Genomic DNA, 54,193 nt, shown 5'->3' on the forward strand with positions numbered 1-54,193 from the left:
GCTGGGGCCCCGCCCCGGACCCCGGGGTCGGGCCCACTGGCCTGCTCTCCCTCAGCCAGCCGTCGGCGCGGTGCTCCCTCGCGCCGTCCGGCCCTCCGGCTTCTTGGACTCCCGCGCGTCCGGCACCGGCCCCCGGCCCGCCGCGTGGTCGGCGAAAGCCTCGGCGGCCTTGACGGGCTCCCGGGAGCGCAGCAGCTCCACGAGGCGTCCGTGCTCCTCGGCCATCGCGTGCCAGTCGCCGTCGAACAGGGGGTCCGAGATGGCCCGCAGGGTGCGCAGGCTCGGCTCGATGACCTCCCACATCCGGGCCAGGAACGGATTGCCCGCGAACTGCCCGACCAGGGTGTGGAATTCGATGTCGGCGTCGCGGAACTCGCTCACGTCGCTCGCGGCGACCGCCCGATGCATCCTCTCGACCTGGGTGTCGAGCTGGGCCAGCTCGTCCTCGGTGATGCGCTCGGCGGCCAGCCGGGCGGCCAGGCTCTCCAGGGGCTCACGCACCTGGCGGGCGTACTCGGCGTCCTGCGAGGAGATCTCCACGACGAAGTGGCCCCGGCGGGGCACATGCGTGAAGACGCCCTCGCGGGCGAGCCGCTTGACCGCCTCGCGCACCGGGGCCTGGCTCACCCCGAGCCGCCGGGCGATCTCCGACTCGACCACCCGGTCGTTGGGCGCGAGGTCGCCCTCGACGACGGCCTGGCGCAGCAGCTCGTACACCTGGTCCGAAATCAGTGTCTTACGGAACCGGTCCTTGTTGGTGGCCAGCGTGGAGACGAATCCACCCGACGCATTCGATGCCATGAGTTCCCAATCCTGCACTGGGGCGCGTGAGTTGCGACATGGTACGCACCCGTCTTCTCCCGATGGAATCACGCGGTGGCGGCGAGCCGCTTGGCCAGCCACTCCAGCTTCACGACCTCGTGGGCGGGGCCGCCGCCCTCGTGGTCGTTGAACGGATAGACGCTGATGCGCTTGTCGCTCTGGTCCACCCCGCCGAGCGCGCCGTAGTGGTTGTAGGCGGCGTACACGGTGGAGGGCGGGCAGATGTGGTCCATCAGTCCGACGGAGAAGAGCGTCGGCGCGTTCGCCCGGCGGGCGAGGGTGGCGCCGTCGAAGTAGGACATGGTGCGGGTGACGGTGGCCGCGTGCTCGCGGTGCATCTTCACGAACTTGGTGACCTCGGCGTACGGGGGCATGTCCGTGATCGTGGTGGCGCGGGGGAAGTGGCACAGGAAGGGGACGTCCGGCATGACGGCGACGAGGTCGGGGACGAGGCCGGCGGCGGCGAGCGTGATGCCGCCGCCCTGGCTGGTGCCGGTGACCACGACGCGGGCCGCGTCGACCGAGGGATGGCTGCGCGCGGCGGCGACGGCCCGGACGGCGTCGGTGTAGAGCCGGCGGTAGTAGTAGCGCTCGGGGTCGAGGACTCCTCGGGTGAGGAAGCCGGGGGCGGCGATGTCGCCGGAGGCCGGGTCGGGGTCGGGGGTCTCGGCCCCCTGGCCCCGGGTGTCCATGATGAAGTGGGCGTACCCCGCGTCGGCCCAGAGCCGCTTCTCGTGCGGGGCGCCGCGTCCGCTGTTGTAGCCGAGGTACTCCACGACGGCCGGCAGCGGGCCGGTGCGGGTGACGGGCAACTGGAGCCAGCCGCGCACGCGGTGGCCGCCGTAGCCGGAGAAGGTGACGTCGAAGGTGTCGACGGTGACCAGTCCGTTGGGGACCGGTTCGAAGGTCGCGTCGAGGGCGAACCCTCGCTGCTGATCCAGTGTCTCGCGCCAGAAGGCGTCGAAGTCCTCGGGTTCGGGGAGGGCCGGGCGGTAACGCTCCAGCTCCTCCAGGGGCAGGTCGAACTGTGCCATGCGTATCTCCGCGGAGGTCGGCCGACTCTCGGAAGGGGCGGAGTCGGTCAGTGATCATCGCCTATCGATCATCGAGAGAATCGAATCAGGGGCGTTCGCGCACTGTCAACCACGCGTAACCGTCAGCTCCGGAGTCCGTAGACGCGGACGGCCGTGGTGTGCAGGATTCGCTCGCGGTCGGGGGCCCGGAGGTGTTCCAGGCCCGCACGCCCGAGGGCGAGGGAGTCGGCCCGTGAGCCCCGAGGCAGGCAGATGGGCCAGTCGGAGCCGATGAGGCAGCGGTCGGGGCCGAGGGTGTCCACCACGTGGCGGACCAGGGCGGCGACGCGGTCGTGCGGGAGGCCGGGGTGCTGGGTGAGCAGTCCGGAGATCTTGACGACGACGCCGGGCCGGCCGGCCGCCCGTTCCACGGCGCGGTACCACTCCCCCGCGTCCGGGGTGCGGGGGTCGGGCGGATTGCCCAGGTGGTCGACGACGACGGTGAGTCCGGGATGGGCGTCCACGGCGTGCGCGGCGGCGGTCAGGGCGTCCCGGTGGAGGTTGAGTTCGAGCACGGTTCCGGTGTCGGCCACCACCGTGACCAGCGCGCGGGCCGCTTCCGGGGTGTCCGCCCAGGTGGCGCCGCCGAGCCGCATCCCGTTGGGGCGCGCCTCGCCCAGTTCGTCCAGCAGCTCCCGGAAGCGGGCGGGCCCGCCGTCCCCGTGGACGTGGAGATTGGCCACGTACCCGGCGACCAGATCGGGGCGGCTCACCCGCAGGTCGCGCAGGGCCAGGGTCTCGCCGGCGTCGCCGCGCGAGGCCTCGACCAGAACCGATCCGGCCAGGTCGAGACCGCTGCCCGAACGCTCCAAGTCGCCCTCGTCAACGGTGTGATGGTGCTCACTGCCGGGTTTGATCCACGGGAATCCCCGGGCCGGATCCCACAGGTGGACATGGCAGTCGATCACGGTGCGCCTCCTCGTCGGGGCCGGGCGGGGCGCTCCGACGTATTGACACGTCGCCCCCTGCCGGTGAGTCTAACCATCGGCTATCGATGGGCGATTATTCAATCCGTATGTGATGTGGGAGCAGGTGTTCTCGATGCTCAGGCCTGAGCGGACCGGCGGCACGCAGACGAGGGGTCCGGCGCACGGCCCCTTGCTGACCGGGACCCGTGCCGTGACCGAGGTCCCCCGATGGGCGCAACTCCAGCGGCGGTTGTTCGCCGCCCAGGACACGGCATGGCGGTTGTTCGCCGACCGCTACACGGAAGGGGACGGCCGGCTGGTCTTCCGGGACACGCTCGGCGAGGGCCTGGACGGCCGCGACGGCGTGGACGACTTCTACGAACCCTTCTTCAACTGGCCGACGCTGTACCTGCTGGGCGGGAGCGCGGATCTGCTGTCCGCCTCGCGCCGCCACTGGCGGGGCGTCACCGCCCAGCTGACCGAGATGGGCATGCTGGTCGACGGGTTCGAGCGCGGCTACGACTGGTTCCACCAGGGCGAGGGCCTGCTCCTGTTCTACGGGCTCTGCCTAGCCGACCCGGACGACGCGGAGCTCGGCGAACTGGCCCGGCGCTTCGCCGACCTGTATCTGGCCGGCGGCCCCAACTACGACCCGGTCCACCGGGTGATCCGGGCCCCGCACAACGGAGCAGCCGGGCCGCGCTTCGGTTTCAGCGACGAGGAGGCGTACTTCCCCTGGAGCGAGGCGCTGCATCCGTACGGACTGCCGCTGGACGGGATGGACGTCGGCTCCTTCGGGGAGCTGGCCGCCGATCCGGAGCGGGCCCGGGAGTACGGGCGCGCGATGTGGGACCGGATGGGCCGGGGCGACACGATCGTCAACCTGGCGGCGACGAGCCTGGCGACGAACGCGTACCTGCTCGGTGGCGACCAGCGGTACGCGGACTGGGTCGCGGAGTACGTCGGCGGCTGGCAGGACCGGCTCGGGGACCGCGAGGTCGTCCCCGACAACGCGGGGCTCGGCGGCGTGGTGGGCGAGTACCTGGAGGGCCGCTGGTACGGCGGCCACTACGGCTGGTCGTGGCCGCACGGTCTGTCCCCCGTCGGCAGCGCCACCCTCGTCGGCGCGGTCAACGCGACGCTCCTGACCGGCGACCGGAGCTATCTGGGCCTGGCCCGCAACCCCCTGGACGCGGTGCTGGACCACGCCGAGCAGCGCGCCCCCGAGGGGCGGGGCACGCTCGGCGAGCGCTGGGACCCGCATCTGCGGTCGATGCGCGGCGGGACCACACTGATGGTGCCGCAGCGGCACAACGACTCCGGCTGGTTCGACTTCACCGTCATGCCCGGTCAGCTCCCGCTCTCGCTGTGGCACTTCAGCCGCGACGAGGCCGACCGCGCCCGCATCGAGCGGCTGCGGGCCGGAGCCGCCTGGGACTGGTCCGCGGTGCACACCCAGCGGATCAAGGACGAGGCGGGACACGAGGAGCCCTGGTACGAATTCCTGCACGGGCGCAACCCCGACTATCCGGAGCGGATGCTCTCCAGCGCGCTGGCGAGCTGCGCCGAGCGGGTCGAGGCCATCGAGAACGACACGGTCGACCCCGGCTCCGGTCCGGACGCGCTGGGCATCCACCACTGGCAGCACCTCAACCCGGTGGTCACGGAGGCCCTGCTCCAGCTGACCACCGGCTCCCCGCAGGTCCTCTACAACGGCGGTCTGGCCCAGCTGCACCTGCGCTACCACGACGCGGACGCCCGGCGCCCCGGGCTGCCGGCCGACGTCGCCGCGCTGGTCTCCGACATCCGCCCGGAGCACACGGTGACCGAGCTGGTGAACCTCGGCGGCGCGGCCCGCTCCCTGCTGGTGCAGGCGGGTTCGTTCGCCGAGCACCGCATCGCCACCGTACGGGTGGACGACGGCCCCGAACAGCCCGTCGACGGACCGTACGTACGCCTCGCGCTGCCCGGGCACACCCGGGTCCGGCTCACCCTGACCATGACGCTGCGCGCGGGCCGCGCGGCCTGCGCCTCTCCCTGGGACACGGAATGAACGACCACCGCGCGGCCACCCGGCTGCCCTTCGCCCTCCCCCGCCTCGGACTGGGCACCGCCCCGATCGGCGGCCTGTACGAGGAGGTGTCCGACGAGGACGCCGCCGCGACCGTCGCCGCCTCGCTGGCGGAGGGGATCACCTACTTCGACACCGCCCCCCGGTACGGGCACGGAGTCGCGGAACGGCGGCTCGGCCGACTGCTCCCCCCGGCCGGCGACCCGGCCCCGGTGATCTCCACCAAGACGGGCTGGCTGCTGCGCCCCCGGCCGGACGGCTCCCCCGGCGAGGTGGTCACCGACTGGACCGAGCGCGGTATCCGCGAGTCACTGGAGTCCAGCCTCACCCGGCTCGGCCGCTCCAGCGTCGACATCCTCTACCTCCACGACCCGGACGACTATCCGGACGAGGTCCGCCGCACGGCCTATCCGGCGGTGCGCCGGCTGCGGGACGAGGGGCTGATCCGGGCCATCGGCTTCGGCATGAACCACAGCGCCCCGCTGACCGAGTACGTCACGGAGTTCGAGGTCGACGCGGTGCTCGTCGCAGGCCGCTTCTCGCTCCTGGACCACCAGGCGCTGGAGACCCTGCTCCCCCGGTGCGCCGAGACGGGCACGGCCGTCGTGGTCGGCGGGGTCTTCAACACCGGGCTGCTGGCCGACCCCTCCCCCGGCGCGATGTTCCACTACCGTCCGGCCCCGGCCGAGGCACTGCAGCGGGCCCGCCGCTGCCGGGAGCTGTGCGCGGAGCACGGGGTGCCGCTCACGGCGGCGGCCGTGCAGTTCCCGCTGCTCCACCCCGCGGTGAGTTCGGTCGTCCTGGGCTGCCGTTCGGCCCACGAGGTGACGGCGAACGCGGCAGCGGCCCGCTTCCCCGTCCCGGACGCGCTGTGGGAGCGCCTGGCGGACGCCGGTTTCGTCCCCCGGCGGCTGCTGGAGGCGCGCGCCGGCTAGGACGTTCCGTCCGGATCGGGCGAGCCGGCACGAGCCGGACGAAAGGCCCCACCGGCACCGTCTCCTCCCCGTTCCGCCGTCCGCCCGGGTCCTGACGCCCGGGCGGACGGCGTCCCGTTCACGGCGCTGTCCAGGGCCAGCGTCCGGCGCGGCCGTTCTCGATGAGTCCGACCATGCGGAAGGCCGCATCGGAGAGTCCGCCGAAGGTGTGCCGGTGGCGTCCGGCGGGGAGGTGCGCGGGGCGGTAGCCCGCGAGGTTCCAGGTGTAGACGGGAACGCGGGACGGCACGGACGCGACGGGGTTGCCGGTGCCCGCCGTCTGCTCGTCGGTCACGATCAGCACCCGGTCGTGGTCGCGGAAGCGGGTGCGTACGGCCCGCTCGGTGCAGGTGCCGCCGAGCGCGTGGAAGCGTCCGGCCACGTCGAGGACCGGTTCGCCCGCCGTGAACGGGACCGGTGCGCTGTGCCAGCCGAACTCCACCAGGTCGGCCCGCTCGGCACGCAGGGCCAGCGCGGCGCCGAAGAGGGCCGCCGCGTCGGCCCGGGTCAGGGTGGAGCGGTCGGAGACGGTGTCCCAGAACATCGAGTCGGAGCGGTCCACCAGGACCAGGGTGCGGCCGGGCAGCGCGGGGACGTGGGCCAGGCTGTGGCCGAGCGCCGTCTCCAGGGCGCCGGCCCACCGCCCGGAGGGGGCGTTGCGGTGGGCGGCGAGGTAGCGGAAGGGGAACTGCCGGGAGCGGGCGACCTCCTCGGGGTCCGCGATGCGGGCGGCGACCCGTGCGGCGGCCTCGTCCGAGACGCCCGCCTCGTCGAAGTTGCGCAGATTGCGGAGCAGGGCCATGGGCCCCATCGAAGGGATGACCGCCTCCCACACGGCGGCGTCCAGGGGCCCGTGCAGCCAGCCCGCCAGGGCCTCCCAGGTCATCCCGGCCGCCGCCAGCCGGGCGGCCCCGCCCGGCCCGGTGACCGCGGCACGCCGCTCCGCCACCGGAAGCGCGGTCAGCTCGCGGTGGGCGCGCAGCACGGTGTCACCGGCGGGTGGAACGGCCGTCGCCGGATGGTGGCGGCGGTCCAGGGCGTAGCGGAACAGCTCGCTCTGCCAGGGCCGTTGCGGGTGCGGGGCCGCGTGCACCACGTTCAGCACGTCCCCGAAGCGGAAGGCGTGCGAGGCGGTGTCGTACGTGAGCAGGGAGCGGGAGGTGTACAGCCGGCGTACGGCGTCGGCGGTGCCGCGCTTCACGGGCTGGGGGATGCGGCGGCCGTAGGCGGAGGTCCAGTGGGCGAGCAGTTCGCCGGGTTCGTCGGCGCGGCGCAGGACCGAGTCGATCACGGAGCGGTTGCCGGGGCCGTGGGTCGTACGGGCGTCGAGCCGGGCCCGTACGTACGCGGCGGCGCCGACCAGCGGGGCGGTGCGCAGATGGGCGTCCTCGCGGAGCCAGCGCAGCAGCCCGGCGGTCCAGTGGGGGTCCTCGACCGCGAGCCGGCCGACCAGGTGGGCGAAGCGGGCGTCGCGTTCGCCCGCGTCCTCGTAATAGGCGCGCTGGGAGACGAGGTTGCCGACGGCGAGGAGGAACAGTTCCTCCTTCGGTGGCCGGAAGAAGGCGGGTCCGCCCTGGTGGGTGGTGCGGGCCCGGGGCTGTCCGACGGTGCGGGCAGCGTGGGAGAGGCGGGCCGCCGCGGAGACCGGCGGGGCCACGAGCATCTCGGTCCAGACCTTGGAGACGCGCGGGGTGTGGCGAGGCAGGGATTCCCCCCGGGTTCGGGAACAGGGAGCCCCGGACGCGGTGTCCCGGGGCTGGTCGACCGCGCCTCCCGAGTTCAGGAAGAGGCGGCGGCGTCACATGGTGTCAGAGGAAGGAGCCGCAGCCGAGCGCATCGGGGGCGCGGTCGCCGGGGCAGCCTATGCCCGGGGGCGGGGGCGCCACCACCGATTAAACGGCGGCGCCCCGCGCGGGAGTTCGCGGGCTCTCAGGCACCGACCGTGCCGTCCACGCCTTCGCGCAGGAGGTCGGCGTGGCCGTTGTGGCGCCCGTACTCCAGAAGGACGTGGACCATGACCATCCGCAGGGAGACCTCCTCGTCCCAGCGCGGCTGGAGCCCCGTCCGGTCCAGGGAGTCGATCGCGCCCTCGATGCGCCGTGCGTGGTCCACCTCGGTCCGCCAGGCGTCGAACGCCTCCTGGCGGGTGGCGGTGCCCGCGTCGTACGCGGCCTGGAAGTCCATCCGGTCGGACCAGACGAGGGGCACGTCGTGGTCCTCGAACACCCGGCGGAACCACGTGCGTTCGACCTCGGCCATGTGCCGGACGAGGCCGAGGAGGGACAGGCCGGAGGGCGGCATGGAGCGCTGCCGCAACTCCTCGTCGGTCAGGCCCTCGCACTTCATGGCGAGGGTCGCCCGGTGGTAGTCGAGGAAGGCCCGCAGGGTCTCGCGTTCGTTGCCCCGGCTGGGCGGTCCCACCCGGTGGTCGTCCGTCATGCCCGTTCCCCTCGTTCGCCGCTGGTGCCGGGGCCAGTATCGGTCACCGGGGCGGCGTACGGCCGAACGGGGTACGCGCCGCCCCGGGCCGCGTGTTCTCCCGGCCGTGCGGCCGGACAAGCCGACTATGTGGTGGTTCGGAAGGAACCGAACACATCCGGCGGGGAAAGGGACTTCACGTGGCGAGTGCGACGGACCGGCCGGGCGGGCACACCGTCCGGCAGGAATTGCGCGATGCGATCTCGACCAGGTCCGTGCTCGTGATGGTGGGCGTGCTGCTGCTCCAACTGGGCTTCGCTCTCTCGTACATGGGCGCCTTCCACGCCCCGAAGCCGCACCGGGTGCCGATCGTCGTGGTGGCGCCGGCGGCGGCCGAAGCGGAGCTGGTGGCCCGGCTCAACGCGCTGCCCGGCGAGCCCCTGCACGTCACCGCCGCCGCGAACCGGGCGCAGGCCCGCTCCCGGCTCCTGGAACGGGACACGGACGCGGCCCTGATCGTCAACGCGGCCGGACGCACGGACACCTTGATGGTGGCCTCGGCGGGCGGGCCGTCGGCGGCGGACGCCGCGGCGAAGATCGTGGCGGAGGTGGAACGGACCCAGAAGCGTTCCCTGGTGGTTCGGGACATCCGCCCGCCGGCGGCGGGCGACTCGCGTGGCCTGTCCTCCTTCTATCTGGTTCTCAGCTGGACAATCGGCGGCTATCTCGCCGCGTCGGCGCTGAACATGGCGGCGGGCTCGAAGCGGCCCACCCTGCGCCGCACGCTGGTGCGTCTCGCCGCGATGGTGCCGTACGCGTTCGTTTCCGGCATCGGGGGCGCGATCATCGTGGGTCCGGTGCTGAACTGTCTGCCGGGCGCGTTCTGGGACCTGGTGGGGATCGGCACGCTCGTGGTGTTCGCCTCGGGGGCGGTGGGGGTGGCGCTCCAGTCGCTGGCCGGCACGGTGGGGCTCGGCCTCACGATCCTCATCTTCACGATCCTGGGCAACCCCAGTTCGGGAGGGGTCTATCCGTCCTCGCTGCTGCCGCCGTTCTGGGCGGCCATCGGCCAGGCGCTGCCGCCGGGCGCGGGGACCACGGTCGTCCGCAACACGGTCTACTTCGACGGCAGTGCGACCACCGGCGCGCTGTGGATCCTGGGCGCGTGGGCGTTCGCGGGCATCGTCGTCGCCATCGGCTCCGCGGCCCTGGGGGCCGGCCGGCGGTCCCGTCCCCTCACCTGACGGCCCCCCGGCAGCCGGCCTCCCGTAGAAACGCACATGCCAGGGTGAATCCCGGACGATCCGGCTCATGCGAAGCGACAGGAGACATGGACCTCGCATCTGCGGCATGATGATCGACGCGTGCACGGCCACCGGATCGGGGATGCGGCGGCCGGACGGCACGCGTCGACCACGTCCGCCGGACCGATGACGGTTCCGTGCGGACCGGAGGGAGTGGACCCGTGATGAGCCGACCCGCGCGCCGGACCCGTCGCATGGTGGAGACGGCCGGTGCGGGCGCCGCCGCCCTGCTCCTCCTGAGCGCCTGCTCCTCGTCCGGATCGGACGCGGCCTCGGACTCCTCGCCGTCGGGCGGCGGGCCGGGGAAGCTCTCCGGCGGGGTGACCGTGTTCGCCGCCGCCTCGCTCAAGGAGAGCTTCGAGACTCTGGGCCGGCGGTTCGAACAGGCCCACCCGGGCACCTCCGTCACCTTCAGCTTCGGCGGCAGCGACTCGCTGGCGGCGGGCATCACCGGCGGCGCCCCGGCCGACGTGTTCGCCTCGGCGAGCCCCAAGACGATGAAGATCGTCACGGACGCCGGGGACAACGCCGCCGCCCCGGCCACGTTCGTCCGCAACCGGCTGGAGATCGCCACCCTGCCCGGCAACCCCGGCAGGGTGGCCTCGCTGAAGGACCTCACCGGCTCCAGCCTCAAGGTCGTGCTGTGCGACCGGACCGTGCCGTGCGGCGCGGCCGCGCAGAAGGCGCTGGACGCGAGCGGGCTGAAGCTCACCCCGGTCTCCTACGAGCAGGACGTCAAGGCGGCCCTCACCAAGGTGGTCCTGAAGGAGGCCGACGCCGCGCTCGTGTACAGGACGGATGTGAAGGCGGCCGGCGGGAAGGTGGAGGGCGTGGAGTTCCCCGAATCGGCCGGTGCCGTCAACGACTACCCGATCGTGCTGCTCAAGGGCTCGAAGAACACGGAGACCGCGAAGGCGTTCATCGCGCTCGTCCGCTCCGCCGAGGGCCGGGAGGTCCTGAACGAGGCCGGGTTCCTCAAGCCGTGACCGTCCCTTCCCCGGCGCCCCGCGAGGCCGTGCCCGCCCCGGACGGCCCGCGGCCGCGCCGCCGTGCCCCGCGCCGGCCGGGCGCGCCGCTGCCGCTGCTGGTCCCGGCCGTGGTCGGGCTCGCCTTCCTGGCGCTGCCCCTGGTCGCGCTGCTGATCAGGGCCCCGTGGCGCGGCATGCCGTCATTGCTGACCAGCACCGGGGTCTGGGAGGCGCTGCGGCTCTCGCTCCTGTGCGCGACCGGGGCGACGGCGGTGAGCCTGGTGCTCGGGGTGCCGCTGGCCTGGCTGCTGGCACGGGTCGAGTTCCCCGGGCGGGGCCTTGTGCGCGCGCTGGTGACGCTGCCCCTGGTGCTGCCTCCGGTGGTCGGCGGTGTGGCGCTGCTGATGGCGCTCGGCCGCAACGGGGTCGTGGGCCAGTGGCTCGACGCGTGGTTCGGTGTCACGCTGCCGTTCACGACGACGGGCGTGGTCGTCGCGGAGGCGTTCGTCGCGATGCCGTTCCTCGTCATCAGCGTGGAGGGCACGCTGCGGGCCGCCGATCCCCGGTACGAGGAGGCCGCGACGACGCTGGGCGCCTCGCGTTTCACCGCGTTCCGCCGGGTCACCCTGCCGATGATCATGCCGGGGATCGCGGCCGGCGCGGTGCTGGCGTGGGCGCGTGCGCTCGGGGAGTTCGGCGCCACCATCACGTTCGCCGGGAACTTCCCGGGCCGGACGCAGACGATGCCGCTCGCCGTGTACCTGGCGCTGCAGAGCGACCCGGAGGCCGCGATCGCCCTCAGCCTCGTGCTGCTCGCCGTGTCCGTCGCGGTCCTGGCCGGACTGCGCGACCGCTGGATGACCGCCTCATGACCGGCACCGGCGCCACCCCGCGCCCCACCGCCCCCCTCGCGCCCGCACCGGACGCGGGGCTGGACGCCCGGCTGCTGGTGGAGCGGGGAACGTTCCGTCTCGATGTGGCGCTGCGCGCGGCGCCCGGTGACGTGATCGCGCTCCTCGGCCCGAACGGCGCGGGCAAGACGACCGCCCTGCGCGCCCTGGCGGGCCTGGTGCCGCTGACGGACGGGCACATCCGGCTGGACGGCGCGGAGCTGGACCGGCTGGCGCCGGAGGCGCGGCCGGTCGGCGTCGTCTTCCAGGACTATCTGCTCTTCCCCCATCTGACCGCGCTGGACAATGTGGCGTTCGGGCCCCGCTGCCAGGGCGCCTCCCGGGCGCGGGCCCGCGCCGAGGCCGCCGGCTGGCTGGACCGCATGGGGCTCTCCGCCCACGCGTCCGTCAAGCCGCGCCGGCTCTCCGGAGGGCAGGCGCAGCGGGTGGCGCTCGCCCGTGCCCTGGCCGTCCGTCCCCGGCTGCTGCTGCTCGACGAACCGCTCGCGGCCCTCGACGCCCGCACCCGTCTCGACGTGCGCGCGCAGCTCCGCCGCCATCTGGCCGCGTTCGAAGCGGTCGCGGTGCTCGTCACGCACGACCCGCTCGACGCGATGGTCCTGGCCGACCATCTGGTCGTCGTCGAGGACGGCAGAATCGTGCAGGAGGGCAGCCCCGCCGCCATCGCCCGCCGTCCGCGTACGGACTACATCGCGCATCTGGTCGGTCTGAACCTGTACCGGGGGAGGGCCGACGCGCACACGGTGCGGCTCGACGGCGGACCCGTGATCACCACGTCGGAGGAGCTGTCCGGTCCGGCGTTCGTGGCCTTCCCGCCCAGCGCCGTCACCCTGCACCGCGCGCGCCCGTCGGGCTCCAGCGCCCGGAATCTCTGGCGGTGCGAGGTGGTGGGTCTGGACACGCACGGCGACCGGATCCGCGTGGCCCTCACGGGCGAACTGCCGCTGGTGGCCGCGCTGACGACGATGGCCGCGGCCGAGCTGGACCTGCACACGGGGGCCGAGGTCTGGGCGACGGTGAAGGCCACGCAGACACACGCGTATCCGGCGTGAGCGGGGCGCGCACGGGGACCTCGTCCTCGCTCCGCCTCCTTCACACCGCGAACCGGCAAAAGATGCTGTAGTCACCCATTTAGTACAAGGTGTGACTACGCGGCTGCCGAGCGCACCTGGCCCGGTGTCCGCAGAGGCCGGCCCCGCCGGAGCGGGAAGGACGTCATGACGCACGCAGCCACCACGGCCGAGACCGGGCCGCAGTCACCGCCGCCCGCGAAGCTGACGCTCTTCACGCTGACCACGATGGTGGTCGGCTCCATGGTCGGTGCGGGCGTCTTCTCGCTGCCGCGGCGCTTCGCGGAGGAGACCGGTGTCGCGGGCGCGCTGATCGCCTGGGCGATCGCCGGTGCGGGCATGCTCACGCTCGCCTTCGTCTTCCAGTCGCTGGCCGTGCGCCGGCCGGATCTGGACGCGGGGGTGTACGCGTACGCGAAGGCCGGGTTCGGTGAGTACCTGGGGTTCTTCTCGGCGTTCGGCTACTGGGCCAGCGCCTGCGTCGGCAATGTGACGTACTGGGTGCTGATCATGTCCACGGTCGGGGCGATCTGGCCCGCGCTGGGCGACGGGGACACGGCCCTGGCGATCGTGCTCTCCTCGGCCGGTCTGTGGGCGTTCTTCTTCATGATCCGCCGGGGGGTGAAGGAGGCCGCCGCGATCAACCGGATCGTCACCATGGCCAAGATCGTCCCCATTCTGGTCTTCGTCGTGCTGGCCCTGGTCTACTTCGACGCCGGGGTGTTCGCGGACAACTGGGGCGCGACTACGCGGGGTCGCTGTTCAGCCAGGTCCGGGGCACGATGCTGGCCACCGTCTTCGTCTTCCTCGGCATCGAGGGCGCGAGCGTGTACTCCCGGCACGCGAAGAGGCGCTCCGATGTGGGCCGGGCCACGCTCCTCGGCTTCCTGAGCGTCTTCGCGATCTTCGCCTCGGTCGTCATCGTGTCGTACGGGATCATGCCGATGGAGCAGATCGCGGGCCTGCGCCAGCTGTCCATGGCGGGGGTGCTGGAGGACGCGGTCGGCACCTGGGGCAAGGTCTTCATCAGCGTCGGTCTGATCGTGTCGGTGCTGGGCGCCTATCTGGCGTGGACGCTGATGTCGGCCGAGGTGCTGTTCGTCGCCGCGAAGGACGACGACATGCCGCGCTTCCTGGGACGTGCCAACCACGCCGACGTGCCGATTCCCGCGCTCGTGATGACCACGGTGCTGACTCAGATCGTGCTGGTGGTCACCGCGTTCTCCGACGACGCGTTCACCTTCGCGCTCGACCTCACCAGCGCCCTGTCCCTGATCCCGTATCTGCTGGCCGCCGGATTCGCGGTCAGGATCGGTGTCCGGGCGGACCCGCTGACCACCGGGGGCCGCACCTCGCGCGGCGAGCTGACGGTCGCGGCGCTCGCCACGCTCTACACGGCGTTCCTGATCTACGCGGCCGGGCTCCGCTTCGTCCTGATGTCGTTCATCCTCTACGCCCCCGCCACGGTGCTCTTCGTGATGGCCCGCCGTGAACAGGGCCGGACGCTCTTCTCGCCCCGGGAGGCGGTCGTCCTCACGGTCTCGGTGGCCGGTGCCGTCGTCGGCGTGGTGGCGCTCGCCGCCGGCTGGATCAGCCTCTGACACCCGTCCCCCGCCCGCCCGTTCGCACCCCGTCCAGGGAGGTCCCCATGACCGCACCGAGCACTCCGTCCCCGCTCCCCCACGGCGTCCACTCCGAGGTCGGGCGGTTGCGCAAGGTGCTGGTGTGCGCCCCCGGTCTGGCGCACCGCCGGCTGACCCCGACCAACGCGGACGACCTCCTCTTCGACGACGTCATGTGGGTGGAGAACGCCCAGCGCGACCACGCCGACTTCGTGGCCGAGCTGCGGCGGCGCGGCGTCGAGGTGGTGGAGCTGCACGAGCTGCTGGCCGAGACGTTGGCCGTCGAGGGGGCACGGTCCTGGCTCCTGGACCGCAAGATCGTGCCCAACGAGGTGGGCATCGGCCTGATCGACGCCACCCGCGCGTTCCTGGAGTCGCTGGAGCCCCGGCAGCTCGCCGAGTATCTGATCGGCGGGCTGGCGACCTTCGACCTCCCCGACGCGTACCGCTCGCCGTACGTCGCGCTGGCCCGCGAGTCCACGGGCGTCCGCGAGTACCTGATGCCCCCGCTGCCCAATACGCTCTACACCCGCGACACGACGTGCTGGCTGTACGGCGGCCTCACCCTCAATCCGTTGTACTGGCCGGCGCGGCACGACGAGACCCTGCTGATGAAGGCGGTCTACCGCTTCCACCCCGATTTCACCGGCGCGACCGTCTGGTGGGGCGATCCGGAGCGGGACTGGGGCCAGGCCACGTTCGAGGGCGGCGACATCATGCCCGTGGGCAACGGTGTCGTCCTCATGGGCATGAGCGAGCGCACCTCGCGCCAGGCGATCACCCAGGTCTCCGCGGCCCTCTTCGCCAACGGCGCGGCCGAGCACGTCATCGTGGCCGGCATGCCCCGGCTCCGGTCCGCGATGCACCTGGACACCGTGTTCACCTTCGCCGACCGGGACGTCGTCACGCTCTACCCGAAGATCATGGACGCGGTGCACACGTTCTCGCTGCGCCCCGGGGACGCGGCCGACCCGGTGCACGTCACGGACGAGGGCTCGACGCCCTTCGTGGACGTGGTCGCCCGGGGGCTCGGTCTGCCGGAGCTGCGGGTGATCGGGACCGGCGGCGATGTGTACGCCTCCGAACGGCAGCAGTGGGACAGCGGCAACAACGCCGTCGCCGTCGAGCCCGGCGTCGTCTTCACCTACGACCGCAACACCCAGACGAACGCCCTGCTGCGCGAGGCCGGGGTGGAGGTGGTGACCATCGTCGGCGCCGAACTGGGCCGGGGCCGGGGCGGCGGCCACTGCATGACCTGCCCGCTCGTCCGGGACCCGGTCGACTTCTGAGGGCCGCCCGGCACGGCTTGACCTTGACGCCGGGTCAACCCTCCATTCTTCCCCCAGACGTCGTCCGGCAGCCGCCGGACGACATGGGGCACATGAAGGAGGGAACGGGTATGGAGGCACAATCGACCGCCGGTCCGGCGATCCGCGTACGCGGTCTGAAGAAGGCGTACGGAACGGTCGACGTGCTGCGCGGCGTCGATCTCGACGTGGAGCGCGGCACCGTCCTCGCCCTGCTGGGGTCCAACGGGGCGGGCAAGACGACCACGGTGCGGATCCTGGCGACGCTGCTGAAGCCCGACGCGGGGACCGTCGAGGTCAACGGCTTCGACGCCGTCGGGCAGCCGGCGCGGGTGCGGGCGTCGGTCAGTCTCACCGGACAGTTCGCCGCCGTCGACGGGATCCTGAGCGGCCGGGAGAACCTGGTGCTCGTCGCGCGGCTGCGGCACCTCGCGGACCCGGGCGCGGTGGCGGACGGGCTGCTCGGGCGCTTCTCGCTGACCGGGGCGGGGGCGCGGCGCGTGTCCACGTACTCGGGCGGGATGCGGCGCCGCCTCGATCTCGCGATGAGTCTGGTCGGGGACTCCCCGGTGATCTTCCTGGACGAGCCGACGGCCGGTCTCGACCCGGAGGCGCGCATCGAGGTGTGGGACGCGGTCAGGGAGCTGGCGGGCCGGGGGAAGACCGTTCTGCTGACGACACAGCATCTGGAGGAGGCCGAGCAGCTGGCCGACCGGATCGCCATCCTCCACCAGGGGCGGATCATCGTCGAGGACACCCTCGACGCGCTGAAACGGCTCTTCCCGCCCGCGGAGGTCGAGTACGTCGAGAAGCAGCCGAGCCTGGAGGAGGTCTTCCTCGCGGTGACCGGCTCCGGCCGGACCGGCACCGCCGGCACGACGCGGCCGACGGGCACGGGCACGACGGTGGGTGACCGACGATGACCTCGTACGTCCTCCGCGACACGGCCGCGCTCACCGGGCGGACGCTGCGCCATGTCACCCGCAGTGCGGACACCGTCGTCACCACGGTGATCACCCCGGTCGCCATGATGCTGATGTTCGTCTACGTGTTCGGCGGGGCCATCGACACCGGTCCGGTGCCGTACGTCTCCTACATGCTGCCGGGCATTCTGCTCATGACGGTCGCCTCCGGCGTCTCGTACACGGCGTTCCGGTTGTTCACCGATGTGAGCGGCGGGATCTTCGAACGGTTCCAGTCGATGCCGATCGCGCGGTCGGGGGTGCTGTGGGCCCATGTCCTCACGTCGATGGTCGCGAACCTGATCGCGCTCCTGCTGGTCCTGGGCGTGGCGCTGCTGATGGGGTTCCGCTCGCCGGCCGGTGCGGCCGGATGGCTCGGGGTGGCCGGGGTGCTGTTCCTGTTCACCCTGGCGCTGACCTGGCTGGCCGTGATCCCGGGGCTCTCGGCGTCCTCCGTCGAGGGTGCGGGGGCGTTCGCGTATCCGCTGATCTTCCTGCCGTTCGTCAGCTCGGCGTTCGTGCCCACGGGCACGATGCCCGGCCCGGTGCGCTGGTTCGCCGAGCACCAGCCGGTGACGTCGATCGTGGACACGCTCCGCTCCCTGCTGGCGGACCGGCCGGCCGGGACGGACCTCTGGGTCGCGCTCGGATGGTGCACGGGCATCCTGGTCGTGGCGTACGCGGGGGCGCTGGCCGCCTACCGCCGGAAGATCGTCTGAGGCAGGCTGGGTCACATGCTCACCATCAGCCGGCTCGCGGCGTACGCCGGAGTGACGGTCCGGGCGGTACGCCACTACCACAAGGTCGGGCTGCTGCCCGAGCCGGACCGCGACCGTTCCGGGTACCGCTCGTACGACGCCGCCGCCGTGGTCCGGCTGATCCGGATCCGCACCCTGGCCGACGCGGGCGTCCCGCTGGCCCGGGTCCAGGAACTCCTCGACGCGGACCCGGAGGGCTTCGCCCGGGGCGTGGAGGAGATCGACCGCCGGGTGCGGGCCGAGATCCGGCGGCTCGGCGACACCCGCCGCAGACTCGCCCGGCTCGCCGCCGGGGAGCAGCTGGCGCTCCCCCGGAGCGTCGTGGCGTATCTGGACCGGCTGCGGGGCCTCGGCGTCGGCGAGCGCTACATCGCGCTGGAGCGGGACGCCTGGATCATGATCGCGGCTCAGGTGCCGGAGATGATCGACGCGGTGATCGCCAAGAAGAACGAGGAGCTGGACGACCCCGACATGGTGCGGTTGTACGGCTACTTCACGGGGGATCCCGACCGCGACTGGACGCCCGGCGATCCGCGGATCGTGGAGATCGCGGACATCCTGGAGCGGCTGATGATCCGTGCCGTCCGGGCCGGCGAGGCGGGGCCGGACGGCTTCGACGACGCGTTCGTCGCCCTGATGGACTCGACGATGGTCGAGTCCGCGCCCGGCGCCGAACTGGTGCTGGACGTCCTCAGGGAGCGCGGCTGGAAGGGCTGGACCCGGATCGAGCAGGTGCCTCCGGGCCGGCTGCCGGACGGGCCGCCGGCGTCCTGAGCGGAAGGCGGCCGGGGCCGCTGCCCGCGCCGATGAGCCGCGTGCACGGAGTCACGCCGAGAGCCGGTCGCCGAGCGGGCTGCGCAGGTAGAGGACCTGGTGGCCCTGGCGGGCCCGGGTGACGAGTCCGGCGCGGTGCAGGACGCCGAGGTGCTGGCTGGCCGAGCCGGTGCTGATGCCGAGCAACCGGGCGATGCCGGTGGTGCTCGTCGGCTGGTCGAGTGCGGTGAGGACGCGGGCGCGGGTGCGGCCCAGCAGCTCGGCCAGGGCGGTGGGCGGGGCGTGCGTGTCGCGCTGCCAGACGGTGGCCGGCCCGCGCGCCGGGTACCAGATGCGGGGCGGCAGGGCGAGGTCGACGACGGTGACGGCGTGATCGCAGAAGAGCGACGGGGTGAAGGTCAGCCCGTGGCCGTCGGCGGTGATCTCGTGCCGCTCGGTGGGGAAGGCGTCCACTTCCAGGGTGCCGGTGCGCGGCGCCGGTCCGGTGCCGGGAGCGGTGGCGGTGCGCCACCGCAGACCGGGGTCGAGGCCGGCGAACAGCGCGGCGGCTCCCCCGTCGGCCAGCAGGCCGGCGCGGTGCACGACATCGGCGCGCAGCACCGCGTCCATGCGCGGCCACTGCGGTGCGACGACGAGGAGCCAGTACGTGTGAAGGGCGTCGGCGACGGCCTCCAGCAGGCCCTCGGGGTCGGTGTGCGCCCTGCTGAGGAGGGGGTGGACGGGGCGGCCGTCGGCGGCCTGTGCGATCTCGTGCGCGACGCGGTCGGCGGGCGTGGCGCGCAGGGCCGCGAACTCGTCGTCGATGTCCGTGGTCGGCGTCGGGGGGTGGGGCGTGAGGAAGTCCGGGATGAGCCGGGTCGGCCCGACGAGCGCCTGGAGGAGCGGCCAGTCGACGTGCCGGAGCAGCGGGGCGGACCGGCGGAGGAAGGGCTGGTGCGCGGCGTAGCGCACGGGGCTGCGCCAGGCGCGCAGGCTCTGGACCGTCTCCTGGAGGGGCGAGCAGGCGAAGCGGACGGAGGCCAGGCCGTCCACGTCCAGGCGGAGGAGCAACATTCGGCCCAGCCTAAATCTCTCGCCCGGGCGGTCCGCGCCCTGGTGGGATCCGGGCATGACCGCTTCTGCTTCCGGGTCCGCTCCGGACACCGCCGCCGTGTACGACCGCATCGGGCTGGGCTACCGGAAGGTCCGCCGCCCCGATGCACGGCTGACGGCCCTGATCCGCAGGGCCCTGGCCGGGGCGCGTACGGTCGTCAACGTCGGTGCCGGAACGGGCTCCTACGAGCCGGACGGCTTCGAGGTCACGGCGGTGGACCCGTCGCGGGTGATGCTGGACCAGCACCCGGGCCGCGACAAGGTCCTGGCGGCGGCGGAGGCCCTGCCGTTCGGGGACGGGGCGTTCGACGCGGCCATGGCGGTGATGACCGTGCACCACTGGTCCGATCCGTACCGGGGCCTGGCCGAGCTGCGGCGGGTCGCCGACCGTCGGCTCGTGTTCACCTGGGATCCGGAGCACAGCACCGAGTTGTGGCTGATCGAGGAGTACGTTCCCGAGATCCGGGACCTCGACCGCTCCCGTTTCGCCCCGCTCGCCGCGACGGCCGAGGCGCTGGGCGCGCACACGGTGGTGCCGTTCCCCGTCCCGCACGACTTCACCGACGGCTTCCAGTGCGCGTTCTGGAGGCGCCCGGAGTGCTATCTCGATCCGGTGATCCGGCGGGCGAGTTCGACGTTCGCCCAGTTGCCCGCGTCCGTGGTCGAACCGGCGATGGAGCGCCTGCGGGCGGACCTCGCCTCGGGGGCCTGGCACCGGCGCCACGCGGACCTGCTGACGCGGGAGTCCGTCGACTACGGCTACCGGCTGCTCGTCGCCGGGGACGGCGCGCCGTGATGAGCATCCGTGCCGCCGTCGCCTCCGTTGCGCGGCCGGGGCGCGGGCAGCACCTGTCCGAGGGCGATGAGGACGAGCCCGCCGAGCAGCAGGGTGTCGCCGGCGAGGAACCGTACCTCCCCCGAGATCCCGGGCAGGACGCCGAAGAAGAACAGGCTTTGCAGAACGAGGGACAGGCCGGTGCACAGCGCCCCGAATGCGTGCAGCCGGTGCCGCGTGACGTGGCGGCGCGCCGGGGGCAGGACCCATCCGGTCCGCAGCGTGACGATGCCCAGCGCAATCACCAGCAGGCCCAGCACCCCGCCGGTTCCCACGACCCATGCCATGACGCTTCTCCCCTCCCCGAACCACCCGGTCCGGAACGCGCGGGGCGTCCGGTCCGACATCGCGTTCATTGTCACCGGACACGTCGTTCCCGGCCATGCCGGGGTCCGGCAGTCTCCGCCCCCGGCCGGCTGCCGGTTCCGTACAAGCCGGGACGGTCTCGAACGCAGGTTCCATAAAAGCCGCGCGAAGATCGGCCCGGCACCGTTTGAATGGGCGCAACCACACAGGACCGACTGGGGGGCGCACCATGCGCAAGTCGTACTACGCGGCACATGTCTACATGATCGTGGGCGTGGTCTCGGGACTCTTCTACCGGGAGTTCACGAAGGCCAAGGACTTCCACGGAGACACGCAACTCGCGCTGATGCACACGCATCTGCTCGCGCTCGGCATGCTCGTCTTCCTGATCGTCCTCGGCCTCGACAAGGTCTTCCAGCTCTCCGGGACGCGCATGTTCACCGCGTTCTTCTGGCTCTACAACGCCGGACTGGCGCTCTCGACCGCGATGATGGGCGTCCACGGCATCCTGACCGTGCTCGGCCGCGACGAGGACCACATAGCGGAGGCGGTGCCGCTGACCGCCGGCCTCGGGCACATCGTGCTCACGGTCGGGCTCGTCCTGTTCTTCATCCTGCTCGGCAAGCGCGTCAACGCCCACGCGCAGCGCCCCGGTGCGACGGGCGAGCCGGAGAAGGACGCGGCGGCGGTGGCGTAGGCGGGCGGGACGGCGCGCGCACCGCGCGCCGTCCTCAGAGCGCGCGCAGCGCGGGCAGCAGTGTGTCCCGCGCCCAGTCGATGAACGGCCGCTGGTGGTCGCCGCCGATCTGGACGAGGGCGACCTCGGTGAATCCCGCGTCGGTGAAGGCCCGTACGGCCTCGGTGAATTCCCCGATGTCGTCGCCGCACGGGACGGACCGGGCGACGTCCTCGGGGGTGACGTACTGGGTGGCCTGGTCGAAGGCGGCGGGGCCCGGCAGTTCGGAGTTGACCTTCCAGCCGCCGACCGACCAGCGGAACTGGTCGTGGGCGCGCGCGACGGCCGCGTCGCGGTCGGGGTCGTAGCAGACGGGGAGCTGGCCCACCCGGGGCTTTCCGCCGCCGCCGTGCCGTTCGAAGTCGGTGAGCAGGTCCTCCTTCGGTTCGGTGGCGATGACGAGGTCCGCCAGCCGGCCGGCGATCTCGCAGGAGCGTTCGCCCGAGACGGCGACACCGACGGGCACGGGCACGTCCGGCAGGTCCCAGAGCTTGGCGTTGTCGACGGCGAAGTGGGTACCGCGGTGCGAGACGTATCCGCCCGCGAGGAGCGACTTGATGATCCCGACCGCTTCTTCGAGCTTGTCCAGGCGCACCCTGGCGTCGGGCCAGCCGGCGCCCACGATGTGCTCGTTGAGGTTCTCCCCCGATCCCAGGCCGAGCCGGAACCGGCCCTCGGACAGGAGTTGCAGGGTGGCGGCCTTCTGCGCCACGACGGCCGGGTGGTAGCGGGTCGTCGGGCAGGTCACGTACGTCATCAGCGGGATGCGTGACGTGGCGACGGCGGCCGCGCCGAGCACGCTCCACGCGTACGGGGCGTGTCCCTGTGAGGCCAGCCAGGGGAAGGAGTGGTCGGAGGTCACGGAGAAGTCGAAGCCGGCCCGCTCGGCCGCCACCACGTCGTCGACGAGGGCCCGCGGCCCCGCCTGTTCGGTCATCATCGTGTATCCGAATTGAGCCATATGAGAAGGTTGTCCGATCGCGGATGTACGAAACGTCCGGGTGAAAGGAAACCCGGAACGTGTTTCCACCGCGCCGGACGCGGAACCCGTGAAGGGACGCGCGCAGCACCGAGAAGCGCACACCCGCACCACCGAAAGCGAGAAACGCCATGCCTGTCGCGACGTACTGCCTGGTCGCCCTGGACTGCCCCGATCCCGAAGCGCTCGCGGGGTTCTACCAGGGCGTGCTGGGCGGCGAGGTGACGCGCGAGAACGAGGACTGGTACGACTTGCGCGTACCCGGAGGGCGCGCGCCTGGCCTTCCAGCGGGCTCCGGGGCACCGGCCCCCCGAATGGCCCCGGGCCGACGCGAACTCCCAGCAGGAACACCTCGACTTCACCGTCACGGACATGGAGGCGGCCCAGCGCGAGGTCCTGGCCCTGGGGGCGACACCGCTCGACGTGGACGACCGGGGCGGGGAGCGCGGATTCCGCGTCTTCGCGGACCCCGCCGGACACCCCTTCTGCCTCTGCCGCAGCACGTCCGGGGCCGACGCCGCGTAGGCGCGGCCCCGGGGCGGTCCCGGCGCCCGAGCGGGGCCGTATCCAGGTCTCCGCACACCGGGACGGTCACGGCACGCGGGGCTGCCCCGCCGCGCCTCCGTGGACGTTTCCGCAGGTGGACATGGGTACGGTCGGCGCGGTCGGGACAACCATGGGACCGTCGAAGGGGTATGGGGCACGTCCGGCGGCGGCGTCCGCCACCGGCCCCCGCCGGGCGCACGGTGACCAGGTGACCACGGGAAGGCGACAGGCATGCCGAACAAGCACGACGCAGCACCCGTCCTCGACGCACTGGCCGCCTACCGGCGCCGCGGGGAGCTGGCGTTCACTCCCCCGGGCCACAAGCAGGCCCGGGGCGCCGCACCGGAGGTCCGGGCGCTCCTCGGGGACGCCGTGTTCTTCGGGGACCTGCTGGCCAGTGGCGGCCTGGACGACCGGCGGACCCGCTCCGGGGTGCTGCGGCGCGCGGAGGAGCTGATGGCCGACGCCGTCCACGCGGACTTCGCCTTCTTCTCCACGTGCGGCAGTTCGCTGTCGGTCAAGGCCGCCATGCTCAGCGTCGCGGCGCACGGCCAGAAGCTCCTCGTGGGGCGGGACGCGCACAAATCCGTGGTCTCCGGGCTCATCCTGTCCGGCATCCGCCCCGTGTGGATCGAGCCGCGCTGGGACACGGAGCGGCATCTCGCGCACCCGCCGACCGCCGACGCGTACGACCGCGCGTTCGCCGAGCATCCGGACGCCCGGGGCGCGCTGATCACCAGCCCGACGCCCTACGGGGTGGCGGCGGACCTGCGGGCCGTGGCCGAGGTCTGCCACCGCCGCTCGCGCCCGCTCGTCGTCGACGAGGCGTGGGGAGCGCATCTGCCGTTCCATCCGGATCTGCCGACCTGGGCGATGGACGCCGGTGCCGATGTCTGCGTCACCAGCGTGCACAAGATGGGCAGCGGTCTGGAGCAGGGCTCGGTCTTCCATCTGCGGGGCAATCTGATCGACCACGACACGCTCGCCTCCCGGGCGGACCTGCTGGGGACGACCAGCCCGTCCGTCCTGCTGTACGCGGGCATCGACGGCTGGCGGCGCCAGATGGTCCTGGAGGGGCACACCCTGATGTCGCGCGCCCTCGCCCTGGCCGCTTCCGTACGCAAGGAGATCGAATCCATCGACGGCATGCACGTCAACGACGGTGCCGACTTCTGCGGTACGGAGGCCGGCTGCGAGTTCGATCCGCTGCCGGTCGTCATCGACATCCGGGACCTGGGGATCTCCGGGTATCTCGCCGCGGACTGGCTCCGCGAGCACCACCACATCGACGCACACCTGATGGACCACCGGCGCATCACCGCCCAGCTCACCCACGCCGACGACGCGGAGACGGCCGACCGCCTGCTCGCGGCGCTGCGGGATCTCGCCCACCGGGCGCCCTCTCTGCCGCGCGGCCCGGAGGTGGCCGTTCCCTCCCCGTCCGAGCTGCGCATGGAGCAGGCCCGGCTGCCGCGCGACGCCTACTTCACGCCCACCGAGGACGTCCCGGTGGAGCGGGCGGCCGGGCGGATCGCCGCGGAGATGATCACCCCCTATCCCCCGGGCATTCCCGTCGTCCTGCCCGGGGAACGGCTCACCGAGCCCGTGCTCCACTACCTGCTGACCGGTCTCGCGGCCGGCATGAACCTGCCCGACCCCGCCGACCCGAAGCTGCGCACCGTCAGGGTCTGTGCCGACGAGCGGGGGTGACGCCCCGTCTCATGGGGTGCCCTCGGGCGGGCGTGTCACCGCTCGCGTACGCCGAGCCGGTGCGCGGCGGCCTCGACGGTCTGCGCGAGGAGGGCGGCGATCGTCATCCGTACGCGAGTGGCGTCACGGCCCGCTCATCACCCCAGAGGAACCGTCGTGTCGCGGGGCGGGATCGCGGTCCGCACGGTCCCGTTGCGTACCGGCCGGCGGCCTCCCCGCCGTGGCGCGGTGATATTCCGGGCGGTTGCCCCGTTCGCCCGTGCGGCAGAGAGTGGAGGGGAGGGACAAGGGCTCGCCCCGGTGTCGGCCGGAGCGGCCGGAACACCTCCATCGAAAGGAGCCCGTATGAGCACCGACGACGTGAGCAAACGGAAAGTGCTGGTGATCGTCACCAACTACGGTGTCGAGCAGGACGAGCTTGTCGTCCCCCAGCAGCATCTGGAGGGCTGGGGCGCGCAGGTGACGCTGGCCGCCGTGTCCATGGACGAGATCCGGACCCTGGTGGGCGACGAGAAACCCGGCAGAACGGTCCGGCCGACACTGACGCTGAGCGAGGCGGACCCGGAGGGCTACGATCTACTGCTGATCCCCGGCGGCACCCTGAACGCCGACGCGTTGCGCCAGCAGTCGGACGCCGTGCGCATCGTCCGCTCCTTCACCTCGTCGGGCCGTCCGGTCGCCGCGATCTGCCACGGGCCGTGGGCCCTGGTCGAGGCGGACGTCGTGTCGGACAAGAAGCTGACGTCCTACCCGTCGTTGAAGACGGACATCCGCAACGCGGGAGGCGACTGGGCCGATGCGGCGGTCGTCACGGACGACGAGAACGGCTGGCGTCTGATCACCTCGCGCACCCCCAAGGACCTGGACGACTTCCTGCGGGCGGTGGACGCCGCCCTCACGGTGGACACCCCGTGAGAACGAACGCGCCCCGGACCCCCTGACCGCCCGCCCGCCCCCGCACACTGCCGCCGGAGGGAACGCCATGGTACGGACGGTCGGTGTGGAGGAGGAGCTGCTGCTCGTCGATCCGCGCACCGGGGAGCCCCAGGCGCGGTCGACGGCCGTCCTGGCCGTCGCGGAGCGCCGCTCGGAGGGGCCGTCGGCCTTCGAGGCGGAACTGCAGCACGAGCAGTTGGAGTTCGCCACGACCCCGCACACGCGGATGCGGGACCTCGCGCAGGAGATCCGCCGCACACGGACCGAGGCCGCCGAGAGCGCGGGGGCCGCCGGTGCCGCCGTCGTCGCGCTCGCGACCGCGCCCGTGCTCGTGCAGCCCTCACTGGGCGACGGGGAACGGCACACCTGGCTGGCCGACCGGTTCGGTGAGACCACCCAGGAGCAACTGACCTGCGGATGCCACGTGCACGTCTCGGTGGAGTCGGACGAGGAAGGCGTCGGCGTCCTGGACCGGGTGCGCGTATGGCTTCCGGTCCTGCTGGCGCTGAGCGCGAACTCGCCGTTCTGGCAGGGTCGCGACACCTCGTACGACAGCTACCGCAGCAGGGTGTGGGGGCGTTGGCCGTCGGCCGGGCCCGTCGAGGTGTTCGGGACGGCGCGGCGCTACCACGACCAGGTGCGGGCGCTCATGGAGACGGAGGTGCTGCGCGACCCGGGGATGCTGTACTTCGACGCGCGGCTCTCGCAGCGCTATCCGACGGTCGAGGTCAGGGTCGCGGACGTCTGCCTGGACGCCGACGACACCGTGCTCCTGGCCACGCTGGTGCGCGGCCTGGTCGAGACCGCTGCCCGCGCGTGGCGCGCGGGCGATCCGCCGGACGGCACCGGGGTGAGCCTGCTGCGCATGGCGGCGTGGCAGGCGGCCCGTTCCGGGCTGGACGGCGATCTGCTCCACCCAGCCACCATGCGGCCGGAACCCGCCCGTGCCGTCCTGGACGCCCTGCTCGCCCACACCGCCGAGGCCCTGGAGGACTTCGGCGACCACCGGGCCGCCGAGAAGGCGCTCACGGCCGTACGCGAGCGGGGAACGGGGGCGCGCACCCAGCGCGAGGTGTTCGCGCGCACCGGCGGTCTGGGCTCGATGGTGGCCGAATGCGTGAGCCTGACCCAGGGTTGATCCCGGCGCCCCGTGCGCCGGGATCAACCGTGTGCCTCCGGCTCAGGGAAGCGGCGTGCCGCCGGTCGCGTTCACGATCTCTCCGGTCAGGTAGCTCGCCTGCTCGGAGGCGAGGAACACGTAGGCCGGGGCCATCTCGGCGGGCTGCGCGGGGCGGCCGAGCGGACTCTGCTTGCCGAACTCCTTGGTGTCGGGCAGGGTCGCCGGGATCAGGGGCGTCCAAACGGGGCCCGGGGCGACGGCGTTGACGCGGATCCCGTCGGAGGCCAGCATCTGCGCGAGTCCCTGGGTGAAGGTGACGATGGCCCCCTTGGTCATGGCGTAGTCGAGCAGGTGGGGGCTGGGCCGGTAGGCCTGGACGGACGCCGTGTTGATGATCGAGCCGCCGGCCGGGATGTGCGGCAGGGCCGTCTTGCAGAGCCAGAACATCCCGTACAGGTTGGTCCGCACGACCCGGTCGAACTGCTCCGTGGAGATGGCGGAGATGCCGTCGGGCTGTGCCATCTGGTACGCGGCGTTGTTCACCAGCACGTCGACGCGGCCGAACTCCTCGACGGCGCGGCCGATCAGGGCGCGGCACTGCTTCTCGTCGCGGATGTCGCAGGTCTCGGTCAGGGCCTGCCGGCCGGCTCCCTCGATCAGGCGCGCGGTCTCGCGCGCCTCGTCCCGCTCGGCGTCGAGGTGGGTGATCAGGACGTCCGCGCCCTCACGGGCGAAGGCGAGGGCGACGGCGCGGCCGATGCCCGAATCGCCGCCGGTCACCACGGTTTTGCGGTTCAGCAGGAGACCGTGGCCCCGGTAGGAGTCCTCTCCGTGGTCGGGCGGCGGGTCCATGGGCCCGGTCCAGCCGGGGTGTTCCTGGCTCTGCTCCGGGAAGTCGGGACGGGGGAAGCGGTCGGTGGGGTCGGGTGCGGACGCGGAGTCGGTCATGGGACGGGCCTCCTTGCGCGGGGTGACGTGGCCGCCCGTGCGGTACGCCCCCGCACCGACGCGGGGCGCGGACGCTCCGGGGCAGTCCGGTGCCCGCGCGGTCCGCGCGGGCACGGGTGTTCACTGGACGCGGGACCGTTGCTCGGTCTCGTCGTCACCGTCGGAGTCGTCGCCCGGAACGTGGACGTCGAGCACCCGTATGTTGATCTCGACGACTTCGAGTCCCGTCATCGTCTCCACGGCGTCGGTCACCCGGAGCCGGATGTTCTTCGCGGTGTCGATGATGGAGACGCCGTACTCCACGACGATGTCGACGTCCACGGCCGTCTGCTTCTCGCCGACCTCCACCTTGACGCCGCGGCTGGCGTCGCTGGAGCGCGACACCTTGTCCTTCACGGCCCCCAAGGCCCGCGTGGCGCTGCCGCCGAGCGAATAGACGCCGTCGGTCTCGCGTACGGCGATGCCCGCGATCGTCGCGACCACCGAGTCCGCGATGGTGGTGGTCCCCCGGGGACCGCCGTCCGATCCTTCCGTACCCAGTGCTGTTCCGCCGAGCGTTGCGTTCGTCATGAGTGCCTCACACAGAGTTCTCCGGGAGGGGCGGATCGGGGCCGTCGCGGCTTCGTCGGCGCCGGCCCGTGCCCTCTCCCACGGTCCTCCGGATCGCGGGCGCCCGCCATTCGGGTGGCGGTGCGCGGGCCCTGTTTCACTCGGCGTGAGGGACGTTCACCGTTGCGGGCGTTTCCACTCGAACATCAGGATGGTCGCGTCGTCCCGCAGGCCAGTGCTCTCCGACTCCAGGAGGGAGTGGATGAGCCGGCGCAGCGTCTCGGGCGCCAGTTCTCCGCTCGCGGCGGCGCGCACGACGTAGTCGACGAAGCGTTCGAGACCGAATTCCGTTCCGTTGCGCATGCGGGACTCCGTCGCCCCGTCCGTGTACATGAGCACGCGGTCCCCCGGCTCCAGGGCGATCCGGTGGACCTGGCGCCGGCCGGGCACGAGGGGCGAGGGAAAGCCCATCGGCGGGTCCGCGTCCTTCTCCATCGCGTGCGGGACGAGCGCCTGGCCGCGGATGAGCAGCGGTGCGGGGTGGCCGCAGTTGGTCCAGAGCAGCAGGCCGGAGGAAACGTCCAGTTGGGCCAGGACACCCGTGCAGAACTGGTCGGGGAGCCAGCGTGACAGGGCCGCGTCGACGTCTTCGACGAGCTGGGGGAGATCGGCGCCGACGCGCCGCGCGTTGCGGCAGGCGGCCAGGGTGACCGAGGTGGCGAGACCGGAGGTCAGATCGTGGCCCATGGAATCGAGGATGCAGGTGTGCAGCGTCGTGCCGGTCAGCGCGTGGTCGAAGCCGTCGCCGGCGATCTCGTAGGCGGGTTCGAGCACGGCGGTCGAGACGACGTCGGGGGTGCCGATGGTGCGGGGCGGCAGGAACGCGCGGAGCAGTTCGGTGGGCAGTTGCATGGTGTCCGTGCGGGTCCTGCGGACGAACGAGTCCTTGTAGTGCCGCTTCGAGGTGATCATCATCGCAAGCAGGGAGGCGAGGGCCCGCGCGCGGCGCAGCAGCACGGCGTCCAGGGCCGGTGCGTGCACGGCCACCACGCCGAGGCGTTCGGCTCCGTCCAGCAGCGGCAGCCACGCCGTCAGGCCGTTGTCGCCCGATTCCTCCACCCGCAGGGATTCGGTGCGGTAGGCCCAGCCAGGGAGCGAGGCGTCGATGTCCAGGGCCGGTCCCTGCCCCGTCAGGGGCACCAGCAGACGCTGCTGCAGATCCGTGAGGTGGACCACCGACTGCTGGAGCCCGAGGGCCTGGGTGCAGCGCTCCACGGCGGTGGCCATGTCGAGGGCGGCGTTGTGGGGGTCGGCCAGGAAGGAACCCAGCAGGTCGTCGCCGATCGCCTGCGCCGTCATCCGAACCTTCCGCTCCACGCCGTTCTCCCCCTCCAGAGCAGTCTGGCCCCCGACCGTGCGGTACGCGCGGTGGGACGGCGCGTACGCGTGGCCGCCGGTCCTCGGCAGGCCGCGCACAGGACGGTGGCGGACGACAGGAGGAGTATGGACAGGGAGGGGCATAACGATGCCTTCCGGACATGGGCCCACGGGGCCGGGGGCCCGTACGGGCGGGGCCGGGGCGGCACGGCGCACGGCCGGCCGCGTACATCCGACAACGCACCACGCACGGAGGAGATGACCCATGCGCGCACTGACCTGGCACGGCAGGCGGGACGTCCGCGTCGAGACCGTTCCCGATCCGGTCATCGAGGATCCGCACGACATCATCATCGACGTCACCTCGACCGGTATCTGCGGATCGGATCTGCATCTGTACGAAGTGCTCGGCCCCTATCTCGACGCGGGGGACATCCTGGGGCACGAGGCGATGGGGATCGTCGAGGAGACCGGCTCGGAGGTGACCGCCCTGGCCCGAGGTGACCGGGTGGTGGTCCCGTTCAACGTCTCCTGCGGCACCTGCTTCATGTGCGACCAGGGACTGCACTCGCAGTGCGAGACCACCCAGGTCACGGAGTTCGGCACCGGGGCCTCGCTGTTCGGCTACACGAAGCTCTACGGTCAGGTGCCCGGCGGGCAGGCGGAGTTCATGCGCGTCCCGTTCGGTGACACCCTGCCCGTCAAGGTCCCCGAGGGGCCGGAGGACGACCGCTACGTCTATCTGTCGGACGTCCTGCCGACCGCCTGGCAGGCCGTCGAGTACGCCTCGGTGCCGCCCGGGGGCAGCGTCACGGTCCTCGGTCTCGGACCGATCGGCGACATGGCCGCCAGGATCGCGCTGCACCGGGGCGCCGGGCTCGTCATCGGCGTCGACCTCGTCCCCGAGCGGCTGGCGCGGGCGGCGGCGCGCGGCATCCAGGTGATGGACCTGGGCCGGTACGGGAAGGACCTGCCGCAGGCGATCCGCGACCTCACCGACGGCCGGGGCACGGACGCGGTCATCGACGCCGTCGGCATGGAGGCCCACGGCGCGCCGCTCGGCAGGGCGGGCCAGTGGGCCACCGGGCTCCTCCCGGACGCGGCGGCCCGCAAGGTGATGGAGCGGGCCGGGGTCGACCGGCTGACCGCGTTCCTCACGGCGATCGACGTGGTGCGGCGCGGTGGCACGATCTCCGTCTCCGGCGTCTACGGCGGCGCCGTGGACCCGCTGCCGCTGCTCACCCTGTTCGACAAGCAGATCCAGCTGCGGATGGGGCAGGCGAACGTCAGGCGGTGGATCCCCGACCTGCTTCCGCTGCTCGGCGACGACGATCCGCTCGGCGTGGACGGGTTCGCCACCCACCATCTGCCGCTGGAGGACGCGCCGCAGGCGTACGCCGCCTTCCAGGCGAAGGCCGACGGCATGGTCAAGACCCTGCTGCGGCCCTGAACCGCGCGGAACGGTCGGGGGAAGCGGACAACGGAAGGAATCACGGTGAACGCATCGCATCGGCTGCGCGTCGTCGTCACGGGCGCGACCGGCAACGTGGGCACGAGCCTCGTCCGGGCCCTGTCCCGCGACCCGGACGTGGGGTCGGTCCTCGGACTGGCCCGGCGGCTGCCCGACCTCACGCTGCCCGGTGTCGCCTGGCACCGGACGGACCTCTCCCGGCCCGACAGCGAGCGGGAGCTCGGGGGCCTGCTGGCCGGCGCGGACGCCGTCGTCCATCTGGCCTGGCGCTTCCAGCCGACCCACGACCCCGTCATCACCTGGCGCAGCAACGTCGAGGGATCGATGCGGGTCTTCGACGCCGTGAGCGCGGCGGGGGTGCCGGCCCTGGTGCACGCCTCGTCCGTGGGCGCGTACTCGCCCGGGCCCAAACAGGAGCCGGGCGTGGACGAGCTCTGGCCGACCCATGGCTGGCCGGACGCCGCGTACTGCCGGGAGAAGGCGTATCTGGAGCGGGTCCTGGACTCCTTCGAGCTGCGCAATCCGGGGATCCGGGTGGTGCGCATGAGGCCGGGCTTCCTCTTCAAGGAGACCTCCGCGTCCGAACAGCGCCGCATCTTCGGCGGCACGCACCTGCCGGGGATACTGATCCGCCCCGATCTGCTGCCCCTCGTACCGGATCTGGACGGGCTGAGGTTCCAGGTGCTGCACACGGACGACGCGGCCGAGGCGTACCGGCTCGCGGTGACGGGCGACGCCCGGGGCCCCTTCAACCTCGCCGCCGACACCGTCACCGACGCCCGCGCGCTCGGTGAACTCCTCGACGCGCGCGTGGTGCGCGCACCGGTCCCGGTGGTGCGGGCCGCCCTGGCCACGGCCTGGCACGCCCGCGCGGTCCCCGCCTCGCCCCATCTCTTCGACGCCGTGCTGCGCCTGCCCGTCATGGACTGCACCCGGGCGCGCGAGGTCCTGGGCTGGCGCCCGCGCCACTCGGCGTCCGAGGCGCTGACCGCGTTCCTGAGCGGGGTCGTCCGAGGACGCGGTGAGCCCACCGCCCCGATGGCCGGCAGCCGGTGGTCCTGATGTCCGACCGGGCGGAGCCCTCTCGGGACGAGCGGCTGCGGGCGAAGTCCCGTACGGCGCTGGTCGTCATCGACATGATCAATCCGTACGACCACGAGGACGCCGAGCAGTTGCTGCGCTCGGCCGAGCGGGCCGTGCCCGTCATCGCCCGGATGCTGGAGGCGGCCCGGAGCGGCGGGACGCGGGTCGTCTACGCCAACGACAACTTCGGCGACTGGCGCTCCCACCACGGGGAGATCGTCGAGGCGGCCCTGGCCGGCGCCCGTCCCGATCTGGTCGAACCGCTGCGCCCCGACGAGCGGTCGCTCTTCGTCGTCAAGGCCCGGCACTCGATCTTCTACGAGACGCCGCTGCCGTACCTGCTCCACCAACTGGGCATCGACCATCTCGTCCTGACCGGCCAGGTGACGGAGCAGTGCATCCTCTACTCCGCGCTCGACGCCCACATCCGGCACCTGGACCTGACGATCCCCCGGGACGGGGTGGCCCACATCCACGAGGACCTGGCCGAGGCCGCGCTGCGGATGGCGGAGCGGAACATGGGTGCCCGGGTCTGCGCTGCCGAGGACATCGCGCTGTGACGCCGGCCGCGACACCCACACCTACCCCGACACCGGAAGGACGTTCATGACACGCGCCGCTCTGTTCGACGTCGACGGGACCCTCGTCGACACCAACTACCTGCACGCGACCACCTGGTGGGAGGCGTTCCGCCAGGCCGGGCACACGGTGGCGACGCCCGCGATCCACCAGGCGATCGGTCTGGGCTCCGACGACCTCGTCGGCCATCTCCTGGGCCCCGGACGGGACAGGGAGCAGGACGCCCGGATCAGCGCCGCGCACTCCACGCTGTACGCGACGTACGTCGACCGGCTGTCCCCGCATGACGGCGCGGCGGAGCTGCTGCGCGCCCTCGCGGAACGCGGGTGGACGGTCGTCCTCGCGACCTCGGCGTCCGGACCCGAACTCGCGGCCCTGCGCCGGGCGCTCGACGCGGACGACGTCATCTCCGGCACGGCCGGCGCGGACGACGTGGAGAACGGGAAGCCCGCCCCGGACCAGATCCACCACGCGCGGGAGATCGCGGGCGCCGCCTGCGAGGAGACCGTGTACATCGGGGACTCCGTCTGGGACATGAAGGCCGCCACCGGGGCATCCGTGGCAGCCGTGGGCCTGCTCTCGGGCGGCATCCCCCGGGCGGACCTGGAGGCGGCCGGAGCCATGGAGATCCACGACTCCCCGGCCGGCCTCCTGGCCCGTCTCGACTCCGGAGTCATCGGGCGGATGCACCCCTGAATCCGCGCGGCCCCCGCGGCCCGGCTGCGTTCCCCGGGAGCCCGTCGGAACGCCGCCGCGCATCGGGGGTGCCTCAGCCCCCGACCGCCTTGCGGAGCTGCTCCTTGTTCATCGTGGAACGGCCCTCGATGTTCTTCTTCTTCGCCTCTTCGTAGAGCTGGTCCTTGGTTCGGCCCTGGGCGCCCTTGTGCGAGCGCTCGCCGCCGCGCTGGGACGCGGACTTGAGGTCGCGCGTGGACGTCCTGCTCGCGGTCTTCGACTCCCCCGCGCGGGCGCGTTCCTTGTTGACGGTGCGGGCGGCGATCTCCTTGGCGCGCTTCTCCGACTCGCCGCGGCTCTTCGCGCTGTCCTTCACATGCTCGTACTGACGCTCGCGCTTGCGGTTCGATCCTGCCGGCATGACGGTGACCTCCTGGTCGCTCTCGTTGATGCCCGGTCATGTGTCCGGGTGCCCGGTTTCTGTGGTCCGCCCCCGGTTTCGGCGGAACCGTCTCCGCAACATCGCACCGCCGGTGCGGGCCCGCTCACCGGGCCGTGCGCTCGGGTGACGGGCGGGAGAGGGGGCGGGTGGGGAGGGACGTACGCGGAGCGCACCGCCGTGAGCGGGGGCACTCCGGGCTCCCTACGGCCCTCATGGTCCGCGGTGGACGAGGGTGAAGAGTCCGCCGTCGGGGTCGAGCAGGGTGCGACTGAACCCCTCGGGCGCCCAGGACTCCGCCGTGGGCCGGGGTCTGCTCCCGCCGGCCGACAGGGCCGTCACCATGGCGCGTTCCACGTCCTCCACGGCGAAGGTCACCAGCCAGCGGGACCGCAGCCGGGGATCCGGGGAGACCTGGGTGCCGCTGTCACGCAGGCACAGGGCGGAATGCTTTCCGTGCCCGACCCGGATGCGGTCGTTCTCGTAAGCGACGCTGACGTCCTCGTCCTCGCCCCAGCCGAAGACCTCTCCGTAGAACACCGCCGCCTCGAACGCGTTGGGTGTCCGCAGATCGAGCCGGACGAGGGCGTCGCCGCCCAGGGCCCAGCACGGTGCGGGCCCCTGCCAGTAGCCGAAGGCCGCGCCGTCGCGGTCGGCGGCCAGACAGGCCCGGCCCCGGCCGAGGGACACCGGCCCGACGGCGACGGTGGCGCCGCGTTCCTGGACGCGTGCCGTGGTGGCGTCCGCATCAAAGACCGCGAAGTAGGGCGTCCATTCCGGTGCCGGCGCGAGCCCCGGGCGACGCACGCCGATGCCCGCCACGGGCCTGTCGTCGGCGACGGCGGTGAGGAACCCCTTCCCGAGGGCGCTGGACTCGAAGGTCCAGCCGAGGACCGCCTCGTAGAAGGCCCGGGTGGCCCGGAGGTCGTCGACCATGAGATTGACCCAGCAGGGCATGCCCGGGACCGGGACCTCGGCGTGCGTCCCGTGAGGGGACATGGGGTGCCTTCCGTCGCTTGTCGTTCGTCCGCCAGCGTGCCTCCCCTCTCCACACGGGGCAACTCGCGCGGAGAGGTCGCGGACGGGGAACCGAGAGCGAGGCCGTACCGGGCTCCCGCGTCGGCCAGGCGCCTGCCGTGCTCGTCCGACCATCCGAGGAGAAGGCGGGCGACATGCCGGACCTCGTGCTCCGCGCCGTGGCGTACGGCCGCCTCGGCCGGCGGTGCCGCCGCGTTTGGCCCTGCCGTACGGATTGAACGCCCGGTACGCCGTCTCGGCCACGGAGGCACCGGTCACGAGGTCCTTGCTGTACGTCTCGCACATAGCCGGGTCCGCCCAGGCGAAGTCCACCACGTAGAGCCGCTCGGTGAGAGCGGCGTAGGAAAGGCTGGTGCAGTCACAGGGGCGGCCCGCGCTGCACCGCTTCCACGCCTCGAAGGCTGGACTCGGGGTCCCGCCAGGCGATCGGCGGCGCTCCGTCCTTGGCGCGGAAGTCCCTCCCGGCCGCGCAGTCCAGGAAGATGTCCGGATCGGTCCGTGCCTCGCCGGGTGGCTCGACCGCCTTGTCCGAATCGATGTGCCCGGCCCGGTGAGGGCCGGGCCCCTCCTCAGACGAGTTCCGGCCTCCCCCAGTGCCGGTGCGCGGCGACGGCCGAGGCGAACGCGGTGGCGAAGCCGCCGTCGCCGCCGGCCGCGGTCACCACGCCGAGGTTGTCGACCGGTCCGCGCTCCTCGGACGCCGGACGGTCCGTCACGGTGCCGGGCAGCAGTTCGGCGAGCGCGGTCATGCCGCCCCCGTAGCCGCCGACGGGCTTGGCGTGGCGGTAGGCGTTGCGTACGAAGCGGCGCACGGCGTCCTCGGTGAACTGGGCGCCGTCGGGCAGGAGCACGGCGTCGTAGAGGACGGCCGCCACGGTCGGCAGCGCCCGGTCGACCTCCAGCGTGCCGCCCTGGCTGGTGGCGACGGTCCCGTCCTGCGGGGCCAGGAGTTCGACGATCGCTCCGTCGGCGGTCAGCGGACCCCTGACCGCTTCGATCTGCGTCGCGTCGACCCCGTCCGTCACGAGCACGGCGATCTGCCGGGAGAGGATGGAGCCGTCGCCCCGCAGGTTCTCCAGGCTCAGCGCCGGGGACGGATCGGGCTCGGGAGTCGAGGACGCCTCGGGGGCGGGGACGCCGACGCCCTCGGCGACGGCGCGCGCGAGTGCGGTGTCCACCCGGCCCAGTTGGGCCACGGCACGGGCCCGGACGTCCTTGGCCGTCACCTTGCCCAGTTCGAAGCGGAACGCGTCGACGATGTGCTGCCGCTCCCAGTCGGCCATGCTGCGCCAGAAGAGGGCGGCCTGCAGGTAGTGGTTCTCGAAGCTGGGGCTGCGCCGGCGGATCGTGGCTCCCTCCACCCGCTCGGTGAGGTGGCGGTAGGCACCGGACTCGACGTCCGCGAGGACCGGGCAGCCGGCGCCCAGGGTGTTGGGGGTGTAGTTCGTTCCGGTGTGGATCTGTTCCTGGTGGAAGCCGTCGCGCTGGTTGTTGCGTACGGGGACGACGGGGCGGTTGACCGGGATGTGGGCGAAGTTGGGGCCGCCGAGCCGCAGCAGTTGCGTGTCGAGGTAGGAGAAGTTCCGCACCTGGAGCAGGGGGTCGTTGGTGAAGTCGATCCCCGGGACGACGTTGGCGGTGTGGAAGGCGACCTGTTCGGTCTCCGCGAAGAAGTTGTCGGGGTTGCGGTCGAGGACCATCCGGCCGATGGGCCGGACGGGGACGATCTCCTCGGGCACGATCTTCGTCGCGTCGAGGAGGTCGAAGTCGAAGGAGTGCTCGTCCTTCTCGGGGATGAGCTGGACACCCAGCTCCCATTCGGGGTACTGGCCGGCCTCGATGGCGTCCCAGAGGTCACGCCGGTTGAAGTCGGGGTCGCGCCCCTGGACCTCCTGTGCCTCGTCCCAGACCAGGGAGTGCACGCCCAGCTTCGGTGTCCAGTGGAACTTCACGAACGTGCCGCGCCCCTCCGCGTCCACGAAGCGGAAGGTGTGGACCCCGAAGCCCTGCATCATGCGGTAGCTGCGCGGGATCGCCCGGTCCGACATCAGCCACATGATCGTGTGCAGCGTTTCGGGCTGGAGGGAGACGAAGTCCCAGAGCGTGTCGTGGGCGGAGGCGCCGGTGGGGATCTCGTTGTGGGGCTCGGGCTTCACCGCGTGCACGAAGTCCGGGAACTTGATGCCGTCCTGGATGAAGAACACCGGGAAGTTGTTGCCGACCAGGTCGTAGTTGCCCTCGCTCGTGTAGAACTTCGTCGCGAAGCCCCGCACGTCGCGGACCGTGTCCGCCGAACCGCGCGGGCCCTGCACGGTGGAGAACCGGACGAACACCGGTGTGCGCACGCCCGGGTCCTGGAGGAAGGCCGCCCGGGTGAACTCCGCGCACGACGCGTAGGGCTCGAAGAACCCGTACGCTCCGGCTCCCCGGGCGTGCACGACCCGCTCCGGGATGCGCTCGTGGTCGAAGCGGGTGATCTTCTCGCGGAGATGGAAGTCCTCCAGAAGCGTCGGGCCCCGGTCACCGACGGTCAGCGCGTCGTCGGTGTGCTCGACGGCGACCCCCTGGTCCGTGGTCATCGCCCCCTCGGCCGGGTCGGGGGCCCGGACGCTGTCGCGCTGGATCTGCTTGCCGTCGGTCATCGACTTCTCCCGTGCTGATGAACGCTCGTACCGGTCCGCCGGGCAGGCAGCGGCTGCCGGATCCGTCTCCCATGCGGGTAACCGATGCCCACGGGCGGAAACACGGTCCGCGCGCTCCTCCCTCCAACAGCCCCGGCAATCGTTGCGGCGACAGGGCCATTGGGCCCGCGTGCGCCGGGCGCCGCACGTTTCGTGACGTTCGGCGCCCGTCCTGTGAGCGCCCGGGGCACGGGAGGCGGGACGGCACGGTCACTGATTGGCTGGAGTGAGGGGTCGTCCGCCGAGAGAACCGTCCCGGAACCGCTCCGTGCGGTCCGGGACGAGGCACGTTTCGGCGCCGGTACGCGTGGCACGCGCTCCATGGACGGACCGGACGTCCGCCCGGCCCCTCGCCGGGCGGCCCCGGGAGAGCCCCGGAGACCCCGGACGCAGGACACACACGACAGGAGGCCCGCCTCATGAAGGTGTCGGACTACGTTCTCGAACGGCTGCGCGCATGGCAGGTGGACCATGTCTTCGCCTACCCGGGCGACGGCATCAACGGCCTGCTCGCCGCCTGGGGGCGCGCGGACGACGATCCCGCGTTCATCCAGGCCCGTCACGAGGAGATGGCCGCCTTCCAGGCGGTGGGGTACGCCAAGTTCTCCGGCAAGGTGGGGGTGTGCGCGGCCACGTCGGGACCCGGCGCCATCCATCTGCTCAACGGGCTCTACGACGCCAAGCTCGACCACGTGCCCGTGGTGGCCCTCGTCGGTCAGACGAACCGCAGCGCGATGGGGGGGTCGTACCAGCAGGAGGTCGATCTGCTGAGTCTGTACAAGGACGTGGCGGCGGAGTACTGCGAGATGGTGACCGTGCCCGAGCAGCTGCCCAACGTCATCGACCGGGCGATGCGCACCGCGTACGCCGGACGCACGGTGACGGCGGTCATCATTCCGGCCGACGTTCAGGAGCTGGACTACACCCCGCCCACCCACGCCTTCAAGATGGTGCCCTCCAGTCTGGGGATGGCTCGCTCGACCGCCGTGCCCGCCGCCGAGGACATCGCGCACGCCGCCGAGGTGCTGAACGCCGGCGAGCGGGTGGCCGTCCTCGTCGGGCAGGGTGCCCGGCAGGCACGGACCGAGGTCGGCGAACTCGCCGATCTCCTGGGCGCGGGCGTCGCCAAGGCACTGCTGGGCAAGGACGTGCTCTCCGACGAACTGCCCTGGGTGACGGGCTCGATCGGCCTCCTGGGCACCCGCCCCTCGTACGAACTCATGCGGGACTGCGACACCTTGCTGGTGGTGGGGTCGAGCTTCCCGTACACGCAGTTCCTTCCCGAGCTGGACCAGGCGCGGGCGGTGCAGATCGACATCGATCCGCGCATGATCGGGCTGAGGTACCCCTTCGAGGTGAACCTGGTCGGGGACGCCAAGGAGACCCTGAAGGCGCTCCTCCCGATGCTGAAACGGAAGAAGCACGGCGCCTGGCGCAAGAAGATCGAGAAGAACACCGCCCGCTGGTGGGAGGTGATGGAACGGCGTGCGGCCGTGGCGGCCGACCCGGTTAATCCGGAGTACGTGGTCCATACGCTCGACGCCCTGCTGCCGGACGACATCATGATCTCCGCCGACTCCGGTTCCGGAGCCAACTGGTACGCGCGCCACCTCCGGCTGCGCGGGCGGATGCGCGGCTCGCTCTCCGGCACCCTGGCCACCATGGGACCGGGGGTTCCCTACGCGATCGGCGCCAAGTTCGCCCATCCCGACCGGCCCGCGCTGGCCCTGGTGGGCGACGGCGCGATGCAGATGAACAACATGGCGGAGCTGATCACGGTCGCCAAGTACTGGACCCGGTGGGAGGATCCGCGGCTGATCGTCGCGGTGCTCAACAACCGGGACCTGAACCAGGTCACCTGGGAGATGCGCGCCATGTCGGGGGCGCCCCAGTTCCTTCCCTCGCAGTCCCTTCCCGACATCCGGTACGGCGACTTCGCACATCTGGTCGGGCTGGCCGGCACCCGCGTGGAGAAGCCCGAGGACGTCGAGGACGCCTGGCGCCGGGCGCTCGGCGCCGACCGCCCCTTCGTCATCGACTTCGTCACCGATCCGGCCGTCCCGCCGATCCCGCCGCACGCCACCAAGGAGCAGGCCGAGGCGATGGTCGCCGCCGTCGCCAAGGGCGACAGCGACCGCGCGCACCTGGTCAAGCAGGGTCTCAAGACGAAGGTGCAGGAGCTGCTGCCCGGACACCACCGGCACGACGGCTCCCCGGGGACCGGGTGACCGCAGGACGGCCCGGTCCGCTCGCGGCGGGTCCGCGCGTCGGCGCCGCGCCGTGGACGGTGGCGCCGTACGGCCCGCTCGTGCCGGACGCCGCGGCGCGGACGCCGCGGATGCGGGAACGCCCGTTCACGGGGAGCATCGGAGGTGGCAGTACGCCTCACGACGGGCCCGTGCGGGCCCAGTACGGAGGGAAGCGCGGGATGCCCGGAACCAGCACGGCGCCACTGTTGCCCCGGCCCAGGGGTGAGCTTTCGGCAGCGGTGACACAGGCCCTGCGGGAGGGCTCGGCACCGGCCGGCCCCCTTCGGGTGGACGCGGCCGATCCGTACGGTGACGATCTGCACCTGGCCCTGTACACCTGCTACGAACTCCACTACCGGGGCTTCCGGGACGTCGATCCGGAGCGCGAATGGGATGTCGCGCTGCTGTCCCTGCGGGCGGCTCTGGAGGACCGCTTCCTCACCGCCCTGCGGCGCGACGTCCCCGCCCCGGAACCCTTGGACGACGTGCTGGCGGACCTCCTGGTGCAGCCCGTCCACTCCGACGGGGTCCCCCACTTCCTCGCGCGGCGAGGCACGTTGGAACAGGTGCGGGAGTACGCCCGGCAGCGTTCGCTGTACCACCTCAAGGAGGCCGACCCGCACGCCTGGGTGCTGCCCCGGCTGAGCGGCCGGGCCAAGGCGGCGATGGCCGCCGTGGAGTTCGACGAGTTCGGCGGCGGCCGGGCGGAGCGCGTGCACGCCCGGTTGTTCGCGGACCTGATGGCGGACCTCGGCCTGGACACCGGATACGGGCACTTTCTGGACGACGGATTCGCCGAGATGCTGGCGCTGGTCAACGCCATGTCGCTGTTCGGGCTGCACCGGAGCATGCGCGGCGCGCTGGTCGGCCATTTCGCGGCCGTCGAGATCACGTCCTCGCCCGCGTCCCGGCAGCTCGCCCGCGCCATGGCCCGCACGGGGGCGGGAGCGGCCGCGCAATTCTTCTACGACGAGCACGTCGAGGCCGACGCGGTGCACGAACAGGTCGTGCGCAAGGAAGTCATCGGCGGACTGCTCGACGACGCGCCCGAACTGGAACCGGACGTCGCGTTCGGCGTCGCCGCCACGTCCTTCCTCGAAGACCGCCTCGGCCGACGCCTCCTCGACCGGTGGGCGGCCTGACGGGCCCGGTCACGGACCCGCAGGTGCCCCATGCCCGAAGGAGAAGACCGCATGGTTGCCGTCACGGACGCACGACCGTATTCGCAGCCCTTCCTCGTCACCCCTCCCGGGGTCTACGCACCGCAGAGCGACACCCAACTGCTGCTGGCGGCGCTCGAACGGGAACGCACCGGCCCGGACACCTCCGTGCTGGACATCGGTACGGGCAGCGGCGCCCTCGCCGTGCGCGCCGCGCAGCTCGGCTGCGAGGTGACGGCCGTGGACATCGCGCTCCGCGCCGTCGTCACGGCCCGGCTCAACGCGCTGCTGCACCGCCGTCGCATCACGGCGCACCGCAGCGACCTGACGTCCGCCGTCGGCACGCGCGCCTATGACCTCGTCCTGTGCAATCCGCCCTATGTCCCCGCCCCGGGCGTCCCGCTGCGCGGCGCCGCGCGGGCCTGGGACGCGGGCGTCGACGGCCGGGCCCTCATCGACCGACTCTGCACGGGCGTGCCGTCCGTGCTGCGGCGCGGCGGCGTCCTGCTGATCGTGCACTCCGGGCTCTGCGACGCCGACGCCACGTTGGACCGGCTCGGCCGCGCGGGGCTGGACGCGAGGGTCAGCAGCCGGGTCCGCGTCCCCTTCGGCCCGGTACTGCGCTCCCGCCTTCCCTGGCTGCGCGAGCGCCGGCTGATGCGCGCCGACGAGACGAGCGAGGAACTGGTGGTCATCCGTGCCGAACGCCCCTGACTCCCCGTGCCGCGTCACGCTGACCGCGCGGGGCCCCCTCCTTGTCGAGGGACCGGTGGAGGTCACCGCACCGGACGGCTCGGTGCACACCTCCGACCGTTTCGTGGTCGCCCTCTGCACCTGCCGGCGCAGCGCCATCTATCCCTGGTGCGACACCAGCCACCGCGCCCGCACGCGCACATGACCATCGCCGGTCCGCGTGGAGGGCTGTGCGCACGATGACCCGCCCGACCTCGCGCTGCGGGAGGAGAGCCACCGGAAGGCAGGCGGAGGGCGGCCGGGCGGTGTCTAGGAACTCGGCGGGTACGGAGAGCCGGTGAGCACACCCGCGAGGTGGGCGGCGTTGACGGCCAGGGTCCGGGTCGTGGCCGCGACGGCGTCGGGCGTGGTGTCGAGGTCCTGGTAGTCGGTACCGTGCTGGGCCTCGCCGACCCAGTAGGTCACGGCGCCGGGGGCGAGGGTGAAGCCCAGGTCGTTGAGACCCTGGAACAGATCGGCACTCACCTTGTGCGCGCCGTCCTCGTTGCCGACGACCGCTACGGCCGCGACCTTGCCGTAGGGCAGTTGGCGGCCCGCGTCATCGGTTTCGGAGATGTCGGCGTTGAGCCGCTCCAGGACGCGCTGGCACACGCTCGAAGGGTGCCCGAGCCAGATGGGCGTGGCCAGGACGAGGATGTCGGCGTCGAGTACCTTCTTCCGGAGTCCGGGCCAGGCGTCTCCGCCGCCCATGTCCTGGGCCACCCCCGGCTTCACCTCGTGGTCGACCACCCGTACGGTCTCCCCCTCCACTCCGAGCCGGGACAGCTCGGCCATGATCTGGTTGGCCAGCAGATGGCTGCTGGAGTCCTTCGGGGACGGGGACAGGGTGCAGACGAGTGCGAGTGCGCGTGTCACGTGTACCAACTCCTTGTCGATCCGTGCGCCCGGCGGCCACGTCGGCCCGGGGCGCCGGCGCGGGCCGCGGAGGGGCGGCCGCGCCGTCCTCCTCGGGCCGGTTTCAGTCCCGGCCCCGGCCCGTGAGCAGGTCGCGGGCGCGGTCCACGAGGCCGATGCCCGGTCCGATGAGCCTGTTCCCGGGAGGCGTGTCGGGGGCCGAGGGGTGCGGGCGGGTGGGCGCCGTCTTCTTCGCGGCCCGCACCTTGTCACCCAGCTCGTCCAGTTCCTCCGGGGTGCACGAGCGAGCGAGGAGCGGGAAGAGCGTCCCCTCCTCCTCCCGTACGTGCGCGGCGACCTCGAACTTCAGCTTCGCCACGAGGTGGTCGAACTGCGAGTCCCCCGCCGAGAGCCCTTCCAGCTCCTTGAGATGCCGCTCCACGGCCGCGTGCTCCGCGATCTCGCTGTCCGCGAGGTCGCCACCGCCGGCGACCCGGTCGCGTACCGCCGGATAGAGATACATCTCCTCCGCCACGGAGTGGCGCACCAGCTCGATGGTCAGCTGGTCGACCAGTTCCCGGCGCCGGGCGTCGCCGACCGGCTGTCCCTCGATCTGCGCGAAGAGCTCGTCCACCTCCCGGTGATCGGTCGTCAGTTCCGCGATCACATTGCCGCCGTGCCCCATGGGAGGACGCCTTTCCCCGCGTGCCGTATGCGCTGGTGACGGCTCACGCTGCCACAGGCGCCGGTCGCCGGGCGGGCCAACACGCGCGGGGCGGCGCCGACTGGGCGGACTGGCCCAATGACGTCGCGGACCCGCGTTCCGTGGGCGCGCTCGCCGGTCCGTGTTCCGTGGGCGTGCCCGCCGGTCCGCCCGGCCACGGCCGCGACGGACGACACCGGCCCGACGGACGACGCGGCCCGGTGCACGCGACGGGAGCACGACGGCTACGCAGGGCGCGCGCCTCACCCCGCGCCGAGCAGCGCCGCGACGGCCGCGCGCGCGTGGCGGGCCGGGGCGGGGTCGCCGTTGATACCGGCGGTGACGATGGCCCCCTCGGCGAGCAGAAAGACGGGGTCGGCAGCCGGCAGCCCGGCGGCACGGGTCCAGCCCGCGACCTGGTCGTGGAAGGCCCTTTTGTGCGAACGGACTTCGGCCAGCACAGCGTCGGACGACGAGCCGAGTTCACCGTGGGCGTTGATCCAGGCGCATCCCCGGAAGCCGGGTTCCGCGAACCACGCGCCCAGCCAGTCGAAGAGCGCGAGCACCCGCGCGCGGGGGTCCGCGACCCGGTCCACGTACGCGGCGAGGGCCCCCCTCCATCGCTGGTCGCGGCGTCGGAGCACCGCCACCACCAGGTCCTCCTTCGCCGGGAAGAAGCGGTAGATCCGTTTCAGCGGCAGGCCGGACGCCGCGCGGATCCGGTCCATGCCGACCGCCTGGACGCCGTGCTCATAGAAGAGCCCCTCCGCCGCGTCGAGCAGCGCCTCCCGGTCCAGACGGTTCCGCTCGTCGGTGATGGGGGCGGGCATGCGGGGCTCCTTGACATTGAGAACGGGCGTTCCCTACCTTAGGACACTCGATGGAGAACGCACGTTCTCAATGATGGGGAGTCCCCGTGCCCGACGAACGCCCGCCCTACCCGCCGTTCACCCACGAGACGGCTCTCCAGAAGGTCCAGGCCGCCGAGGACGCCTGGAACACCCGCGATCCCCACCGCGTGGCCTCGGCGTACACACCGGATTCGGTCTGGCGGAACCGGGACACCTTCCTTCGCGGCCGCGACGAGATCGTCGCCTTTCTGACCCGGAAGTGGGAGCGCGAGCAGGAGTACGCGCTGCGCAAGACCCTCTGGGCGTTCCACGGGAACCGGATCGCGGTGCGCTTCCAGTACGAGTGGCACGACGCCGAAGGCCAGTGGTGGCGCAGCTACGGCAACGAACAGTGGGAGTTCGACGGGCACGGCCTGATGCGGCGCCGCGAGGCGAGTATCGACGACGTCGCCATCCCCGGGTCCGCCCGACGCATCCACGGCTCCCGGCCCGCGCACGAGCGCGGAGTCGACATCCCGCTGCGGTAGGGCAGCCGCCACGCCTACGGGTGGCACGACGACGGTGTCCGGCCTTCCCGGAGAGGTGCCCCAGCCGTTGAGCCAGGCCGTGCGGGAGCCGCCGTGGGCGGGCTCGTGGGGGTTGTTGTCGATGACCTGGCTGTGGGTCCAGCCGGTGTCACCGGACTCGACGCCGGGATCGGCCGGCAGCCGGGGCCGGGGCGCAGCCGCCGGTGCCGCGCGCCTCCCCCGGGCGGTTTCGCCGCCGGCTCTCCGGGACACATCTCCCGAACACGGCACGGCCGGGGCCGGGGCGCCGGCAGCCGTGCCGCTCCCGGGCGGCCGGGGCCGCAGGTTCACGGTCCGGTTCCACCGTGCCGCACGCCCCCACCCCCGCATGGAGGTCTCCCGTGACCGACCGTAAGCAGGTGCTGAGCGGTCGCACCGCCGTGGTCACCGGGGCCGCTCGCGGGCTCGGCAGGGCCATCGCCGAGGACCTGGCCGGGCGAGGCGTCCGGGTGGCGCTGCTCGGGCTGGAGGTGGACAGCCTCGCCCGGGTGTCCGGCAGTCTCCCGACGCTCTCCCGACACTGGCCCGTCGACACGACCGACGAGGCCGCGATGGCCCGCGTCGCCGACGAGGTGGCCCGTTCCCTGGGCCCGGCCTCGATCGTGGTGGCCAACGCGGGAGTCGCCGAGGCGGGACCCTTCGCCGACTCCGATCCGGCCGACTGGCGGCGGGTCATCGAGGTGAATCTCGTGGGCAGCGCGGTGACCGCGCGAAGCTTCCTGCCGCACCTGTTCGACACGCGCGGTCACTATGTGCAGATCGCCTCGCTGGCCTCCATCAGCGCGGTGCCGATGATGAGCGCGTACTGCGCGTCGAAGGCGGGCGTGGAGTCCTTCGCCCAGTCCCTGCGGGCGGAGCTCGCTCCTCACGGGGTCGGCGTGGGAATCGCTTATCCGAACTGGATCGACACCGACATGATCCGTGACGCCGACCGGTACGCCGTGATGCGGAAGCTCCGTGGCAGCCTGCCTCCGCCCTCGCACCGGACCCGGTCCGCGGAGCAGGTCGCCCGCCGGGTCGTCGACGGGGTGGAGCGGCGCACGCCCGCCGTCTACGTGCCCCGGTGGCTCCGGATCGTCCAACCGGTGCGCGCCGCCCTCCCCGGTACTGTGACCCGCCTGGCACTCCGGAAGGTGGCGCGCTCGCGGTTCGGCTCCACGGGACTGCTCGGGCCCGGTGGCCGGGCGGCGGAGAGGAACTGAGCCGGCGCACGCCTCGACGGTCCGGCAGGCGCGGCCCGGTCGGCCGTCTCGGCCGGCTCGGCGGAAACGAGCACACGCGTGCGAGAACACCGGCACGCCCCGGCCCCGCCCCGCCCGCCCCCGGCGGCTCGGGCCAGGACCGCGCGGGTGCGGGCGCCGGCGGGCGGGCCTAGCGTGGAGGAGAAGCACGCGGCACTCGGGTGAGGGAGGCGCACATGGCCGTCCGGCACCGGTTGATCCGGAAGTCCCCTGCGGAAGTCTGGGAGGTCCTTTCCGACCCCGAGCGGTACGGGGAGTGGGTTGTCGGCGCCGCCGAGGCCCGTGTGGACGCGGGGCAGTGGCCGGAGCTGGGCGCGACGCTCCGCTACGCGATCAGAATCGGACCGTTCACCCTGCGCAACCGGACCGTGGTGCGCCGCAGCGAGCCGACCACCGTCCTCGAACTGGAGGCGGACAGCGGGCCGCTGGGCACCGCCAGGATCGCCATGGAGCTGCGGCCCTGGGGCGAGAACACGCTGATCATCTTCGACGAACACCCCTTGCGCGGTGCGGGAGGCGCCCTGCACAACGGCCTTCTGGACGCGGCCCAGCAAGTGCGGCACCGCGTGATGCTGGGCCGGCTGGCCCGGCTGTGCGAGGACGGCGAGAACGCGCCCCGCCCGGCCGGACGGGCCCGGCCTCGCAGGGCGTGAACCGAGAATCCTCCGGTTCGCCGCCCCCCGGGCGGCGAACCGGACACGGAGTGGGGAGCCAGGTATGCCGGACGCCGTGGTGATCGGGGCGGGACCCAACGGGCTGGTGGCCGCGAACCTGCTGGCGGACGCGGGCTGGAGTGTGGAGGTCCTGGAAGCCGGCGACGAGCCCGGCGGAGCCGTCCGGCACGACCGGGGCGTGGACCCGGAGTTCGCCAGCGACCTCTTCAGCGCCTTCTACCCCCTCGCGGCCGCCTCCCCGGTCCTGCGCGCTCTGCACCTGGAGCGTGAGGGGCTGAGCTGGAGCCATGCCCCCAAGGTGCTCGCCCATCCCCTCCTCGACGGACGCTGCGCCGTCCTCGGCCGTGACGTGGACGAGACGGCCGCGAGCCTGGAGGCGTTCGCTCCCGGAGACGGCGACGCGTGGCGGCAACTGAAGAACGTCTGGGACGCGCTGCGGCCCGGCATCATCGACGTCCTGTTCACGCCCTTCCCTCCGGTCCGTGCCGGAACCCGCCTCGCGCTCCGGCTGCGCGCGGCGGGCGGGCTGCGCCTGGCCAGGACCATGGTGCTGCCGGTGCGACGGCTGGGCGAGGAGGAGTTCCGCGGCGAAGGCGGCAGGCTGCTGCTCGCGGGCAACGCCCTGCACGCCGACCTCGCACCGGAGGCGGCCGGCAGCGGCGGCTTCGGCTGGCTCATGTCCATGCTCGGCCAGACCTACGGCTTCCCCGTCCCCGCCGGAGGCTCCGGGGCGCTCACCTCCGCTCTCGTACGCCGGCTCGCGCGGCGCGGCGGCACCGTCCGCTGCGGGGAGCGCGTCACCGAGGTCGTCGTCCGCGGCGGCCGGGCGGTCGGTGTACGCACGGCGAACGGCGAGGCGGTCCCGGCCGGCAAGGCGGTCCTGGCCGATGTGTCCGCGCCCGCGCTCTACGGCTCGCTGGTGGCCGAGGAGCACCTTCCCGGACAGGTGCTCGCCGATCTGAAGCGCTTCCAATGGGACTTCGCGACGTTCAAGGTCGACTGGGCGCTGAACGGTCCGGTGCCGTGGACCTGCGCCGACGCCGCCCGGGCGGGCACCGTCCACCTCGCGGAGGGCGTGGACGCTCTCTCCCGGTTCGCCGCGCAGATCGCCATGGACCGCGTTCCCGACGAACCCTTCGCCCTCTTCGGCCAGATGACGGCGGCCGACCCCAGCCGTTCGCCGCCCGGCACCGAGGCCGCGTGGGCGTACACCCACGTGCCGCACCGGGTGCGGGGAGACGCCGGGGAAGCGGGACTGAGCGGGAGCTGGGACCTCTCCGAGCAGGAGACCATGGCGGACCGGATCGAGGCACAGGTCGAGCGCCGTGCCCCCGGGTTCCGCGCCCTCATCAGGGCTCGGCGCATTCTCGCCCCGCCGACGCTGGAGAGCATGGACGCCAATCTCCACGGCGGCGCGATCAACGGCGGAACCACCGCCATGCACCAGCAGTTGGTCTTCCGCCCCACCCCCGGCACCGGCCGTCCGGAGACTCCGCTGCCCGGGCTCTACCTCGCTTCGGCCTCCGCTCACCCCGGCGGCGGCGTCCACGGCGCCCCCGGGGCCAACGCGGCGCGAGCCGCGCTGCGCCGGCAGCGCACCGCACTCCTGCCCCACGTCCAGCGCCGGTTGGCCCAACGTGACCGCACGGGCGGGCGGACGTAGCACCCCGCACACGTACCCCGTCGCACCCCGCACACGTACCCCGTCGGCCGACAGCCGCCGGCCCGACGGACATCGAGCGAAGTTGGAGGGCATCATGATCGTTCTCGGCGTCATCCTCCTGGTCATCGGATTCGTGACGGGAGTGTCGGTCCTCTGGACCATCGGAATCGTTCTGCTGGTCCTCGGGGCCATTCTGTGGATTCTCGGTGCGGCCGGGCACGCCGTCGGTGGACGCCGGCACTACTGGTAGCCCCGTCTCCCGGCCACGGCCGTACGCCCCCGCTCACGGCGACATCGCCCGGAGCGAGGGCGTACGAAAGCCCTCTCCTGTGGTGCGTGAATGTCCGCCGTCGTCGTGACCACCCGGTCACGGACAGCTATCGCTCAAGATGCGGGGGCGGACGGAATGGCCAGACTGGCCCTATGGCAGAAGAACGTCGCACCCATGCCGCAAGTTCCCGAACGGCGACGGCCCGTCGCGCCTCTCAGGCACGAGGACCGGTCCACGCGGCACGCGCTGCCTGCGAAAACCTGGAGGCGCTGATCCAGCACCCCACGGAGGGCGTGTCCGCCGTCCGCCGTTCCGACGACGGCTGGTGCGTGGTGGTCGATGTCCTTGAGGTGCCGCGCATTCCGGACACCACGAGCCTCCTCGCCTCGTACGAGGTCCAGCTCGACCGGTCGGGCGAACTCCTGGAATACCGCAGAGTCCGCCGGTACCGGCGGGGCGCGGCCGACGAATGACGCCCCTTCGCTCCCCCAGCCGGAAGGACACTTCATGAGCGCGACCACGTACTCGGACGAGGTGGTGGCCTGCCCGCCGCGCGCCGGAACGCTGTACGACGTCCTGGAACTGATTCTCGACCGCGGCATGGTCATCGACGTGTTCGTCCGGGTCTCCCTGGTCGGCATCGAGATCCTGAAGCTCGACGCGCGCATCGTCGTCGCGAGTGTGGACACCTACCTGCGCTTCGCCGAAGCCTGCAACAGGCTCGACCTCGAACGGGACTCGGGCAGCACCACCGTCCCCGAGCTGCTCAGCGGCGGTGTGGCCAAGACCCTCGGCAAGCGCAAGGTGCGCGGCGTCGTCGAGACCGTGGGAGACACCGTCCGCCATGCGGTGGGCGGGGACGACGACGAGCCCGACGAGGACGAGGAGACGGCGCGTCCGAAGAAGCGTCGCGCACCGGCCCGCAGCACCACGAGTCGGCGTCGGCGGGCGGAGGCGTGACCATGGCGGCCGGCGGAGTGTACGTATACGCGATCACGCGTGCGGGGACGAAGCTTCCGGCGGGCATGGGCGGGGTCGGCTCACCGCCCGCCGTCCTGCGGACCGTCACCGAGGGGTGTCTGGACGCCGTCGTCAGCGACGCGCCGCCCGGGCTGCGCGCCCGCCGCCGGGATCTGCTCGCTCATCAGGACGTGCTGATGCGGCTGGCGAGCGAGGGACCGGTCATGCCCATGCGTTTCGGCATGGTGGCGCCCGACGAGGAGGCCGTTCTGGCCCAACTGGGCGAGACGCAGGCCGAACATGCCGCCGTCCTGACGGAGGTGTCCGGACGCGTCGAGATCAACATCAAGGCTCTGCCGGCCCAGAACGCGCTGGCGGACGTCGTCGCCGAGGAGAGCGACGTACGGCGGTTGCGCGAGACCACGCGCCGGCGGCCCGGATACGAGGCGAGTCTCCGGCTCGGAGAGGCGGTCTCGGCCGCGCTGACGCGTCGCGCGACGTCGGCGGGACAGCGAGTACTGCGTGAGCTCTCGCCCGGGGCCCGCGCGGTGGCCAAGGGGCCGAACGTTCCGGGCTGCGCGCTCAATGTGTCCTTCCTCGTGGACCGCGACAGCAGCGAGGACTTCCTGGCCGCTGCCCGCGACCTCGCGGAAGCGCACCGGGCGCACGTGGACCTGCGCGTCGCCGGGCCGCTCCCCTGCTACAGCTTCGTCGGGCCCGAGACCCGTTCCCCGGCCATGGGCAGAACGTGACATGGGACTGATCACCGGACTGCTCACGCTTCCCCTCGCGCCCGTGCGCGGCGTGGTCTGGGTGGCGGAAAAGCTCAATGACGCCGCCGACCGGGAACTTCACGACCCCGCGGTGCTGCGGACGCAACTGGCCCTGCTCAATCAGGAATTCGAAGCAGGCGACATCACCTCGGAGGAGTTCGAACGCGAGGAGGAACGCCTTCTCGACCGGCTGCACGCCGCACAGGCCGGCCCGCCCAGGAACGATCGAAAGTGACGTGTCATGGATGACCAGACCAAGGTGACCCTCGCCGCCGCGGTGGTGGGCGGCTATGTGTTGGGACGGACGAAAAAGGGCCGGTTGGCCCTGACGGTGGCCACGTATCTGGCCGGCAGGCGATTCGCGCTCGAACCACGCCAGCTCGCCGTGGAGGGAATGCGGCGGCTCGGAGAGGTACCCCAGTTCGCCGAACTGCAGGACCAGCTGCGGGGTGAGGTGCTCGACGCCGGCCGCAAGGCGGTGACCGCCGCCGCGAACCGCGGCATGAACTCGCTCGCCGACGCGATCGGCGACCGTACGGCCCGCCTCGTCGAACCTCCTTGGGAGGACGACGTGGACGAGGACGAGGTGGACGACGAAGAGGCCGAAGCCTACGAGGACGAGCCGGAGCCCGCGTACGAGGACGAGGAGCCCGAGGAGCCCGAGGAGGACGAGGAGCCCGACGCGGACGTCGAGGACGAACCGCCCGCCGCACCCGCCCGGAAACCGAGGAAGACCGCGAAGAAGCCCGCGAAAAAGGCAGCTCCGGCCAAGAAGGCCGCGAAGAAGGCGGCTCCGGCCAAAAAGACCGCGAAGAAGCCCGCGAAGAAGACGGCCGCTGCCAAGAAGGGCGCGGCGAAGAAGACCGCCCCGGCCAAGAAGGCCGCCGCGAAGAAGACCGCGTCCAAGCGCACCGCGTCCAAGCGCACGAGCGGCCGGAGGTAGCGAATCATGGCCAAGACCAGCAACAGGGAGTCCGAGGCCGACGAGGAGCGGACGGAGGAGACGGGGCTGGACAGGCTCCGGGAAGAGCTCTCCGGCTTTCTCAGTGCCCATGTGGACAAGCTCTCCGAGAAGGCGGGCGAGAAGCTGACCAACGTCACGGAGCGACTGACCGACGCGGCGGAGAACGGCGGCGGCCTTCCCGCTGTCGGTTCACGCGTCCTCCAAGGCGATTCGCCGGTGAAGGCACTCGTCGCGGAGAAGGCGAAGGGCGTCAAGGACAACGTCGTGGACAAGGCCAAGGAGGCGTTCGGCGGGGGGAAGGGCAAGCGCAAGTCGGGCGGCGGCAAATCCATGAACATCGTCGAGGTGCTCGACGTCGGCGTGCCCCTGCGCCGGGCCTACGACTACTGGACCCAGTACGACCAGTTCAGCAGCTTCACCAAAGGCGTGCAGGACGTCTCGATGGGCGACGAGATGTCCAGCGACTGGAAGGTGAAGATCGGCCCCTCCGCACGGAGTTTCAAGGCCACCGTCCAGGAGCAGGTGCCCGACGAACGCATCGTCTGGACGTCCGAAGGGGCGAAAGGCACCACGCGCGGCGCCGTGAGCTTCCACGAACTGGCGCCGAGCCTGACACGCATCGTCCTGGTCGTCGAGTACTACCCGTCCGGATTCTTCGAGAAGACCGGCAACCTCTGGCGTGTCCAGGGCCGCCGCATGCGACTCGACTTCAAGCACTTCCAGCGCTACGTCACCCTCACGGAAGAAGAGCCCGAGGGATGGCGCGGGGAGATCCGCGACGGGGAGGTCGTGGTGACCCATGAGGAAGCCATGGAGGACGAGGAGAACGACGGGGACCGGGACGACGGCTACGAAGACGACGAGTGGGACGAGGACGCGGACGAGGACGCGGAATACGAGGACGACGAGTACGAACCGGTAGAGGACGAGGAGGACGAAGAGGCAGAGGACGAGGAAGAGGAGGAGCCCGAGGAGGAGGAAGAAGCTCCGCGCCGCCGGAAATCCTCGTCGCGCGGCAGCCGTAGGTCCGGGAAGGACGCGCGGTGACCGACCTCGACTTCCGACAGTACGAGCAGCCCGTGGCCGGGCCCCAGACCACCAATCTCGCCGACATCCTTGAGCGCGTCCTCGACAAGGGCATCGTGATCGCCGGGGACATCAAGATCGATCTTCTCGACATCGAACTGCTCACGATCCGGCTGCGGCTCTTCGTGGCGTCCGTGGACACCGCGAAGAAGGCCGGGATCGACTGGTGGGAAACGGATCCCGCGCTGAGTTCCCACGCGGCGCGCCATGCCCTGGAGGACGAGAACCGACAGCTGCGCGAGCGTCTGGACGCACTCGAATCCGCCTGCGCGAAAGCGTCTTCGTCCGAGAACTGACCCGCGAACCGACCCGAGGGAGAACAGAGGCACATGGTGGAAAGCGACCCCGGGGTCCCTCCCTCGGAGGGACACGCGTTGTACGTGTACGCGGTCTGCCGGGCCGACGGTCCTCCGCCCATCGACGGATTGCCCGGCGTCACACGCGACGCGCCGGTCCGCACGCTGCCGTTCGGTGCTCTGACGGCCGTCGTACAGACCGTCGCGGCAGCCGATTTCACGGACGAGGCATGGCAGCGCAAGCTGGCGGACGTAACGGAGCTCGAACGGTGCGCGCGTGCCCACCACGAGGTCGTCTCGGCGGTCGCCGCCCACGCACCGGTCGTTCCCCTGCCGATGGCCACGCTGTACCACGGCGACGACAGCGCACGGCGGGCCCTGCACAAGGAATCCGAGCGCTTCGACCTCGCGTTGCGGCGCATCGCGCGGCACGCGGAATGGGGGGTGAAGGTGTACGCGGCCCCCGCCCCCCAGGAGCCCGCACCCGCGGAGAAGGCATGCGCCCCCGCAGGGCGCGACCGCCCCGAGCCCGGCGCCGGACGCGCCTATCTCGACCGCAAGCGGAACCTGCGGGCACGCCGAGAACAGCGGCAGGAGGACTCACTGCGACTGGCCGAGACCGTCCATGCCGCCGTGGCCTCGGTGGCGAGCGCGTCCCGCCGCCTCCGTACGCACGGTCCGGGTACGGAACCGGGCGGCAGCCACAACGTACAGATCCTCAACGCCACCTATCTCGTGGCCGAGCACCGCGCGGCCGAACTGGCGCTGCTGGCGCAGACCCTGAGAGGGCGGACCGGTGCACGGATCGAGTTGTCCGGACCCTGGGTCCCCTACTCCTTCGTCGGGGAGGTCTGACCCATGGCGCACGACGTCGTTCCGTGGGACAACCCCGGACCGCTCACCGGCCCCATCGGCGTGCCTCTGGTCGATCTCCTGGACCGCGTCCTGGCCACCGGTGTGGTCGTGAGCGGTGACCTGGTCATCGCGATCGCCGACGTCCCGCTCGTGCGCGTGTCCCTGCACGCCCTCCTCTCCTCGGTCAGCGAACGCGTGCCCGCCCCCTGGGCGGACGGAGGACCCCTGTGACGTCGTCCCGTGTCGACCTCGACCCGGACCGGGCGGGACGTGACCTCGTCACCCTGGTCCTCACCGTGGTCGAACTGCTCAGACAGCTGATGGAACGTCAAGCGATCCGCCGTATCGAGCAGGGGGATCTGAGCGACGAGCAGACCGACGAGATCGGCACGACGCTCATGCTGCTCGAACAGCGCATGACGGAACTCTGCGAACAGCACGGCGTGCGTCCGGACGATCTCAACCTCGACCTCGGCCCGCTCGGCACCCTGCTTCCCCGTGACTGACGCGGGGCAGGGGCGGGCGGCCGCCCATCCGGCCTCGCTGGCAGCTGATCGACGGCGTACGGGTCCGGGCCCACACGGGTGTCCCATGACGGGTGTTCACCGAGCCTGGTGATCACGGGCTGGGAAGGTCGCGCGGCGGATTGTTGCGGACTCCCTTGGCCTTGCGGGCTCGACGCGCTTGGCCTGGGGGCTCCCGCGCCCGTGGACACGCCGGCCACCTCCGTCGCGGATCCGGCCGGCCTTCTTCACGTCGATATGGACCATGCGTCCGGCATCTGACCACTTCTCGGTCCGGCGGAGCACTTCGATCCTGGCCACGACGTCCGGGCGGGTTGCGGTGGGCCGGCGTCGGGGTGTGGAGAAGTGGTCCAGCAGTCCGCATTCCCCTACAGCGCCGCACGAGGCGTCGTCGGCCCTCGGGAGACAGAGGGGCGTTGCGGTGTGTCATGGGTGATCCTCTAGCGCCAGGGATCGAGAGCGTGCTTGCCGTGGGTGGCGCCGTCCTCGAGTTGCCGCAGGACTTCCGGCCCTTCGGCCAGGGGATGGAGCTGGGGGCTGCCCGGCGGGTAGACGCCGCGGGCGATGAGAGTGCCGATCTCGGTGAGCAACGACTGGTACAGGGACGGGGCTTCGGTTGCGAGTGCACCGACATGCAGGCCCTTGATCGCCGCGTGGTGGGTGAAGACCAGGTCGTGCGTGGTCACGGTGGCATCGCCGGAGGCGGCACCGAACACCACGACACGGCC

At 72.2% G+C, this 54,193-nt stretch carries 56 protein-coding genes and 3 pseudogenes (1 of these 59 cut by a window edge); 40 read left to right on the forward strand and 19 right to left on the reverse strand.

Annotated elements, in window-relative coordinates:
- Nucleotides 1-51: 51 nt before the first annotated feature.
- The 3 genes from ACWCXC_RS10405 to ACWCXC_RS10415 form a co-directional block, all read right to left on the reverse strand.
- Nucleotides 52-801, reverse strand: coding sequence for a GntR family transcriptional regulator (locus ACWCXC_RS10405; protein WP_450685834.1), 750 nt, complete (start codon nucleotides 799-801; stop codon nucleotides 52-54).
- Nucleotides 802-869: 68 nt separating this feature from the next.
- The gene (locus tag ACWCXC_RS10410) at nucleotides 870-1,856 is read right to left on the reverse strand and encodes an acetylxylan esterase (protein WP_450685833.1); all 987 of its coding nucleotides are present in this window, start codon (nucleotides 1,854-1,856) and stop codon (nucleotides 870-872) included.
- Between the two features lie 122 nt (nucleotides 1,857-1,978).
- The gene (locus tag ACWCXC_RS10415; RefSeq protein ID WP_450685832.1) at nucleotides 1,979-2,803 is read right to left on the reverse strand and encodes an amidohydrolase family protein; all 825 of its coding nucleotides are present in this window, start codon (nucleotides 2,801-2,803) and stop codon (nucleotides 1,979-1,981) included.
- A 211-nt stretch (nucleotides 2,804-3,014) separates the two neighbouring features.
- Here ACWCXC_RS10415 and ACWCXC_RS10420 point away from each other — a divergent pair, with 211 nt between their 5' ends.
- A complete protein-coding gene (locus tag ACWCXC_RS10420) occupies nucleotides 3,015-4,856 on the forward strand; it encodes a hypothetical protein (RefSeq protein WP_450887988.1) in 1,842 nt (613 codons plus the stop codon).
- The gene (locus tag ACWCXC_RS10425) at nucleotides 4,853-5,809 is read left to right on the forward strand and encodes an aldo/keto reductase (protein ID WP_450887990.1); all 957 of its coding nucleotides are present in this window, start codon (nucleotides 4,853-4,855) and stop codon (nucleotides 5,807-5,809) included. The genes ACWCXC_RS10420 and ACWCXC_RS10425 overlap by 4 nt, the downstream gene beginning before the upstream one ends.
- A 118-nt stretch (nucleotides 5,810-5,927) precedes the next feature.
- Here ACWCXC_RS10425 and ACWCXC_RS10430 read toward each other — a convergent pair whose 3' ends face one another.
- Nucleotides 5,928-7,511, reverse strand: coding sequence for a TROVE domain-containing protein (locus ACWCXC_RS10430; RefSeq protein WP_450887992.1), 1,584 nt, complete (start codon nucleotides 7,509-7,511; stop codon nucleotides 5,928-5,930).
- Between the two features lie 266 nt (nucleotides 7,512-7,777).
- Nucleotides 7,778-8,287, reverse strand: coding sequence for a DinB family protein (locus ACWCXC_RS10435; protein WP_450887994.1), 510 nt, complete (start codon nucleotides 8,285-8,287; stop codon nucleotides 7,778-7,780).
- 227 nt (nucleotides 8,288-8,514) lie between these two features.
- Here ACWCXC_RS10435 and ACWCXC_RS10440 point away from each other — a divergent pair, with 227 nt between their 5' ends.
- The 9 genes and pseudogenes from ACWCXC_RS10440 (at nucleotide 8,515) to ACWCXC_RS10480 (ending at nucleotide 17,942) form a co-directional block, all read left to right on the forward strand.
- On the forward strand, nucleotides 8,515-9,510 hold the full coding sequence (locus tag ACWCXC_RS10440) for a DUF3533 domain-containing protein (protein WP_450686184.1): 996 nt from the start codon (nucleotides 8,515-8,517) through the stop codon (nucleotides 9,508-9,510).
- A gap of 224 nt (nucleotides 9,511-9,734) precedes the next feature.
- Nucleotides 9,735-10,556, forward strand: a complete 822-nt coding sequence (modA, locus tag ACWCXC_RS10445) for a molybdate ABC transporter substrate-binding protein (protein WP_450887996.1) — start codon at nucleotides 9,735-9,737, stop codon at nucleotides 10,554-10,556.
- Nucleotides 10,553-11,410 (forward strand): molybdate ABC transporter permease subunit, encoded by an 858-nt coding sequence (gene modB / locus ACWCXC_RS10450; protein WP_450887998.1) that lies wholly within the window; start codon nucleotides 10,553-10,555, stop codon nucleotides 11,408-11,410. Before modA ends, modB begins: the two co-directional genes overlap by 4 nt.
- The gene (locus ACWCXC_RS10455; protein WP_450888000.1) at nucleotides 11,407-12,501 is read left to right on the forward strand and encodes an ABC transporter ATP-binding protein; all 1,095 of its coding nucleotides are present in this window, start codon (nucleotides 11,407-11,409) and stop codon (nucleotides 12,499-12,501) included. The genes modB and ACWCXC_RS10455 overlap by 4 nt, the downstream gene beginning before the upstream one ends.
- A 165-nt stretch (nucleotides 12,502-12,666) precedes the next feature.
- Nucleotides 12,667-14,120 (forward strand): annotated as a pseudogene (locus tag ACWCXC_RS10460) (basic amino acid/polyamine antiporter).
- A 47-nt stretch (nucleotides 14,121-14,167) separates the two neighbouring features.
- Nucleotides 14,168-15,430 carry an arginine deiminase gene (locus ACWCXC_RS10465; RefSeq protein ID WP_450888002.1) on the forward strand — a complete coding sequence of 421 codons (1,263 nt, stop codon included), beginning with the start codon at nucleotides 14,168-14,170 and terminating at the stop codon, nucleotides 15,428-15,430.
- A gap of 110 nt (nucleotides 15,431-15,540) precedes the next feature.
- Nucleotides 15,541-16,371 carry an ABC transporter ATP-binding protein gene (locus ACWCXC_RS10470; protein ID WP_450888004.1) on the forward strand — a complete coding sequence of 277 codons (831 nt, stop codon included), beginning with the start codon at nucleotides 15,541-15,543 and terminating at the stop codon, nucleotides 16,369-16,371.
- Nucleotides 16,368-17,129, forward strand: coding sequence for an ABC transporter permease (locus ACWCXC_RS10475; RefSeq protein WP_450888006.1), 762 nt, complete (start codon nucleotides 16,368-16,370; stop codon nucleotides 17,127-17,129). The genes ACWCXC_RS10470 and ACWCXC_RS10475 overlap by 4 nt, the downstream gene beginning before the upstream one ends.
- A gap of 15 nt (nucleotides 17,130-17,144) precedes the next feature.
- A complete protein-coding gene (locus ACWCXC_RS10480) occupies nucleotides 17,145-17,942 on the forward strand; it encodes a MerR family transcriptional regulator (RefSeq protein WP_450888008.1) in 798 nt (265 codons plus the stop codon).
- Nucleotides 17,943-17,993: 51 nt separating this feature from the next.
- Here the strand turns inward: ACWCXC_RS10480 and ACWCXC_RS10485 are convergent, their stop codons facing one another.
- Entirely contained in the window at nucleotides 17,994-18,995 is a 1,002-nt protein-coding gene (locus tag ACWCXC_RS10485; RefSeq protein ID WP_450888010.1) for an ArsR/SmtB family transcription factor, read from the reverse strand.
- A 55-nt stretch (nucleotides 18,996-19,050) separates the two neighbouring features.
- Between ACWCXC_RS10485 and ACWCXC_RS10490 the strand changes: the two genes are divergently transcribed.
- A complete protein-coding gene (locus ACWCXC_RS10490) occupies nucleotides 19,051-19,830 on the forward strand; it encodes a class I SAM-dependent methyltransferase (RefSeq protein WP_450888012.1) in 780 nt (259 codons plus the stop codon).
- On the opposite strand, the gene ACWCXC_RS10495 is transcribed toward ACWCXC_RS10490, so the two are convergent.
- Nucleotides 19,794-20,156 (reverse strand): hypothetical protein, encoded by a 363-nt coding sequence (locus ACWCXC_RS10495; RefSeq protein WP_450888014.1) that lies wholly within the window; start codon nucleotides 20,154-20,156, stop codon nucleotides 19,794-19,796. The two genes, ACWCXC_RS10490 and ACWCXC_RS10495, sit on opposite strands and share 37 nt — an antisense overlap.
- 248 nt (nucleotides 20,157-20,404) lie before the next feature.
- Between ACWCXC_RS10495 and ACWCXC_RS10500 the strand changes: the two genes are divergently transcribed.
- A complete protein-coding gene (locus ACWCXC_RS10500; RefSeq protein WP_450888016.1) occupies nucleotides 20,405-20,872 on the forward strand; it encodes a DUF2871 domain-containing protein in 468 nt (155 codons plus the stop codon).
- A 34-nt stretch (nucleotides 20,873-20,906) separates the two neighbouring features.
- Here ACWCXC_RS10500 and ACWCXC_RS10505 read toward each other — a convergent pair whose 3' ends face one another.
- On the reverse strand, nucleotides 20,907-21,872 hold the full coding sequence (locus ACWCXC_RS10505) for an LLM class F420-dependent oxidoreductase (RefSeq protein ID WP_450888018.1): 966 nt from the start codon (nucleotides 21,870-21,872) through the stop codon (nucleotides 20,907-20,909).
- A gap of 149 nt (nucleotides 21,873-22,021) precedes the next feature.
- On the opposite strand from ACWCXC_RS10505, the pseudogene ACWCXC_RS10510 reads away from it, so the two are divergent.
- From ACWCXC_RS10510 to ACWCXC_RS10525, 4 genes and pseudogenes are all read left to right on the forward strand, one after another.
- Nucleotides 22,022-22,415: pseudogene (locus ACWCXC_RS10510) on the forward strand (VOC family protein).
- 252 nt (nucleotides 22,416-22,667) lie between these two features.
- Nucleotides 22,668-24,146, forward strand: coding sequence for an aminotransferase class I/II-fold pyridoxal phosphate-dependent enzyme (locus tag ACWCXC_RS10515; protein ID WP_450888020.1), 1,479 nt, complete (start codon nucleotides 22,668-22,670; stop codon nucleotides 24,144-24,146).
- Nucleotides 24,147-24,491: 345 nt separating this feature from the next.
- Nucleotides 24,492-25,061 carry a DJ-1/PfpI/YhbO family deglycase/protease gene (locus ACWCXC_RS10520; RefSeq protein ID WP_450686275.1) on the forward strand — a complete coding sequence of 190 codons (570 nt, stop codon included), beginning with the start codon at nucleotides 24,492-24,494 and terminating at the stop codon, nucleotides 25,059-25,061.
- A gap of 67 nt (nucleotides 25,062-25,128) precedes the next feature.
- Nucleotides 25,129-26,220: a glutamate--cysteine ligase gene (locus ACWCXC_RS10525; protein ID WP_450888022.1), complete on the forward strand. Its 1,092-nt coding sequence runs from the start codon at nucleotides 25,129-25,131 to the stop codon at nucleotides 26,218-26,220.
- Nucleotides 26,221-26,262: 42 nt separating this feature from the next.
- Here the strand turns inward: ACWCXC_RS10525 and ACWCXC_RS10530 are convergent, their stop codons facing one another.
- From ACWCXC_RS10530 to ACWCXC_RS10540, 3 genes are all read right to left on the reverse strand, one after another.
- Entirely contained in the window at nucleotides 26,263-27,150 is an 888-nt protein-coding gene (locus tag ACWCXC_RS10530; RefSeq protein ID WP_450686415.1) for an SDR family oxidoreductase, read from the reverse strand.
- Between the two features lie 120 nt (nucleotides 27,151-27,270).
- On the reverse strand, nucleotides 27,271-27,720 hold the full coding sequence (locus tag ACWCXC_RS10535; protein WP_450888024.1) for an Asp23/Gls24 family envelope stress response protein: 450 nt from the start codon (nucleotides 27,718-27,720) through the stop codon (nucleotides 27,271-27,273).
- 156 nt (nucleotides 27,721-27,876) lie between these two features.
- The gene (locus tag ACWCXC_RS10540; protein ID WP_450686180.1) at nucleotides 27,877-29,058 is read right to left on the reverse strand and encodes a PP2C family protein-serine/threonine phosphatase; all 1,182 of its coding nucleotides are present in this window, start codon (nucleotides 29,056-29,058) and stop codon (nucleotides 27,877-27,879) included.
- 283 nt (nucleotides 29,059-29,341) lie between these two features.
- On the opposite strand from ACWCXC_RS10540, the gene ACWCXC_RS10545 reads away from it, so the two are divergent.
- From ACWCXC_RS10545 to ACWCXC_RS10560, 4 genes are read left to right on the forward strand one after another with little or no spacing between them, the layout of a single operon-like run.
- Nucleotides 29,342-30,526, forward strand: a complete 1,185-nt coding sequence (locus ACWCXC_RS10545; RefSeq protein WP_450686178.1) for an alcohol dehydrogenase catalytic domain-containing protein — start codon at nucleotides 29,342-29,344, stop codon at nucleotides 30,524-30,526.
- Nucleotides 30,527-30,571: 45 nt separating this feature from the next.
- The gene (locus ACWCXC_RS10550) at nucleotides 30,572-31,609 is read left to right on the forward strand and encodes an NAD-dependent epimerase/dehydratase family protein (RefSeq protein WP_450888027.1); all 1,038 of its coding nucleotides are present in this window, start codon (nucleotides 30,572-30,574) and stop codon (nucleotides 31,607-31,609) included.
- On the forward strand, nucleotides 31,609-32,190 hold the full coding sequence (locus ACWCXC_RS10555; protein ID WP_450686124.1) for an isochorismatase family cysteine hydrolase: 582 nt from the start codon (nucleotides 31,609-31,611) through the stop codon (nucleotides 32,188-32,190). The genes ACWCXC_RS10550 and ACWCXC_RS10555 overlap by 1 nt, the downstream gene beginning before the upstream one ends.
- Before the next feature lie 46 nt (nucleotides 32,191-32,236).
- On the forward strand, nucleotides 32,237-32,905 hold the full coding sequence (locus ACWCXC_RS10560; RefSeq protein WP_450686125.1) for an HAD family hydrolase: 669 nt from the start codon (nucleotides 32,237-32,239) through the stop codon (nucleotides 32,903-32,905).
- Nucleotides 32,906-32,978: 73 nt separating this feature from the next.
- Here ACWCXC_RS10560 and ACWCXC_RS10565 read toward each other — a convergent pair whose 3' ends face one another.
- The 3 genes from ACWCXC_RS10565 to ACWCXC_RS10575 all read right to left on the reverse strand — a co-directional run bounded on the left by ACWCXC_RS10565 (nucleotide 32,979) and on the right by ACWCXC_RS10575 (nucleotide 37,003).
- On the reverse strand, nucleotides 32,979-33,305 hold the full coding sequence (locus ACWCXC_RS10565; RefSeq protein ID WP_450686126.1) for a plasmid stabilization protein: 327 nt from the start codon (nucleotides 33,303-33,305) through the stop codon (nucleotides 32,979-32,981).
- 231 nt (nucleotides 33,306-33,536) lie between these two features.
- Nucleotides 33,537-34,322, reverse strand: a complete 786-nt coding sequence (locus tag ACWCXC_RS10570) for a VOC family protein (protein ID WP_450686127.1) — start codon at nucleotides 34,320-34,322, stop codon at nucleotides 33,537-33,539.
- 608 nt (nucleotides 34,323-34,930) lie between these two features.
- The gene (locus ACWCXC_RS10575) at nucleotides 34,931-37,003 is read right to left on the reverse strand and encodes a catalase (RefSeq protein ID WP_450888030.1); all 2,073 of its coding nucleotides are present in this window, start codon (nucleotides 37,001-37,003) and stop codon (nucleotides 34,931-34,933) included.
- A gap of 458 nt (nucleotides 37,004-37,461) precedes the next feature.
- On the opposite strand from ACWCXC_RS10575, the gene ACWCXC_RS10580 reads away from it, so the two are divergent.
- The 4 genes from ACWCXC_RS10580 to ACWCXC_RS10595 all read left to right on the forward strand — a co-directional run bounded on the left by ACWCXC_RS10580 (nucleotide 37,462) and on the right by ACWCXC_RS10595 (nucleotide 41,349).
- Nucleotides 37,462-39,270, forward strand: a complete 1,809-nt coding sequence (locus tag ACWCXC_RS10580) for a thiamine pyrophosphate-requiring protein (RefSeq protein WP_450888032.1) — start codon at nucleotides 37,462-37,464, stop codon at nucleotides 39,268-39,270.
- Between the two features lie 200 nt (nucleotides 39,271-39,470).
- Nucleotides 39,471-40,433, forward strand: coding sequence for an iron-containing redox enzyme family protein (locus ACWCXC_RS10585; RefSeq protein ID WP_450888034.1), 963 nt, complete (start codon nucleotides 39,471-39,473; stop codon nucleotides 40,431-40,433).
- A gap of 51 nt (nucleotides 40,434-40,484) precedes the next feature.
- A complete protein-coding gene (locus ACWCXC_RS10590) occupies nucleotides 40,485-41,165 on the forward strand; it encodes a HemK2/MTQ2 family protein methyltransferase (protein ID WP_450888036.1) in 681 nt (226 codons plus the stop codon).
- Nucleotides 41,149-41,349 carry a CDGSH iron-sulfur domain-containing protein gene (locus tag ACWCXC_RS10595; protein ID WP_450686282.1) on the forward strand — a complete coding sequence of 67 codons (201 nt, stop codon included), beginning with the start codon at nucleotides 41,149-41,151 and terminating at the stop codon, nucleotides 41,347-41,349. The genes ACWCXC_RS10590 and ACWCXC_RS10595 overlap by 17 nt, the downstream gene beginning before the upstream one ends.
- 104 nt (nucleotides 41,350-41,453) lie before the next feature.
- Here the strand turns inward: ACWCXC_RS10595 and ACWCXC_RS10600 are convergent, their stop codons facing one another.
- From ACWCXC_RS10600 to ACWCXC_RS10610, 3 genes are all read right to left on the reverse strand, one after another.
- Entirely contained in the window at nucleotides 41,454-42,059 is a 606-nt protein-coding gene (locus ACWCXC_RS10600; protein ID WP_450686281.1) for a flavodoxin family protein, read from the reverse strand.
- Between the two features lie 103 nt (nucleotides 42,060-42,162).
- The gene (locus ACWCXC_RS10605) at nucleotides 42,163-42,723 is read right to left on the reverse strand and encodes a hemerythrin domain-containing protein (RefSeq protein ID WP_450686280.1); all 561 of its coding nucleotides are present in this window, start codon (nucleotides 42,721-42,723) and stop codon (nucleotides 42,163-42,165) included.
- A gap of 281 nt (nucleotides 42,724-43,004) precedes the next feature.
- Nucleotides 43,005-43,571, reverse strand: coding sequence for a TetR/AcrR family transcriptional regulator (locus ACWCXC_RS10610; protein ID WP_450888039.1), 567 nt, complete (start codon nucleotides 43,569-43,571; stop codon nucleotides 43,005-43,007).
- 86 nt (nucleotides 43,572-43,657) lie between these two features.
- Here ACWCXC_RS10610 and ACWCXC_RS10615 point away from each other — a divergent pair, with 86 nt between their 5' ends.
- From ACWCXC_RS10615 to ACWCXC_RS10685, 15 genes are all read left to right on the forward strand, one after another.
- The gene (locus ACWCXC_RS10615; RefSeq protein WP_450888041.1) at nucleotides 43,658-44,119 is read left to right on the forward strand and encodes a nuclear transport factor 2 family protein; all 462 of its coding nucleotides are present in this window, start codon (nucleotides 43,658-43,660) and stop codon (nucleotides 44,117-44,119) included.
- Between the two features lie 380 nt (nucleotides 44,120-44,499).
- Nucleotides 44,500-45,360 carry an SDR family oxidoreductase gene (locus ACWCXC_RS10620; protein ID WP_450888043.1) on the forward strand — a complete coding sequence of 287 codons (861 nt, stop codon included), beginning with the start codon at nucleotides 44,500-44,502 and terminating at the stop codon, nucleotides 45,358-45,360.
- Nucleotides 45,361-45,575: 215 nt separating this feature from the next.
- On the forward strand, nucleotides 45,576-46,052 hold the full coding sequence (locus ACWCXC_RS10625; protein WP_450888045.1) for an SRPBCC family protein: 477 nt from the start codon (nucleotides 45,576-45,578) through the stop codon (nucleotides 46,050-46,052).
- A gap of 64 nt (nucleotides 46,053-46,116) precedes the next feature.
- Nucleotides 46,117-47,736, forward strand: coding sequence for a phytoene desaturase family protein (locus tag ACWCXC_RS10630; RefSeq protein WP_450888047.1), 1,620 nt, complete (start codon nucleotides 46,117-46,119; stop codon nucleotides 47,734-47,736).
- 94 nt (nucleotides 47,737-47,830) lie between these two features.
- A complete protein-coding gene (locus tag ACWCXC_RS10635) occupies nucleotides 47,831-47,986 on the forward strand; it encodes a DUF6131 family protein (RefSeq protein WP_450686392.1) in 156 nt (51 codons plus the stop codon).
- A 173-nt stretch (nucleotides 47,987-48,159) separates the two neighbouring features.
- Nucleotides 48,160-48,480 (forward strand): gas vesicle protein GvpO, encoded by a 321-nt coding sequence (locus ACWCXC_RS10640; protein WP_450686391.1) that lies wholly within the window; start codon nucleotides 48,160-48,162, stop codon nucleotides 48,478-48,480.
- A 34-nt stretch (nucleotides 48,481-48,514) separates the two neighbouring features.
- On the forward strand, nucleotides 48,515-48,967 hold the full coding sequence (gvpJ, locus tag ACWCXC_RS10645) for a gas vesicle protein GvpJ (protein WP_450686390.1): 453 nt from the start codon (nucleotides 48,515-48,517) through the stop codon (nucleotides 48,965-48,967).
- A 2-nt stretch (nucleotides 48,968-48,969) separates the two neighbouring features.
- Nucleotides 48,970-49,719 carry a GvpL/GvpF family gas vesicle protein gene (locus tag ACWCXC_RS10650; protein ID WP_450888050.1) on the forward strand — a complete coding sequence of 250 codons (750 nt, stop codon included), beginning with the start codon at nucleotides 48,970-48,972 and terminating at the stop codon, nucleotides 49,717-49,719.
- Nucleotide 49,720: 1 nt separating this feature from the next.
- Nucleotides 49,721-49,975 carry a gas vesicle protein GvpG gene (locus ACWCXC_RS10655; protein ID WP_450888052.1) on the forward strand — a complete coding sequence of 85 codons (255 nt, stop codon included), beginning with the start codon at nucleotides 49,721-49,723 and terminating at the stop codon, nucleotides 49,973-49,975.
- A 6-nt stretch (nucleotides 49,976-49,981) separates the two neighbouring features.
- Nucleotides 49,982-50,683, forward strand: coding sequence for a histone protein (locus tag ACWCXC_RS10660; protein ID WP_450888054.1), 702 nt, complete (start codon nucleotides 49,982-49,984; stop codon nucleotides 50,681-50,683).
- Between the two features lie 6 nt (nucleotides 50,684-50,689).
- The gene (locus ACWCXC_RS10665; protein ID WP_450888056.1) at nucleotides 50,690-51,751 is read left to right on the forward strand and encodes an SRPBCC family protein; all 1,062 of its coding nucleotides are present in this window, start codon (nucleotides 50,690-50,692) and stop codon (nucleotides 51,749-51,751) included.
- Nucleotides 51,748-52,086: a gas vesicle protein gene (locus tag ACWCXC_RS10670; protein ID WP_450888058.1), complete on the forward strand. Its 339-nt coding sequence runs from the start codon at nucleotides 51,748-51,750 to the stop codon at nucleotides 52,084-52,086. Before ACWCXC_RS10665 ends, ACWCXC_RS10670 begins: the two co-directional genes overlap by 4 nt.
- A gap of 33 nt (nucleotides 52,087-52,119) precedes the next feature.
- A complete protein-coding gene (locus tag ACWCXC_RS10675) occupies nucleotides 52,120-52,941 on the forward strand; it encodes a GvpL/GvpF family gas vesicle protein (protein ID WP_450888060.1) in 822 nt (273 codons plus the stop codon).
- 3 nt (nucleotides 52,942-52,944) lie between these two features.
- A complete protein-coding gene (locus ACWCXC_RS10680) occupies nucleotides 52,945-53,172 on the forward strand; it encodes a gas vesicle protein (protein ID WP_450686303.1) in 228 nt (75 codons plus the stop codon).
- Nucleotides 53,169-53,447 carry a gas vesicle protein K gene (locus ACWCXC_RS10685; protein ID WP_450686302.1) on the forward strand — a complete coding sequence of 93 codons (279 nt, stop codon included), beginning with the start codon at nucleotides 53,169-53,171 and terminating at the stop codon, nucleotides 53,445-53,447. The genes ACWCXC_RS10680 and ACWCXC_RS10685 overlap by 4 nt, the downstream gene beginning before the upstream one ends.
- A gap of 159 nt (nucleotides 53,448-53,606) precedes the next feature.
- On the opposite strand, the pseudogene ACWCXC_RS10690 reads toward ACWCXC_RS10685, so the two are convergent.
- Both ACWCXC_RS10690 and ACWCXC_RS10695 read right to left on the reverse strand, forming a co-directional pair.
- Nucleotides 53,607-53,895: pseudogene (locus ACWCXC_RS10690) on the reverse strand (hypothetical protein); the annotation flags it as partial.
- Between the two features lie 10 nt (nucleotides 53,896-53,905).
- Nucleotides 53,906-54,193, reverse strand: partial view of a zinc-binding dehydrogenase gene (locus tag ACWCXC_RS10695; RefSeq protein WP_450888063.1) — the 3' end only. It continues 735 nt past the right edge of the window; the window shows 288 of its 1,023 coding nt (coding positions 736-1,023); its start codon lies beyond the right edge, outside the window; its stop codon occupies nucleotides 53,906-53,908.

The organism is Streptomyces sp. NPDC001515 (assembly GCF_053597115.1).

Excerpts from the sequence above, each read along its gene's own strand:
- ACWCXC_RS10405 (WP_450685834.1), bottom strand. The coding sequence starts at position 801 with ATGGCATCGAATGCGTCGGGTGGATTCGTCTCCACGCTGGCCACCAAC.
- ACWCXC_RS10410 (WP_450685833.1), bottom strand. The coding sequence starts at position 1,856 with ATGGCACAGTTCGACCTGCCCCTGGAGGAGCTGGAGCGTTACCGCCCG.
- ACWCXC_RS10425 (WP_450887990.1), top strand. The coding sequence starts at position 4,853 with ATGAACGACCACCGCGCGGCCACCCGGCTGCCCTTCGCCCTCCCCCGC.
- ACWCXC_RS10430 (WP_450887992.1), bottom strand. The coding sequence starts at position 7,511 with ATGCTCGTGGCCCCGCCGGTCTCCGCGGCGGCCCGCCTCTCCCACGCT.
- ACWCXC_RS10435 (WP_450887994.1), bottom strand. The coding sequence starts at position 8,287 with ATGACGGACGACCACCGGGTGGGACCGCCCAGCCGGGGCAACGAACGC.
- modA (WP_450887996.1), top strand. The coding sequence starts at position 9,735 with ATGAGCCGACCCGCGCGCCGGACCCGTCGCATGGTGGAGACGGCCGGT.
- ACWCXC_RS10455 (WP_450888000.1), top strand. The coding sequence starts at position 11,407 with ATGACCGGCACCGGCGCCACCCCGCGCCCCACCGCCCCCCTCGCGCCC.
- ACWCXC_RS10465 (WP_450888002.1), top strand. The coding sequence starts at position 14,168 with ATGACCGCACCGAGCACTCCGTCCCCGCTCCCCCACGGCGTCCACTCC.
- ACWCXC_RS10470 (WP_450888004.1), top strand. The coding sequence starts at position 15,541 with ATGGAGGCACAATCGACCGCCGGTCCGGCGATCCGCGTACGCGGTCTG.
- ACWCXC_RS10475 (WP_450888006.1), top strand. The coding sequence starts at position 16,368 with ATGACCTCGTACGTCCTCCGCGACACGGCCGCGCTCACCGGGCGGACG.
- ACWCXC_RS10480 (WP_450888008.1), top strand. The coding sequence starts at position 17,145 with ATGCTCACCATCAGCCGGCTCGCGGCGTACGCCGGAGTGACGGTCCGG.
- ACWCXC_RS10485 (WP_450888010.1), bottom strand. The coding sequence starts at position 18,995 with ATGTTGCTCCTCCGCCTGGACGTGGACGGCCTGGCCTCCGTCCGCTTC.
- ACWCXC_RS10490 (WP_450888012.1), top strand. The coding sequence starts at position 19,051 with ATGACCGCTTCTGCTTCCGGGTCCGCTCCGGACACCGCCGCCGTGTAC.
- ACWCXC_RS10495 (WP_450888014.1), bottom strand. The coding sequence starts at position 20,156 with ATGGCATGGGTCGTGGGAACCGGCGGGGTGCTGGGCCTGCTGGTGATT.
- ACWCXC_RS10500 (WP_450888016.1), top strand. The coding sequence starts at position 20,405 with ATGCGCAAGTCGTACTACGCGGCACATGTCTACATGATCGTGGGCGTG.
- ACWCXC_RS10505 (WP_450888018.1), bottom strand. The coding sequence starts at position 21,872 with ATGGCTCAATTCGGATACACGATGATGACCGAACAGGCGGGGCCGCGG.
- ACWCXC_RS10515 (WP_450888020.1), top strand. The coding sequence starts at position 22,668 with ATGCCGAACAAGCACGACGCAGCACCCGTCCTCGACGCACTGGCCGCC.
- ACWCXC_RS10520 (WP_450686275.1), top strand. The coding sequence starts at position 24,492 with ATGAGCACCGACGACGTGAGCAAACGGAAAGTGCTGGTGATCGTCACC.
- ACWCXC_RS10525 (WP_450888022.1), top strand. The coding sequence starts at position 25,129 with ATGGTACGGACGGTCGGTGTGGAGGAGGAGCTGCTGCTCGTCGATCCG.
- ACWCXC_RS10530 (WP_450686415.1), bottom strand. The coding sequence starts at position 27,150 with ATGACCGACTCCGCGTCCGCACCCGACCCCACCGACCGCTTCCCCCGT.
- ACWCXC_RS10535 (WP_450888024.1), bottom strand. The coding sequence starts at position 27,720 with ATGACGAACGCAACGCTCGGCGGAACAGCACTGGGTACGGAAGGATCG.
- ACWCXC_RS10540 (WP_450686180.1), bottom strand. The coding sequence starts at position 29,058 with ATGACGGCGCAGGCGATCGGCGACGACCTGCTGGGTTCCTTCCTGGCC.
- ACWCXC_RS10545 (WP_450686178.1), top strand. The coding sequence starts at position 29,342 with ATGCGCGCACTGACCTGGCACGGCAGGCGGGACGTCCGCGTCGAGACC.
- ACWCXC_RS10555 (WP_450686124.1), top strand. The coding sequence starts at position 31,609 with ATGTCCGACCGGGCGGAGCCCTCTCGGGACGAGCGGCTGCGGGCGAAG.
- ACWCXC_RS10560 (WP_450686125.1), top strand. The coding sequence starts at position 32,237 with ATGACACGCGCCGCTCTGTTCGACGTCGACGGGACCCTCGTCGACACC.
- ACWCXC_RS10565 (WP_450686126.1), bottom strand. The coding sequence starts at position 33,305 with ATGCCGGCAGGATCGAACCGCAAGCGCGAGCGTCAGTACGAGCATGTG.
- ACWCXC_RS10570 (WP_450686127.1), bottom strand. The coding sequence starts at position 34,322 with ATGTCCCCTCACGGGACGCACGCCGAGGTCCCGGTCCCGGGCATGCCC.
- ACWCXC_RS10575 (WP_450888030.1), bottom strand. The coding sequence starts at position 37,003 with ATGACCGACGGCAAGCAGATCCAGCGCGACAGCGTCCGGGCCCCCGAC.
- ACWCXC_RS10580 (WP_450888032.1), top strand. The coding sequence starts at position 37,462 with ATGAAGGTGTCGGACTACGTTCTCGAACGGCTGCGCGCATGGCAGGTG.
- ACWCXC_RS10585 (WP_450888034.1), top strand. The coding sequence starts at position 39,471 with ATGCCCGGAACCAGCACGGCGCCACTGTTGCCCCGGCCCAGGGGTGAG.
- ACWCXC_RS10590 (WP_450888036.1), top strand. The coding sequence starts at position 40,485 with ATGGTTGCCGTCACGGACGCACGACCGTATTCGCAGCCCTTCCTCGTC.
- ACWCXC_RS10605 (WP_450686280.1), bottom strand. The coding sequence starts at position 42,723 with ATGGGGCACGGCGGCAATGTGATCGCGGAACTGACGACCGATCACCGG.
- ACWCXC_RS10610 (WP_450888039.1), bottom strand. The coding sequence starts at position 43,571 with ATGCCCGCCCCCATCACCGACGAGCGGAACCGTCTGGACCGGGAGGCG.
- ACWCXC_RS10625 (WP_450888045.1), top strand. The coding sequence starts at position 45,576 with ATGGCCGTCCGGCACCGGTTGATCCGGAAGTCCCCTGCGGAAGTCTGG.
- ACWCXC_RS10630 (WP_450888047.1), top strand. The coding sequence starts at position 46,117 with ATGCCGGACGCCGTGGTGATCGGGGCGGGACCCAACGGGCTGGTGGCC.
- ACWCXC_RS10635 (WP_450686392.1), top strand. The coding sequence starts at position 47,831 with ATGATCGTTCTCGGCGTCATCCTCCTGGTCATCGGATTCGTGACGGGA.
- ACWCXC_RS10640 (WP_450686391.1), top strand. The coding sequence starts at position 48,160 with ATGGCAGAAGAACGTCGCACCCATGCCGCAAGTTCCCGAACGGCGACG.
- gvpJ (WP_450686390.1), top strand. The coding sequence starts at position 48,515 with ATGAGCGCGACCACGTACTCGGACGAGGTGGTGGCCTGCCCGCCGCGC.
- ACWCXC_RS10650 (WP_450888050.1), top strand. The coding sequence starts at position 48,970 with ATGGCGGCCGGCGGAGTGTACGTATACGCGATCACGCGTGCGGGGACG.
- ACWCXC_RS10655 (WP_450888052.1), top strand. The coding sequence starts at position 49,721 with ATGGGACTGATCACCGGACTGCTCACGCTTCCCCTCGCGCCCGTGCGC.
- ACWCXC_RS10660 (WP_450888054.1), top strand. The coding sequence starts at position 49,982 with ATGGATGACCAGACCAAGGTGACCCTCGCCGCCGCGGTGGTGGGCGGC.
- ACWCXC_RS10665 (WP_450888056.1), top strand. The coding sequence starts at position 50,690 with ATGGCCAAGACCAGCAACAGGGAGTCCGAGGCCGACGAGGAGCGGACG.
- ACWCXC_RS10675 (WP_450888060.1), top strand. The coding sequence starts at position 52,120 with ATGGTGGAAAGCGACCCCGGGGTCCCTCCCTCGGAGGGACACGCGTTG.
- ACWCXC_RS10680 (WP_450686303.1), top strand. The coding sequence starts at position 52,945 with ATGGCGCACGACGTCGTTCCGTGGGACAACCCCGGACCGCTCACCGGC.